The 57,671-nt window shown below is 41.3% G+C and carries 58 protein-coding genes (1 of these 58 running past the window's edge); 36 read left to right on the top strand and 22 right to left on the bottom strand.

Features of this window, described 5'->3' with window-relative positions; translation table 11 throughout:
• The 5 genes from AC2YHV_RS24090 to AC2YHV_RS24070 all read right to left on the bottom strand — a co-directional run.
• Positions 1–90, bottom strand: partial view of a spore germination protein GerPE gene (locus tag AC2YHV_RS24090; protein ID WP_283930150.1) — the 5' end (the start) only. It extends 318 nt beyond the left edge of the window; the window shows 90 of its 408 coding nt (coding positions 1–90); it begins with the start codon at positions 88–90; the stop codon falls past the left edge of the window.
• 6 nt (positions 91–96) lie between these two features.
• Positions 97–276, bottom strand: coding sequence for a hypothetical protein (locus tag AC2YHV_RS24085; RefSeq protein ID WP_063577092.1), 180 nt, complete (start codon positions 274–276; stop codon positions 97–99).
• Complete coding sequence (gerPC, locus tag AC2YHV_RS24080) at positions 266–877, bottom strand: spore germination protein GerPC (RefSeq protein ID WP_487374345.1); 612 nt, start codon at positions 875–877, stop codon at positions 266–268. The genes AC2YHV_RS24085 and gerPC overlap by 11 nt, the downstream gene beginning before the upstream one ends.
• Before the next feature lie 83 nt (positions 878–960).
• On the bottom strand, positions 961–1,167 hold the full coding sequence (locus tag AC2YHV_RS24075) for a spore germination protein GerPB (RefSeq protein ID WP_063577090.1): 207 nt from the start codon (positions 1,165–1,167) through the stop codon (positions 961–963).
• A 22-nt stretch (positions 1,168–1,189) separates the two neighbouring features.
• Positions 1,190–1,411 carry a spore germination protein gene (locus AC2YHV_RS24070; RefSeq protein ID WP_034315507.1) on the bottom strand — a complete coding sequence of 74 codons (222 nt, stop codon included), beginning with the start codon at positions 1,409–1,411 and terminating at the stop codon, positions 1,190–1,192.
• A 224-nt stretch (positions 1,412–1,635) separates the two neighbouring features.
• Here AC2YHV_RS24070 and AC2YHV_RS24065 point away from each other — a divergent pair, with 224 nt between their 5' ends.
• The 4 genes from AC2YHV_RS24065 to AC2YHV_RS24050 all read left to right on the top strand — a co-directional run bounded on the left by AC2YHV_RS24065 (position 1,636) and on the right by AC2YHV_RS24050 (position 6,505).
• Entirely contained in the window at positions 1,636–3,228 is a 1,593-nt protein-coding gene (locus AC2YHV_RS24065; RefSeq protein ID WP_487374344.1) for a long-chain-fatty-acid--CoA ligase, read from the top strand.
• A 305-nt stretch (positions 3,229–3,533) separates the two neighbouring features.
• On the top strand, positions 3,534–4,808 hold the full coding sequence (locus tag AC2YHV_RS24060; RefSeq protein ID WP_098864167.1) for an MFS transporter: 1,275 nt from the start codon (positions 3,534–3,536) through the stop codon (positions 4,806–4,808).
• Between the two features lie 40 nt (positions 4,809–4,848).
• The gene (locus AC2YHV_RS24055; RefSeq protein ID WP_487374343.1) at positions 4,849–6,030 is read left to right on the top strand and encodes a DUF418 domain-containing protein; all 1,182 of its coding nucleotides are present in this window, start codon (positions 4,849–4,851) and stop codon (positions 6,028–6,030) included.
• A gap of 133 nt (positions 6,031–6,163) precedes the next feature.
• Positions 6,164–6,505: a YisL family protein gene (locus tag AC2YHV_RS24050; RefSeq protein ID WP_048686864.1), complete on the top strand. Its 342-nt coding sequence runs from the start codon at positions 6,164–6,166 to the stop codon at positions 6,503–6,505.
• 55 nt (positions 6,506–6,560) lie between these two features.
• Here AC2YHV_RS24050 and AC2YHV_RS24045 read toward each other — a convergent pair whose 3' ends face one another.
• Positions 6,561–7,127, bottom strand: a complete 567-nt coding sequence (locus AC2YHV_RS24045; RefSeq protein ID WP_020018810.1) for a DUF2777 domain-containing protein — start codon at positions 7,125–7,127, stop codon at positions 6,561–6,563.
• A 284-nt stretch (positions 7,128–7,411) separates the two neighbouring features.
• Between AC2YHV_RS24045 and asnB the strand changes: the two genes are divergently transcribed.
• On the top strand, positions 7,412–9,259 hold the full coding sequence (gene asnB / locus AC2YHV_RS24040) for an asparagine synthase (glutamine-hydrolyzing) (RefSeq protein WP_487374342.1): 1,848 nt from the start codon (positions 7,412–7,414) through the stop codon (positions 9,257–9,259).
• Between the two features lie 45 nt (positions 9,260–9,304).
• Here the strand turns inward: asnB and AC2YHV_RS24035 are convergent, their stop codons facing one another.
• Complete coding sequence (locus AC2YHV_RS24035; RefSeq protein ID WP_487374341.1) at positions 9,305–11,056, bottom strand: glycoside hydrolase family 13 protein; 1,752 nt, start codon at positions 11,054–11,056, stop codon at positions 9,305–9,307.
• 355 nt (positions 11,057–11,411) lie between these two features.
• Here AC2YHV_RS24035 and AC2YHV_RS24030 point away from each other — a divergent pair, with 355 nt between their 5' ends.
• The 4 genes from AC2YHV_RS24030 (at position 11,412) to AC2YHV_RS24015 (ending at position 17,453) form a co-directional block, all read left to right on the top strand.
• Positions 11,412–12,668, top strand: a complete 1,257-nt coding sequence (locus AC2YHV_RS24030; RefSeq protein ID WP_230136699.1) for an extracellular solute-binding protein — start codon at positions 11,412–11,414, stop codon at positions 12,666–12,668.
• A 150-nt stretch (positions 12,669–12,818) separates the two neighbouring features.
• On the top strand, positions 12,819–14,354 hold the full coding sequence (locus tag AC2YHV_RS24025) for an alpha-amylase family glycosyl hydrolase (protein ID WP_057275832.1): 1,536 nt from the start codon (positions 12,819–12,821) through the stop codon (positions 14,352–14,354).
• A 77-nt stretch (positions 14,355–14,431) separates the two neighbouring features.
• The gene (locus tag AC2YHV_RS24020) at positions 14,432–16,081 is read left to right on the top strand and encodes a glycoside hydrolase family 13 protein (RefSeq protein WP_487374340.1); all 1,650 of its coding nucleotides are present in this window, start codon (positions 14,432–14,434) and stop codon (positions 16,079–16,081) included.
• A 328-nt stretch (positions 16,082–16,409) separates the two neighbouring features.
• Positions 16,410–17,453: a LacI family DNA-binding transcriptional regulator gene (locus AC2YHV_RS24015; RefSeq protein ID WP_057275834.1), complete on the top strand. Its 1,044-nt coding sequence runs from the start codon at positions 16,410–16,412 to the stop codon at positions 17,451–17,453.
• Here AC2YHV_RS24015 and AC2YHV_RS24010 read toward each other — a convergent pair.
• From AC2YHV_RS24010 to AC2YHV_RS23990, 5 genes are all read right to left on the bottom strand, one after another.
• Complete coding sequence (locus tag AC2YHV_RS24010; protein WP_487374339.1) at positions 17,447–18,265, bottom strand: MBL fold metallo-hydrolase; 819 nt, start codon at positions 18,263–18,265, stop codon at positions 17,447–17,449. The two genes, AC2YHV_RS24015 and AC2YHV_RS24010, sit on opposite strands and share 7 nt — an antisense overlap.
• A 121-nt stretch (positions 18,266–18,386) precedes the next feature.
• Positions 18,387–19,262, bottom strand: a complete 876-nt coding sequence (locus tag AC2YHV_RS24005; RefSeq protein ID WP_372464620.1) for an SDR family oxidoreductase — start codon at positions 19,260–19,262, stop codon at positions 18,387–18,389.
• 238 nt (positions 19,263–19,500) lie between these two features.
• Positions 19,501–19,992: a YajQ family cyclic di-GMP-binding protein gene (locus tag AC2YHV_RS24000; RefSeq protein WP_034314577.1), complete on the bottom strand. Its 492-nt coding sequence runs from the start codon at positions 19,990–19,992 to the stop codon at positions 19,501–19,503.
• Positions 19,993–20,095: 103 nt separating this feature from the next.
• Entirely contained in the window at positions 20,096–20,227 is a 132-nt protein-coding gene (locus AC2YHV_RS23995) for a DUF3941 domain-containing protein (RefSeq protein WP_082196697.1), read from the bottom strand.
• A 68-nt stretch (positions 20,228–20,295) separates the two neighbouring features.
• Positions 20,296–21,162: a DegV family protein gene (locus tag AC2YHV_RS23990; protein ID WP_487374338.1), complete on the bottom strand. Its 867-nt coding sequence runs from the start codon at positions 21,160–21,162 to the stop codon at positions 20,296–20,298.
• A 156-nt stretch (positions 21,163–21,318) separates the two neighbouring features.
• Here AC2YHV_RS23990 and AC2YHV_RS23985 point away from each other — a divergent pair, with 156 nt between their 5' ends.
• Together AC2YHV_RS23985 and AC2YHV_RS23980 are read left to right on the top strand one after the other, a co-directional pair.
• Positions 21,319–22,161, top strand: coding sequence for a YitT family protein (locus tag AC2YHV_RS23985; RefSeq protein WP_034314573.1), 843 nt, complete (start codon positions 21,319–21,321; stop codon positions 22,159–22,161).
• A 136-nt stretch (positions 22,162–22,297) separates the two neighbouring features.
• Positions 22,298–22,549 (top strand): KGG domain-containing protein, encoded by a 252-nt coding sequence (locus tag AC2YHV_RS23980; protein WP_487374337.1) that lies wholly within the window; start codon positions 22,298–22,300, stop codon positions 22,547–22,549.
• Positions 22,550–22,595: 46 nt separating this feature from the next.
• On the opposite strand, the gene AC2YHV_RS23975 is transcribed toward AC2YHV_RS23980, so the two are convergent.
• From AC2YHV_RS23975 to AC2YHV_RS23965, 3 genes are all read right to left on the bottom strand, one after another.
• Positions 22,596–22,844, bottom strand: coding sequence for a DUF3813 domain-containing protein (locus tag AC2YHV_RS23975; RefSeq protein WP_057275840.1), 249 nt, complete (start codon positions 22,842–22,844; stop codon positions 22,596–22,598).
• Positions 22,844–22,996, bottom strand: coding sequence for a hypothetical protein (locus tag AC2YHV_RS23970; protein WP_164468789.1), 153 nt, complete (start codon positions 22,994–22,996; stop codon positions 22,844–22,846). The genes AC2YHV_RS23975 and AC2YHV_RS23970 overlap by 1 nt, the downstream gene beginning before the upstream one ends.
• 103 nt (positions 22,997–23,099) lie before the next feature.
• The gene (locus AC2YHV_RS23965) at positions 23,100–23,915 is read right to left on the bottom strand and encodes a Cof-type HAD-IIB family hydrolase (protein WP_487374336.1); all 816 of its coding nucleotides are present in this window, start codon (positions 23,913–23,915) and stop codon (positions 23,100–23,102) included.
• A 216-nt stretch (positions 23,916–24,131) separates the two neighbouring features.
• On the opposite strand from AC2YHV_RS23965, the gene AC2YHV_RS23960 reads away from it, so the two are divergent.
• The 3 genes from AC2YHV_RS23960 (at position 24,132) to moaA (ending at position 26,438) form a co-directional block, all read left to right on the top strand.
• On the top strand, positions 24,132–24,920 hold the full coding sequence (locus AC2YHV_RS23960) for an alpha/beta fold hydrolase (protein ID WP_063577076.1): 789 nt from the start codon (positions 24,132–24,134) through the stop codon (positions 24,918–24,920).
• Positions 24,921–25,008: 88 nt separating this feature from the next.
• Positions 25,009–25,317, top strand: coding sequence for a metal-sulfur cluster assembly factor (locus AC2YHV_RS23955; RefSeq protein ID WP_034314562.1), 309 nt, complete (start codon positions 25,009–25,011; stop codon positions 25,315–25,317).
• A gap of 107 nt (positions 25,318–25,424) precedes the next feature.
• Entirely contained in the window at positions 25,425–26,438 is a 1,014-nt protein-coding gene (gene moaA, locus AC2YHV_RS23950) for a GTP 3',8-cyclase MoaA (protein WP_487374335.1), read from the top strand.
• 239 nt (positions 26,439–26,677) lie between these two features.
• Here the strand turns inward: moaA and AC2YHV_RS23945 are convergent, their stop codons facing one another.
• Positions 26,678–27,367, bottom strand: a complete 690-nt coding sequence (locus AC2YHV_RS23945) for a Crp/Fnr family transcriptional regulator (RefSeq protein WP_063577074.1) — start codon at positions 27,365–27,367, stop codon at positions 26,678–26,680.
• Positions 27,368–27,601: 234 nt separating this feature from the next.
• Between AC2YHV_RS23945 and argC the strand changes: the two genes are divergently transcribed.
• From argC to AC2YHV_RS23905, 8 genes are all read left to right on the top strand, one after another.
• Complete coding sequence (gene argC, locus AC2YHV_RS23940) at positions 27,602–28,639, top strand: N-acetyl-gamma-glutamyl-phosphate reductase (RefSeq protein ID WP_364282056.1); 1,038 nt, start codon at positions 27,602–27,604, stop codon at positions 28,637–28,639.
• Positions 28,640–28,655: 16 nt separating this feature from the next.
• Entirely contained in the window at positions 28,656–29,888 is a 1,233-nt protein-coding gene (argJ, locus tag AC2YHV_RS23935) for a bifunctional ornithine acetyltransferase/N-acetylglutamate synthase (RefSeq protein WP_487374334.1), read from the top strand.
• A 12-nt stretch (positions 29,889–29,900) separates the two neighbouring features.
• On the top strand, positions 29,901–30,674 hold the full coding sequence (argB, locus tag AC2YHV_RS23930; protein ID WP_063577071.1) for an acetylglutamate kinase: 774 nt from the start codon (positions 29,901–29,903) through the stop codon (positions 30,672–30,674).
• Positions 30,671–31,822, top strand: a complete 1,152-nt coding sequence (argD, locus tag AC2YHV_RS23925) for an acetylornithine transaminase (RefSeq protein ID WP_098185150.1) — start codon at positions 30,671–30,673, stop codon at positions 31,820–31,822. The genes argB and argD overlap by 4 nt, the downstream gene beginning before the upstream one ends.
• Before the next feature lie 81 nt (positions 31,823–31,903).
• Complete coding sequence (locus tag AC2YHV_RS23920) at positions 31,904–32,986, top strand: carbamoyl phosphate synthase small subunit (protein WP_063577069.1); 1,083 nt, start codon at positions 31,904–31,906, stop codon at positions 32,984–32,986.
• Positions 32,979–36,098, top strand: coding sequence for a carbamoyl-phosphate synthase (glutamine-hydrolyzing) large subunit (gene carB / locus AC2YHV_RS23915; RefSeq protein WP_487374333.1), 3,120 nt, complete (start codon positions 32,979–32,981; stop codon positions 36,096–36,098). Before AC2YHV_RS23920 ends, carB begins: the two co-directional genes overlap by 8 nt.
• Complete coding sequence (gene argF / locus AC2YHV_RS23910; RefSeq protein WP_413003839.1) at positions 36,095–37,054, top strand: ornithine carbamoyltransferase; 960 nt, start codon at positions 36,095–36,097, stop codon at positions 37,052–37,054. The genes carB and argF overlap by 4 nt, the downstream gene beginning before the upstream one ends.
• 639 nt (positions 37,055–37,693) lie before the next feature.
• On the top strand, positions 37,694–37,873 hold the full coding sequence (locus AC2YHV_RS23905) for a YjzC family protein (protein ID WP_034314546.1): 180 nt from the start codon (positions 37,694–37,696) through the stop codon (positions 37,871–37,873).
• Between the two features lie 54 nt (positions 37,874–37,927).
• Here the strand turns inward: AC2YHV_RS23905 and AC2YHV_RS23900 are convergent, their stop codons facing one another.
• Positions 37,928–38,686 carry an IclR family transcriptional regulator gene (locus tag AC2YHV_RS23900; RefSeq protein ID WP_034314544.1) on the bottom strand — a complete coding sequence of 253 codons (759 nt, stop codon included), beginning with the start codon at positions 38,684–38,686 and terminating at the stop codon, positions 37,928–37,930.
• 381 nt (positions 38,687–39,067) lie between these two features.
• Here AC2YHV_RS23900 and AC2YHV_RS23895 point away from each other — a divergent pair, with 381 nt between their 5' ends.
• The 5 genes from AC2YHV_RS23895 (at position 39,068) to clpB (ending at position 45,789) form a co-directional block, all read left to right on the top strand.
• Positions 39,068–40,015, top strand: coding sequence for a fumarylacetoacetate hydrolase family protein (locus AC2YHV_RS23895; protein ID WP_098864150.1), 948 nt, complete (start codon positions 39,068–39,070; stop codon positions 40,013–40,015).
• Between the two features lies 1 nt (position 40,016).
• Positions 40,017–40,508: a DinB family protein gene (locus AC2YHV_RS23890; RefSeq protein WP_283930162.1), complete on the top strand. Its 492-nt coding sequence runs from the start codon at positions 40,017–40,019 to the stop codon at positions 40,506–40,508.
• A 30-nt stretch (positions 40,509–40,538) separates the two neighbouring features.
• Positions 40,539–41,651 (top strand): cupin domain-containing protein, encoded by a 1,113-nt coding sequence (locus AC2YHV_RS23885; RefSeq protein WP_057275854.1) that lies wholly within the window; start codon positions 40,539–40,541, stop codon positions 41,649–41,651.
• A gap of 127 nt (positions 41,652–41,778) precedes the next feature.
• Positions 41,779–42,978, top strand: a complete 1,200-nt coding sequence (locus AC2YHV_RS23880; RefSeq protein WP_082609208.1) for an FAD-dependent monooxygenase — start codon at positions 41,779–41,781, stop codon at positions 42,976–42,978.
• Positions 42,979–43,200: 222 nt separating this feature from the next.
• On the top strand, positions 43,201–45,789 hold the full coding sequence (gene clpB, locus AC2YHV_RS23875; RefSeq protein ID WP_063577062.1) for an ATP-dependent chaperone ClpB: 2,589 nt from the start codon (positions 43,201–43,203) through the stop codon (positions 45,787–45,789).
• Between the two features lie 82 nt (positions 45,790–45,871).
• On the opposite strand, the gene AC2YHV_RS23870 is transcribed toward clpB, so the two are convergent.
• Positions 45,872–46,063, bottom strand: a complete 192-nt coding sequence (locus AC2YHV_RS23870) for a YjzD family protein (protein WP_034314532.1) — start codon at positions 46,061–46,063, stop codon at positions 45,872–45,874.
• Between the two features lie 293 nt (positions 46,064–46,356).
• On the opposite strand from AC2YHV_RS23870, the gene AC2YHV_RS23865 reads away from it, so the two are divergent.
• The 3 genes from AC2YHV_RS23865 (at position 46,357) to AC2YHV_RS23855 (ending at position 48,419) form a co-directional block, all read left to right on the top strand.
• Positions 46,357–47,079, top strand: coding sequence for an alpha/beta fold hydrolase (locus tag AC2YHV_RS23865; RefSeq protein ID WP_057275858.1), 723 nt, complete (start codon positions 46,357–46,359; stop codon positions 47,077–47,079).
• 102 nt (positions 47,080–47,181) lie between these two features.
• Positions 47,182–48,015 carry a hypothetical protein gene (locus AC2YHV_RS23860; protein ID WP_487374332.1) on the top strand — a complete coding sequence of 278 codons (834 nt, stop codon included), beginning with the start codon at positions 47,182–47,184 and terminating at the stop codon, positions 48,013–48,015.
• A gap of 221 nt (positions 48,016–48,236) precedes the next feature.
• Entirely contained in the window at positions 48,237–48,419 is a 183-nt protein-coding gene (locus tag AC2YHV_RS23855; RefSeq protein ID WP_034314525.1) for a ComZ family protein, read from the top strand.
• A 40-nt stretch (positions 48,420–48,459) separates the two neighbouring features.
• Here the strand turns inward: AC2YHV_RS23855 and AC2YHV_RS23850 are convergent, their stop codons facing one another.
• Positions 48,460–48,681: a hypothetical protein gene (locus AC2YHV_RS23850; protein ID WP_106026596.1), complete on the bottom strand. Its 222-nt coding sequence runs from the start codon at positions 48,679–48,681 to the stop codon at positions 48,460–48,462.
• A gap of 202 nt (positions 48,682–48,883) precedes the next feature.
• On the opposite strand from AC2YHV_RS23850, the gene AC2YHV_RS23845 reads away from it, so the two are divergent.
• The 4 genes from AC2YHV_RS23845 (at position 48,884) to AC2YHV_RS23830 (ending at position 52,871) form a co-directional block, all read left to right on the top strand.
• Entirely contained in the window at positions 48,884–49,819 is a 936-nt protein-coding gene (locus AC2YHV_RS23845) for a beta-ketoacyl-ACP synthase III (RefSeq protein ID WP_487374331.1), read from the top strand.
• A 51-nt stretch (positions 49,820–49,870) separates the two neighbouring features.
• A complete protein-coding gene (gene fabF / locus AC2YHV_RS23840; RefSeq protein ID WP_057275861.1) occupies positions 49,871–51,109 on the top strand; it encodes a beta-ketoacyl-ACP synthase II in 1,239 nt (412 codons plus the stop codon).
• Between the two features lie 127 nt (positions 51,110–51,236).
• A complete protein-coding gene (locus tag AC2YHV_RS23835; protein ID WP_400450658.1) occupies positions 51,237–52,001 on the top strand; it encodes a DUF2268 domain-containing putative Zn-dependent protease in 765 nt (254 codons plus the stop codon).
• A 114-nt stretch (positions 52,002–52,115) separates the two neighbouring features.
• The gene (locus AC2YHV_RS23830) at positions 52,116–52,871 is read left to right on the top strand and encodes a YjbA family protein (RefSeq protein WP_034314514.1); all 756 of its coding nucleotides are present in this window, start codon (positions 52,116–52,118) and stop codon (positions 52,869–52,871) included.
• Positions 52,872–53,121: 250 nt separating this feature from the next.
• On the opposite strand, the gene trpS is transcribed toward AC2YHV_RS23830, so the two are convergent.
• Positions 53,122–54,108: a tryptophan--tRNA ligase gene (trpS, locus tag AC2YHV_RS23825; RefSeq protein WP_063591819.1), complete on the bottom strand. Its 987-nt coding sequence runs from the start codon at positions 54,106–54,108 to the stop codon at positions 53,122–53,124.
• Positions 54,109–54,675: 567 nt separating this feature from the next.
• Between trpS and AC2YHV_RS23820 the strand changes: the two genes are divergently transcribed.
• Entirely contained in the window at positions 54,676–55,821 is a 1,146-nt protein-coding gene (locus AC2YHV_RS23820; protein WP_057279035.1) for a putative glycoside hydrolase, read from the top strand.
• A gap of 52 nt (positions 55,822–55,873) precedes the next feature.
• Here the strand turns inward: AC2YHV_RS23820 and AC2YHV_RS23815 are convergent, their stop codons facing one another.
• Positions 55,874–56,062 (bottom strand): hypothetical protein, encoded by a 189-nt coding sequence (locus AC2YHV_RS23815; RefSeq protein WP_034314508.1) that lies wholly within the window; start codon positions 56,060–56,062, stop codon positions 55,874–55,876.
• Positions 56,063–56,158: 96 nt separating this feature from the next.
• Between AC2YHV_RS23815 and AC2YHV_RS23810 the strand changes: the two genes are divergently transcribed.
• Positions 56,159–56,740, top strand: a complete 582-nt coding sequence (locus tag AC2YHV_RS23810) for a GNAT family N-acetyltransferase (RefSeq protein WP_063577057.1) — start codon at positions 56,159–56,161, stop codon at positions 56,738–56,740.
• Positions 56,741–57,397: 657 nt separating this feature from the next.
• Here the strand turns inward: AC2YHV_RS23810 and AC2YHV_RS23805 are convergent.
• The coding region (locus AC2YHV_RS23805; RefSeq protein WP_487374330.1) for a hypothetical protein at positions 57,398–57,671 on the bottom strand (274 nt) is incomplete at its 5' end.

The following is a 57,671-nucleotide window of genomic DNA, read 5'->3' as shown; positions in this document are numbered from 1 at the left end:
AATATATGAGGTATCCCCGATTTGCATGGAGGAGCTGAAAGATACCGTGTCGGAAAATATAGATTTTACTTTTGATATTCTTGAAAACATGTTTTTTTACCCTTCTGGAGTAAGCGGTACGAATGGCCCGATGATCAGAGACTCCGGCGGGGTATCGAATGCTGAGGATAGTTGGACCGTTTGTACATCCCCAATGAGAAATAAAGCAGAGCTTGCTACACCGGTAATTTTGATATCTCCTACACAAAGCTGATGATTGGTTACATTAAACTCCATTTGGATTTCCTCCTGTCTCGGCTTGTGAATGGGTAATGAATTGTAATAATGCAGTTTGAATATCGGATTTCACCTTTTCCCTGATCTTTTCCTTGATATTCTCCCTTTGCTGCGGAGCGCGTTCCGCGTAAGAAAGGTTATCGAAATACATATTGATGCGTTGATGGAGCTGGCGTTCGACATCTTGCTTAATGAAGTCATGATATGAGGGTTCCAATGATGTTTTCAGTTGGTTTTCAGCATCGGTGATCATATTTTCCAAGTCTGAAAGGATATTGTTGTGAATTTCCTGGACGACGATTTCCCTGCCTGGAAATAGGTTAGGGGCAGGCTGAACAGGTTGGTTGTTGACGGCAAATTCATCTATGTTGTTAAGGTCAGTTGGATTTAAACCGATATTCAATGTTCCATCCAAAGATTCGACCTTTAACTGATCGAATTTATATTCAATTTTATCAACATGGATTGGCGGTTTATTTTTCAGCTCGGCAAGTTCATCTGTCAGGCGTTTGAGTTCGTGTTCAAGTTTCATGATCCGTTTATCCTGGGCTTCAAGATAACGCTGCATTTGTATGGAATATGAATATAGATCCTGATTCACGATTCAACACCTCACCTTCACAATATGTTAATTTCATATATGACAGTATATGAAAAAGTTGGATGTAGGTGAATGCCTATGAACTAGGAGGATGTAAATGGGACGAAACTGGGTAATGGGGTTACATCAGCTTCAAGTTGGGGAGCAGGCTCTGTGAATCCACCGGTATTGGCTAATGTGGAATATGGTTTAATCACTCCGGCACTTCCTATTTGAAAAACGGATGAATTGGCGATGCTTTCAATTTTTATCATATTGATTTGTATGGTCTGGTGAATATTGAAGATCATGCTGACTCCTTTCTTAAAAACATTAGAGATTTAGGACCAGTGGCTGATCGACACCATCAGTATCATTTGTATTCGTGGTGCTATAGGCATTATAGAGGGATATGGATTCACCTGTATTGAAAGAGCCAGCACCTGCAAACGTTTTTGATGTGGAATATGGACTAATTTTAAAGACGTCACCAATATGGACAATTCCACTGCTACCGACGTTGATGACTTGAACGATTCCTACTATGGCCGGCAAGAAAATCACCCTTTTTTTATTCTGGTTTCCCCATGAATTTCAGGCCATGAGCCTATCACTGAAGGGAGTTTCACTGTATTGTATGTTGACTAATGATTGATGTGATTCATTTGCCTATTAATATATTGTTATATAACAACAGCTTTATATTATTGGAATGTTGGTAACAGATATGGTAATATAATGCTAATTCAGAATTTTCAAATAAAGATAGAGGTGAGGAAATGAATGTACCATTAGTATTATCGCATTTCTTAGATCGAGCAGCCTTACTATATGGAGATAAGAAAGCCATCATTGGAGATGACAAGGTTTTAACATACTTAGAGCTGAATGGCCGTGTAAACCAGCTTTCAAATGGCTTAAGGGATATCGGTGTCAAAAAGGGTGATAAGGTGGCATATTTGGCACCTAACTCAATTGAAATGCTTGAAGGCTTTTATGGGGTATTTCAACTTGGTGCTGTAATCGTTCCCTTAAATATCCGTTTGAAGCCTGCAGATTATGTTTTCATTTTGAACCATAGCGAGTCCAAGGTCCTTTTCGTAGATCAGGAATTGTATCATCTAATTTCCCCTGTCAAGGACAAACTTGAATCGGTGGAGCACATAATCGTTCATTATAAGGATGAGGAGATAAATGAAACCGATTACAGCCATTGGCTGGAACGTTATGATAACAAGTGTTTTAACCGGGAGTCAGTAGATGAAAATGATGTTTCGAGCCTTCTTTATACGAGTGGGACCACAGGAAATCCCAAAGGGGTGATGCTGACTCACCGCAACAACTATTTACATGCCCTGGGTGCGATGCATCATTTCAGGGTCAATGACCGCGATACATATTTGCACGTACTGCCGATGTTCCACGTGAATGGGTGGGGGGCGCCATTTTATTATACGGCAAATGGTGCCACTCAAGTTTGTTTGAGGAAAACCAGCCCAGAAATGATATTTAATGCACTGCAAAAGCATAAGGTTTCCATCATGCATATGGCACCGACGGTTCTGAATTCACTGTTCCAATATTATGAGCGGAATGTCCCGAATATCGAGCAGGATATCCGAATCGTCGTTGCAGGCTCAGCTCCGCCTCCTGCATTCGTTACAAGGGTGGAAAAAGAGTTAGGCTGGGAGTTCATTCAAATTTACGGAATGACAGAATCAACACCTGTCAGTCTGATATCGCTGATTCGTTCTGAATTCGATGATCTTCCGGAAAAAGAAAAATACAGAATGAAGGCGAAAGCCGGATATCCCATCATAGGCAGTGAGGTAAAGGTTATCCATGACGATGGTGGGGAAGTTGCCCATGATGGCGTGGATATCGGCGAGCTTATCGTCCGCAGCCATGGAGTGATGTTAGGTTATTGGAAAAATGAAGAAGCGACCAGCCAGACACTGATAAATGGATGGCTGCATACAGGGGATATGGCCACAATCGATGAAAACGGGAATGTGGATATAGTAGACCGCAAAAAGGATATAATCATTAGTGGCGGAGAAAATATCTCTTCAATAGAAGTGGAAGGAATACTCTACGAACATCCGGACATTCTTGAAGCGGCGGTCATTGCCGTTCCGCATGAAAAGTGGGGAGAGACACCGCATGCCTTCATCGTGCCAAAAATGGGCGTGGAATTAACGGTGGATGATATAAAGGCCTTCACACGGGAAAAATTAGCTCACTTTAAATCAGTTACCAGTGTGTCGTTCGTCGATGAGCTTCCAAAAACGGCATCGGGGAAAATACAAAAAATCCATCTCCGTAATGATTATTGGGAATCTAAGGGGAAAACAGGCAGATTCGTTAATTGAAGCTCGCTAACGCTGTTCAGAAATGAACAGCATTTTTTTTTGTTGCCGTTTAAATTCGGTTTCATATTAAGCTATGCAGATATCGATCCTGATGAAAGGAGGATCGAGGTGGACACTGATATGTAAGCCGCTAACTCAAGCCATTGTTGGATAAGGGAAGGTCAATCAGGAACACTGGAATTTGTTTTGAAAAAAAGCTTCTTGTTTAACGATAAAGTGTTACTATTATAAAATATTTCAAATTATTATAATTTTTCTTTTTTCATTATGTTGATTTTAACAGTTTTGGATTGTGGGGGAGATCATTGAAACGTATTCATTATAGCTGGGTCATTTTAATCATAACATTCTTCTCGATTATTGTAGCCGGAATCGTTAGGTCATCATCGGGAGTATTCATCGTACCATTTGAAAATGAGTTCGGGTGGGACCGGTCCGTCATTTCTTTAGCCTTTGCCATAAGTCTTTTTCTTTATGGATTATCGGGTCCATTCATGGCCGCACTAATTGAAGTGCTTGGATTGAAGAAAATGATGGTATCGGCCATGTCCACTTTATTGGCAGGGATTCTCCTCACTTTTTTCATGCAGCATGAGTGGCAGCTCATTTTAATTTGGGGAATTATCATTGGATTGGGTTCTGGAGTGTTTTTAACGGTATTGAGCCCATATGTGGCAAATCGTTGGTTCGAGAAGAGGCGGGGGCTGGCGGTCGGGATACTGACGGCAAGTACGGCCACGGGCCAGCTCATTTTGCTTCCGGTTTTAGCCATCATCATTGAGAATTATTCATGGAGATGGGCGATTGGATTAATTTTGTTCCTTAGCTTGATCATGCTGGCAATCATCCTTTTATTCATGAAAAACAATCCGAAGGAAGTCGGGACTCTTCCATATGGATTGGAAGAGGAAAAGCAGGAGACTGTTATAGTCCAAAATAAGAATCCCATCGCCATGGCTTTTCAGTCGTTGATTGAAGCAGTGAGAGTGAAGGAATTCTGGTTATTGGCAGGTAGCTTTTTTATATGCGGACTTTCAACGAGCGGGTTGATCGGGACACATTTCATTTCTTACTGCATTAGTTTTGGTTTACCGGTTGTGACGGCAGCATCTCTGCTATCTTTCATGGGAATCTTTGATTTGATTGGTACGACTGTATCCGGATGGCTATCAGATCGTTTTGATAACCGTTGGCTGTTGTTTTGGTATTACGCTCTAAGGGGTGCTTCCCTCGTATTACTTCCTTTTGCATTAAATGAAGGTTCTATCGGTCTATTGATTATCTTTTCCGTTTTCTATGGCTTGGATTGGATAGCGACCGTTCCTCCGACCATAAGCATTTCAAGGCAAGTATTTGGCATGGAGAAAAGCGGGATCGTATACGGGTGGATATTCGCGGCCCATCAGGTGGGTGCAGCAGTGGCGGCGTACGGTGGAGGGCTTATCTTCAAAATATTCAACTCCTATACATGGGCATTCTTCCTTGCAGGAATCTTTTGCTTATTGGGCAGCTTGTTTGTCATACTGATAAAAAAGCACAAAGCGGTCACGAAAGTTAAAGGTGATGCAATGGAGATATAGAAAAGAGGTTTAATCTGTATGAATGAAAGAGGGTGTACCTATGAAGGGCGCAATGGTACCATTGCAGGAAAGTAAACGGATCGTAAGCATCGATATTTTACGTGGATTAGCCATTTTAGGGATATTTTTAGTGAATATGCCTTCTTTCCACTCCCCGCTCTTGTACATAGATGGTGCCGAGCGGTGGGCAGGAGGCTGGGATGGGATTTTGTACAGATTCAGTGATATAGTCGCACAGGCCAGCTTTTATCCGTTATTTGCCTTTCTGTTCGGTTTCGGGGCAATCATTTTGGCAGTAAGGAGTGAAGAAAAGGGTATTTCATTTCCGTTACTATATATCAAAAGGCTAAGTTTCCTGCTGATACTGGGCTGTATTCATGCTTTCTTCATCTGGCATGGGGACATCCTCATTAATTATGCTGTATTTGGGTTTGCACTTTTGTTTTTTTATAAGATGAAGGGCTGGAATTTAATTCTGCTTGGCTCGGTTTGTTATGTCCTGCCTTTTGCAATATTAGGTTCTCTATTTCTTATAATGGGCACTTTTGATAGTGAAGGGATGGCGATCACGACTGATTCGGCGATGATGAAACAGTCTTTGGAAGTTTATCAATCTGGTACATTTACGGAACTGATGAGTCAAAGGGCGTTGGATTGGTATATGGTGAACAACCCATTAAATGCCATTATCCTTTTTTTATCGATTTTTCCGTTTTTTTTAATGGGAGCAGGCGTGGCAAAACAAGGCTTTCTCCAAAATTCAACCCAATATAAACGACAATTGAAAGCGATATCGATCGTAAGCTTGCTATTGGGCATGTCAATTAAGATGCTGCCATATGTGACGGTATACCATTTTGGAACGATATTCGTCCAGGATTATTTGGGAGGACCGTTACTTACGATTTTTTATATCACGGCAATCACGCTTTTGGCGGAACGGGCAGGGGCTTCCCGCCTGTTACATCCGCTTTCGTATATCGGAAGGATGTCGATGAGCAATTACTTGTTCCAATCGATGGTATGTACGGGCATTTTTTATTCATATGGCTTTGGTTTATATGGATCAGTCTCATATACGACAGGATTTGTTTTTCTAATAGCCCTGTTTTGCCTGCAAATCCTGCTTTCCTTATTGTGGATGGGCCTTTATGAATACGGACCGGTTGAATATATATGGCGTTTTTTTACGTATGGTAAAAAGCCGGTCATGCGCAGGTAGGGACCAGTTAAGAAGAAATGTAAATGATGTTCATTAAATTGTTGGTTTTACCCATTCAGGTGGATACTTAGCTTTGTTTTTTTGTAAAAGCCTATGATATGATGAAATGGAAACTGAACGAGGGGGCAAAAAAATGACACATATGCATATTACAGCTTGGGTTATCGGAATCATTCTTTTCTTTGTCACATATTCGATGCTTAAAGGTGCAAACCCGAAAGCGAAAATGCTACATATGATAACACGGTTGTTCTATCTATTGATTTTCCTTACTGGCGGCATGCTGATCACTGATTTTGGTGCTTACGCAGTAAAAATGATTGTTGGAATCATCGTGATTGCGGCGATGGAAATGGTGCTGGTCCGTACGAAAAAAAGAAAAAGCACAGGTGCCATGTGGATATTGTTCATCGTAGCGCTTGTATTCGTCCTTTATTTAGGACTTTCACTGCCACAAGGAATGGACTTTTTTTAATACAGAATTAAAGACGGGTAAATGAGGAAATCTCATTTACCCTTTTTTTTACCCGTTATTGTGAATTCACTTTCTCAATGACGATCCTTTTTCCGGTGTTCAGGGTGAATTCAAAACGATCATGATCCTTTTTCCCGTAAGAAAAATGGTGCTGAACGAGACAAATTTGGCTCTCGTTATCAAAGGTGAAGAAATTCACGCCGGACTGGTTTGGGACGGCCCTTAAAAAAGTGAGCTGGTTATAGCTATATATACAATCATAAATAGAAAAATCAAGTGAATTCAATGTCGTTACAAATTGGAAAAAGGAATCATCGTTCAATTCTTCCAATAAACGTTCAAAAGAGTAGAGCAGTTTTTTGCGTATCCGAATGGGCTCATTTTCCCTTAAGAAGGTGATTTCCCGATGAAGCAGGATCTTTCCCTCTTCCTCAATTACTCCTTGTTGCCAGCGCCCGCCCCTGTATACTTCGATGATGCTGTCAACGTGGTCTTCAATGGAGCAGGCCTCATCTGTTTCATCATCGAAAAAAATCCATTGTTGATTGATATTTTCCACTGTTCCTTCGGTAAAAGCTCTTGTTTGCCTATTCATTAACTTAGTTCGTTGTTGCTGACTCATACATATACCTCCAATAGTGGAATCCTCACCTACTTTTTAGTCAAAATCCAATGAAAATATAACTGTATATTTTAAAATATTATGGACAAATAACCATCTTTCCGTCTTTGCATAGGCTATGTTTAACACGGGATGCTTTGCTCAACAATTCATTAACGACGCCGGGCGTTGTTGGCAGGTGGCCCTACGGAATGATGCTGAGCGATACTTAGGGACTGTAAATCTTTTTAAGACAGGGAGCCAATATATTTTTGATAGTCCGGATAGAAAGGATGAAGTGTAAAATGTGTGGGATAACAGGCTGGGTGCATTTTCAAAAAGATTTACGGACAAAAACGAAAACGCTGGAAAACATGACAAAAACGTTGGCAAAGCGGGGGCCTGACGAAGATAATGTTTGGAGCGAAGCCCATGTTGCCTTTGGTCATAAACGGTTAACGGTTGTCGATGCGGAAGGCGGAAAACAGCCGATGACGAAAAATCATGAAAACGGCAGATATACGCTTTGTTATAATGGTGAGCTATATAACACCGAGGATATTCGTAAACAGCTATTATTAAAAGGATATTCCTTTAACGGTCATTCTGATACAGAAGTTTTGCTAACTTCTTATATAGAATGGAAAGAAAAATGCATTGACTTGTTCAATGGGATTTTTGCGTTTGCGATTTGGGATGAAAAGGAACAGAAATTATTCGTCGGAAGAGATCGCATGGGGGTAAAACCATTCTTTTATGCGGAAAGGGACGGCGGGTTCATTTTCGGATCGGAGCTGAAGGCGATTCTGGCCCATCCGGATGTTAAAACGGAGATTGACCGCGAAGGGTTGTCTGAAGTTTTTGGTGTTGGTCCATCCCGGAAGCCAGGTTCAGGCGTATTTCATGATATCCAGGAATTAAGGCCCGCCCATGCGCTTACTTTATCAAGGAAAGGCCTCCGGATTTGGAGATATTGGAATGTGAAAAGCGAAGAACATCGGGATACTCTTGATGAGACGGCCGAGAGGGTTCGCTTCCTTGTCGAAGATGCAGTGACGCGGCAACTTGTATCTGATGTTCCGCTTTGTACCTTCTTATCAGGAGGGCTTGACTCAAGCGCAATTACGGCCATTGCTGCAAATGCCTATCAAAAAGAAGGGAAAGGCCAGCTTCATACGTATTCCATTGATTATGAGGATAATGAGCGTTATTTCAAGGCAAATGATTTTCAGCCAAACTCCGATGGGTATTGGATTAAAAAGATGTCGGATAGTTTTAACACGGTTCACCATTCATCGGTCATCTCTCAAGAGCAGCTGACAAATTATTTAACGGAAGCTGTCCTTGTAAGGGACCTCCCAGGCATGGCGGATGTCGATTCCTCTTTACTTTGGTTTTGTAAGGAAATCAAGCGGGATTTTGTCGTAGGCCTGTCCGGCGAATGTGCGGACGAAATTTTTGGAGGTTATCCTTGGTTTCACCGTGAGGATGATTTGAATCGTGCTGGTTTTCCATGGATGAGATCAACGGATGAGCGGGTATCTTTATTGAAAACGGAATGGCGCGAGAAATTGAAGCTGGAGGAATATGCCCAGGAAGCTTATTTGGCCACCCTTGCCGAAACGCCTAAATTGGAAGGGGAAAGCGGTATAGCGGCAAAGCGGAGAGAGCTTTTCTATGTGAATTTATTATGGTTCATGACGACGCTCCTTGACCGGAAGGATCGGATGAGTATGGGGGCAAGTCTAGAGGTGCGCGTGCCATTTGCCGATCATCGCCTTGTTGAATATGCATGGAACATTCCTTGGGAAATGAAAATGGAAGGCAACCGTGAAAAGGGTATTCTTAGGAAGGCTTTGGAGGGGCTATTACCGGATGAAGTATTGTATCGTAAAAAAAGTCCATATCCCAAAACTCATAACCCTATATATACAGACAGTGTGCAGGCGTGGTTGAAAGACTTACTGACGGATAATAATTCGATCCTGCATGAATTTTTCGATAAACAGAAGCTAACCGATATAGTAGATTCCAAGGGTGCGGCTTTTAAAGTGCCATGGTTCGGCCAATTGATGTCAGGGCCACAATTGCTCGCGCATTTGGCACAGACCCATGTATGGTTCAAAGAATATGATATCCAAATAATCGAGTGAAAAAAAACGGGGCGGATGATTATCAACGCCCCGTTTCCATTTGCCTCAATGATTGATTGCGAGAATTTTATATTGATAACCATCCAATTCAAATTTGCCAACTTGTGTGGTTTCCTTCGTTCTTAAATCCGTTAGTGTACGTCCTTTCAAATCAACAGGAAGGGTAAAGGATTGCTTGACATCGGTCGGATTGATGAGGATCACGACAGAACGTTTTTCATTATACTTTGTGTAAGCCACGATATTTTCGTTTCCGGCTGTATCAAGGAATTTGAACTCCCCGTCATTGGCAAGTAACCGTTCTTCTTTTCGCAAGTGGATCAATGCCTTAATTTCATTGAGTAGCTCGGTGTTTTGTTTTTCTTCTTCCCAGACCATGCATTTTCGGCATCCTGGATCCATGCCGCCGGTTAAGCCGATTTCATCTCCATAATAAATACAAGGACTGCCATTGAATGTCAGCAGGATTGCGTGAATGAGCTTGGCTCTAGCTAGATCTTCCCCGCAATCCGTGAAAATCCGCGGTGTATCATGGCTTCCAAGAAGGTTGAATGTCACGTCAAAAACATTGGTAGGATAACTGTGATAGATGGCTGTCATTTCTTCAGTGAACTCGCGTGCATTGATGGTTTGTGAGGCGACCAGGCGAAAGACTTGGTTGGTGAAAGGGTAATTCATGACGGCATCGAACTGATCGCCGCGAAGCCATGGCATGGAGTCATGCCAAATTTCCCCAAGAATATAAAGGTCAGGCTTTATATTTTTCACCGTTGTTCGAAATTCACGCCAGAATGGCTGATCGACTTCATTTGCGACATCGAGCCGCCAGGCGTCTATATCGAACTCCTTGATCCAATAAGCCGAGACTTCGAGCAGATATTCTTTCACCTCCGGATTTGCCGTATTCAATTTTGGCATCGATTCAAAAAAACCGAATGTTTCATAATTGGGCCTTTCCCCTCCCTTAAGAGGGAAGCTGTGAGGGTGGAACCAATCCTTATATTTCGATTTCTCCCCTTTTTCGAGTAAATCCTGGAAAGGGGGGAAATAGTAGCCGCTATGGTTAAAAACGGCATCCAGCATGACCCGTATATTCCGTTTATGGCATTCGGCTATTAGTGTTTTCAATGTTTCCTTCGTTCCGAATTGCGGATCGATACTCCGATAATCAATCGTATCGTATTTATGATTGGAGTAGGCATGGAAGATTGGCGTGAAATAAATTCCGTTGATGCCAAGATTCTCAAGGTAATCCAAATGTTCGATGATTCCTTCGAAGTCCCCGCCAAAAAAATTATCCACCGCCGGTTCTTCACTTCCCCAGGGTTTGACACCTTCGGGGTCGTTGGCGGGGTTTCCGTTCGCGAATCGTTCAGGGAAAATTTGGTACCAAATTGTATCTTTGACCCATTCCGGTGCCCCGAAAACTTCATTTTGATGGAGATAGGGAATCGCAAAATAGCATCCGGGATCTCGGGGAGGCTCTTTGAAGAAGCCCTTTTCCGTGTAAATGGAGTATTCTTCTTCTGCCGATACCTTGAACCCATATCGAATTCTTCGGTAGGGAGGCTTCACATAGATATGCCAATAATCATAACGGGTATCGCTGCCCGACAGACTCATGGGAAGTTCCTCGTACTGCCATTGACCATTATTTGAAATGTAAGGATCCCCAAAAATCAATCCAACTGAGGAGATATCTTGTTTTTTCGTACGTAAGCGGATATGTAGGGTTTCAGTGTTGATAGGATAGCCGTAATTGTCATTAGGTCTATGGTGTATGGATGAAAATTCCATGAAAACCACTCCGATTCTATAAGTTTTGGGACTGTGAAAAAGGAAACTTCCGGCTGTTACGAGGAGGGTCTCTATGAAGTGGTACTAAGCCAGGTAAAGTGCTTTTTCATTTTGGTTATATACCCAATTTCAATTGAAAGAAGCACTTATTAACTAAAAAATAACAAAAATTGTTCATCACTACAAGGAAATAAATACGCCAAGGAAAATGTTGTAAAAATCAAAGCCGTTCATATAATGATAACAATAGCTTTGGTATCGCTTTCATCAGTTGGCTTTATTTGAAGTACTGAACTGAAAAACAGTATTATTTGGTGCTTTTGGACATGATAGAATAAACATTGCAAAAAGGAGAATGAAAGTGAAGAAGCTGATTTTTCATTTGTTCATGTCCATATTATTGATTGTTAGTGTAAGTGCTTGCGGATCCAGTTCAGATTTAGAAAATAAAGCAGTGAAAGAAAATAAGAAAAAAGAAGACGAAGCCAGCAATGAAGCGAAGCCGGAAAAACTGATCATTTGGGAGGAAGAGGGTAAAGCGGAGGCCCTAAAGCCGGTGATTGAAGCCTTTGAAAATGAATATGGAATCAAAGTTGAGCATGAAGAGCTTGAAATGGCTACCGAGATGTATGAACGACTTCGTCGAGATGGGCCAATCGGAAATGGAAAGGCACCGGATGTCGTAACTTTTTCCCATGAAAAGGTCGGGCAAATCGTGAAGGAAGGCTTAATTCAGGAAGTGAAGGTGAAAGATGAGGTATTGAATGCATTCATTGAACCTTCTATTAGGGGGGAGATATATCAAGATAAGGTTTTTGGATTGCCAAAGTCCGTAACCACCTCCGTCTTCATTTATAATAAAAAATTGATGGCTAAAGCTCCTGAGACGATGAATGACCTTTATAAAATGACGAAGGAATTAAGAAAGCGTAACGTGCATGGTTACTATGCCAAGTGGAATGATTTCCATGATTCGTATGGAGTAATGGCTGGAATGGGAGGTTATATATTTAAAGATAAGAATGGAAAGTTAGACCCTTCCGACATTGGTTTGAATAATAAGGGTTCCATAAAAGGGGCTGGGTACATCCAAAAATGGTATAGGGCGGGTTTGATTCCTAAAGGCGGCAAGGCAGGAATCGAGAAGTTGTTTTTACAAGGTAAATTGGCTTCCATCATGAGTGACGGGAACTCATTTACCGAGCGAAAGGATACAGGAATTGCCCCCATGCCAGAATTGCCCAATGGTCAGCCAATGAAAACGTTCATGGAAATCAAAGGCTGGCATGTAACAGCATTCACAAAACACCCTTATTGGTCTACGAAGTTAGTTGAATATTTGACTAATGATGATAATGCAATGAAGCGTTTCGATTTAACAGGGGAAATCCCACCTAATAAATCAATTAAACACAATGCCGCAATCAAAGAAAATGAAAGGGCACAAGCCTTAAGCATACAATTACAATACGCCGAACCCGTGCCGAATATTCCGGAAATGAATAAAGTATGGGGACCGATGAATTCAGCCATGGATGAAATGACCACTCAAAAAGCAAAACCAAAAAGGGCTTTGGATAAAGCGGTCAAGAAGATAAAAAAAGAACGTTAACCGTGTTCGGCTCTTTTCCAATTCAGTAACCATATCCAGTATCCCCAGTTTGTCCCTTAAGTGTAAAGTTTTTTATAAATTGGATTTGACGTTAAGGGGTCAAAAGGCTAATCTTAAAGGCGTAAAGAGATAGCTAGGAGGAGAACGGATATGAGAAAAAGAGCGTTATCACTCGCTTTAATTCCGCTGCTTCTTTTTTACGCCATTCCAGTAGGAGCAGCTGAAAAAGAACAACGAACTTGGAAGGATGAAATCGTATATTCATTATTGGTCGACAGATTTTTCGATGGGGATACCCAAAATAATGGAGATGCGAACGTGAATGATCCTTCCACGTTTAATGGCGGGGATTTCGAAGGTGTCACGAAGAAACTGAATTATTTAAAAGATATGGGTTATACCGCTATCATCCTTTCACCGATTTTCGCTAATGATGCAAATGGTTATCATGGCGATTGGGTGGCCGATTTTTATAAAACGGATAAACACTATGGGACCATGGAAGAGTTTAAAAAACTCGTGAATGAGGCACATAAACGCGATATGAAGGTGATCATTGATTTTCAAGCAAATAATGTGGGGCCTGAATCCGCGTGGCTGACCGATCCAAAAAAACAAGATTGGTTCCATGAAGAAAAAAAGATTTCCAAGGACGGTAGCCAAACGGATTTGGAAACAGGGTGGGTTGATGGTCTTCCCGATTTGAATCAAGATAATGAGGAAACAAGGAAATATTTACTTGATGCTGCCAAATGGTGGATAACGGAAACCGATATTGATGGATACCGTATAAATAAAGTCCAATACGTAGCAAAAGATTTTTGGAAGGAATTTGTGGATGCAGTCAAATCTGAAAAATCAAATTTCTATACAATCGGCGATGTTCAAGGTGATGCGAAATTGATCTCAAGCTACAAGGAGACGGGTATCGATGCTTTTATGGCTTATCCGCAGAATGCTGAGCTACGTGAAGCATTTGCTGCGCCCGATAAGGAATTGAAACCTGTTTTTAATGCGTTTGCAAAAAGCGAAGATGAATTAGGGGGCAATGCCCATCAGGCATTGTTCATGGACACACAGGAAATGCCCCGTTTTACAAAGGATGCAGCCGATCATAACGAAAATCCAGGCTCCAGATGGAGAATGGCTCTGTCGTATCTTTATACGATGCCAGGGGTGCCTATCGTATTTTATGGATCGGAAATTGCCTTAAATGGCGATATTGCCCCGGATAATCATAAGTTGATGAATTTTAAGACAGAACAGGAATTGGTGGAATATATAACAAAGCTTTCTGATCTCAGAGACATGTACCCAGCATTGGTAAAAGGGGATATGGAGCTTTTATATGAAGAAGGCGGAGCTTCGGTATTCAAGCGTGTGTATGGTGATGAAACGATCGTCGTCGCCATGAACAATACGACTGAAACTCAAACGATAAACCTTGCTGATAAGGAACTTGAAAGTAATAAAGAGTTGAGAGGTATGCTGAATGGGGATCTGGTCCGCAGTAAGGACAACAGCTACTCTATCGTAATCGACAGGGAGACGACAGAAGTCTATACGCTGTCACCTAAGTCGATTATTAATATTCCTTACCTGTTAGTCATAGGATTGGTTCTTCTCATTTTTGGTATATTCATTGCTTTGGTTATTAAACGTTCAAAACGGAATCAACCAAAATAATCATACCTCTCGATTGTCGGTAGCCGCCAAACATTATCCCTAAGGCTTTGTGGAAAACAGGATCGGGAGGTTACAGCATGAATAAGACCTGGTGGAAAGAAGCGGTTTGCTATCAAATTTACCCGCGCAGTTTCATGGATAGTAATGGTGATGGGGTCGGAGACATAAAAGGTTTGATTTCAAAGCTCGACTATCTGCAGGAATTAGGGATAGATGTCATTTGGATTTGTCCTTTTTATAAATCGCCCAATGCGGATAATGGCTATGATATTAGTGATTATCAAGCAGTTTCCGATGAATTCGGTTCAATCGAAGATATTGATCTGTTATTGAAAGATGTTCATGGGCGTGGGATGAAGGTGATACTCGACCTTGTTTTGAATCATACAAGTGATGAGCACCCCTGGTTCGTCGAATCAAGTTCTTCCCGCGATAATCCGAAACGGGATTGGTATATTTGGAGGGATGGTCAGGATGGCCGTGAGCCTAATAATTGGGAAAGCATCTTTTCCGGAAGTGCCTGGAAATTCGATGAAAGGACCAATCAATACTATTTACATCTATTTGCCGAAAAGCAGCCGGACTTAAACTGGAAAAACACTGATGTGCGAAAGGCATTATATGAAATGGTCAATTGGTGGCTCGATAAGGGAATCGATGGCTTCCGGATTGATGCGATCACGCATATTCATAAGCGTGAAGGCCTTCCGGATATGCCCAATCCTTATTGGCATCAGTATGTACCTGCTTTTGAAATGCATACGAATCAGGACGGGATTCTGGATTACCTTCAGGAGTTGAAAGAAGAGACTTTCTCTAAGTATGATATCATGACGGTCGGTGAGGCCAATGGCGTCAGGATAGAGCAGGCGGAAGAATGGGTCGGGGAATCGAATGGGAAGTTCAATATGATCTTTCAATTTGAACATCTTGGTCTATGGAATAGGGGACAGAATCACGCTGTTGATGTTCAAGGGTTAAAGCGAACGATGACGAAATGGCAAAAGGGGCTGAAAAACAAAGGATGGAATGCTTTGTTTTTTGAAAATCATGATCAGCCGAGATGTGTATCCACCTGGGGAAATGATCATCAATATTGGTTGGAAAGCGCAAAAATGATTGGGGCCCTTTACTTTTTCATGCAAGGGACACCTTTTATTTATCAAGGTCAGGAAATTGGCATGACAAATGTCCAATTTGATTCGATTGATGATTATGATGATGTCGGAATGAAAAACTTTTATAGGATAGAGACCTCGAAAGGGCGGCCTCATGATGAAATCATGAACATTATATGGCATAGCGGCCGTGATAATTCACGAACACCGATGCAATGGAATGATCTTGAAAATGGCGGATTCACTCATGGAACCCCTTGGATGAGGGTTAATCCAAATTATCGCGCCATTAATGTAGAACAGCAGAAAAATGACCCGTCATCCATTTATCATTTTTATAAAAAGATGATTGAACTTCGAAAAAAACATCAGGTCCTTGTTTATGGGGAATATGAGTTATTATGGGAAGATCACCCTGAACTTTATATTTATACAAGAAGTATGAATGAAAATTCAGTTATGGTAGTATGTAACTTTAGTATGAATCACCATCAAATCGACCTTTCTTATTGGGGGGAAGTGGAACTCTTGCTGGCTAATTATGAGGATTGTCCTGAGGTGCCCCTTATTGATTTACGTCCATATGAAACGAGGATTTATCGTTATTGATTCTATGGACTTGATTGGGAATTAGCCTAAAACCTATGTAGTTAGTCGTCTGACTTCTTAATTTCCAATAGACCTGTCGTTTTTCAAGAAGCTGATCATCCATCAGCTTCTTTTTGAATTTTAAACTTAGGTTAAAAAACGGAAAAGTGAGTATTTTCTGAAAAATTAAGTAAACATTAAAAAAAGTATGGATATAACTATTGAACTGAGTGTATTATGAATACATACAAAATGTATAAATATAAAACGAATATTAGAGAAGTGTTTATTGGTATTCACCTTTTTTTAAATGAAGTCAATAAAGGCTAAGAAAGGAGAGGGGAAATGCATGGCCATCACAATAAAAGATGTGGCACAGCTAGCGAATGTTGCTCCTTCAACAGTTTCTCGAGTGATTGCAAATAATCCTCGGATAAGTGAAAAAACAAAGGTAAGGGTACGTAAGGCGATGACGAAATTAGGATACCATCCAAACTTCATTGCACGTAGTCTTGCCAATCAATCGACCAGGATCATTGGCTTGGTAATGCCAAGTTCGTCAAATGATTATTATCAAAATCCCTTTTTTCCTACGATCCTCCAGGGTCTAAGTGAGGGAGCTCAGGAAAATCATTATTCCCTGTTGTTAAGCACGGGAAAAACAGAAGATGAAATCTACGAAGGAGTAGTGAATATGGTGCAGGGGGGGATGGTGGATGGAATAATCCTGATGTATTCAAGGATGAACGATCACATTCTGACCTATTTGAGGGAAAGGGATTTTCCATTTGTGATCATTGGGAAACCCTATGATTACATCGGGGAGATAACATATGTTGATAACGATAATGTCTTGGCTGCCGAACAGGCAACGGATTACCTCATAAAGCTAGGACATGAAAGGGTTGGATTCATCGGAGGTGATGAATCCCTCATGATGACCATTGATCGCTTATCAGGATATGAACGGGCATTGGAGAGGGCTGGAATCGATCGAAGGATGGAATATACCCTGCATGAAGATTTTTTGCATGAAGGGGGACAAGCCGCTGCCAAAAGGTTACTTTCCATCGATGAACCACCAACCGCTTTGGTGGTCAGTGATGATCTCATGGCACTTGGCATCGTGCATTCACTTCGCGAAATGGGCGTGCGCACTCCTGAAGAAATGTCTATCGTCAGCTTCAATAACGTTCTTTTCTCTGAACTGTCATTACCAGCTCTGACCTCCGTAGATATTAATATTTTTGATTTGGGATATCAGGCCGCTAAGGGCATCATTCATATGCTGCAGACTGGAGATGCTCCTGCCGGGACCATCATTCCACATCATTTCGTGGAAAGGCATTCCTGCAGATCGATCAAGCAAGGTGCAATGGCCATGACTTATTGAACGAGAGGGCATTGCGTAAAAGCAATGCCTTTTTTATCTAGGCTGAAACTTTTGAATGCATGTACACCCGTTCCGTGTCTGACCAAATGATTCTCTTTAAGATATTGAATGGCTGCAAGGACTTCTTCAAGAATCTTTGGTTCGAGGGCTAGTGGTTCGCCATAGATTTTGGAGACTGCCTTGATCTTTGCGATTTTTTCTAACGAATTAACAAGGACTTCAGGGCTTGTCGAGGGATAAAAGGCATAAACTGGAGTATCTGAATAAAGCAGGTCGCCAGTAAATAAATAACCTGTTTCATCATCCAAAATTGTAATGTGGCCAGGCGAATGACCAGGTGTATGATAAATGCTTAAACTTCGGTTTCCAAGATCAATCGTGTCCCCGTCCGATAAAAGTCTATCGGGGTACCCCTGGTATGGCTTGTATGTATCAGGATTGAATGAATCGGGTATGGGTAATGTGATATCCCGGGCCATGTTCTTTCTTATTTGTTCCAAGGGCAAACCTTCAATGCCGTTAATCAGCCAATTGGCATCACCACCATGAACATAAATCGTTTCATAATCACCGTGACCGCCAATATGATCCGCATGAACTTGTGTGGTCAGAACGATGATCGGAAGATCGGTAAGCTGGTCTGTAATCCGCTTAATCGAATCGATGCCTAATCCTGTGTCGATTAACGCAGCCCGGGTCTCACCAAGTAATAAAAAGGAATGAACTTTCTCCCAATGACCATATTCACTGATTGCAAACGTTTTTGAGTCCAATCCCTGAACGGTGAACCATGGATCTACAATATTTTTCAAAAATGACTCCACTCCTTCCCAGTCATATATTCCGCGTTATCCGGAAATATCCTGCCTGAAAGAGTAAAAGCAGTGGATTTCAATTTATGAAATCCACTGCTTTTGGAAAAAAGGTAATGCCCTATCCGTTAACAACGGTCCCGCCGTTTACATGGATGACTTGTCCGCTGACATAGGATGAATCATCACTTGCCAAATATACATAGGCTGGTGCCAATTCCTCAGGCTGACCTGCACGGCCCATTGGAGTATCCTGTCCGAATTTGGCAACATCCTCTTCGCCGAATGAGGCAGGAATCAGCGGTGTCCAGATCGGTCCAGGCGCAACACCATTCACTCGGATGCCATCTTTTGAAATGGAGTTCGACAGGGCTCTTGTAAATGCAAGTATTGCACCTTTAGTTGAAGAGTAATCGATTAGTTTTGGGTTGCCCTGATAGGCTGTGATAGAGGTTGTATTAATGATGCTGCTTCCTTTTTTTAGGTGCTTCAATGCAGCTTTAGTTAAGTGGAACATCGAGAAAATATTCGTGCGGAACGTTTTTTCCAATTGTTCAGCTGAAATGTCCAGGATACTTGTCTGCACATGCTGTTCTCCGGCGTTGTTGACTAGAATGTCCAAACCACCAAATTCATCAACCGTTTTTTTGACGACTTCCTGGCAGAAGGCTTCATCACCGATATCACCGGAAATGAGTAAACATTTCTGGCCTTCTTTTTCGATCAATTCTTTTGTCGCTTTGGCATCCTCGTGTTCATCCAAGTATGCAACTGTCACATTCGCTCCTTCTTTAGCGTAGTAAATGGCAACTGATTTTCCGATTCCGCTGTCCCCTCCCGTTATGATTGCCGTTTTACCTTTTAATTTGCCGCTTCCTTTGTAGGCAGCATTAACTGAATCAGGGTTCGGTTCCATTTTTGTTTCCAATCCAGGTTGATGCTGCTGATGTTGTGGTGGAAATCCTTGTTTGTTTTGATTTTGGTTTTGAGTAGTCAAGATATAAACGCCTCCCATTTAATGATCTACGCTTTTTCTATTCCTTCTTTTAGGAAAAAGAAAACATGGAAAAAATACCCATAAAAATTCGGTTTATGTGTTTTAACTGAAGGGAACATGACTAGTCTTTCCATGTTCCATGAAGGCGATTCATAAGAAAAAGAGGAGGATGAGCGCTGATGGGGGCAGTTGAAACAAATGAAAAAAGGCCCACCCAAAGCAGGTGAGGCCTTCATAATTAGCGGTAATTTAAGAATTGTACATCAATGGACAGATCAGCGCCCCGAATCGCGGAAATGATTCCTTGTAAATCATCCCGGTTCTTACCGGTAACCCGGATTTGATCATCCTGGATCTGGCTTTTCACTTTAAGGCCGCTATTTTTAATGATGGTATTGATCTTTTTTGCTTGCTCCTTATCGATGCCTTGAATTAACTTGGCCCGTTGGCGAACGGTCCCGCCAGAAGCTCCTTCCAATTTTCCATAATCCAGGTTCTTGACGGGTACGTCACGTTTAATGAGTTTACTGATGAGAACATCCTTCAGCTGTTCGAGCTTATATTCATCGTCGGATACCAAAACCAAGTCTTCTTTATCAATGGTGATGCTGCTTATGCTCCCTTTAAAATCATAGCGTGTCTGTATTTCCTTCATAGCCATGGTAACTGCATTCGTTACCTCTGAAAAGTCTACTTTCGAAACAATATCAAATGAATTTTCCTTTGCCATCACTTACCTCCAGCAGGGTTTATTTCCTTTATTATAGAGAAAGTGTGATAGGAAGACAACTATCTAAACGATAATTAAAAAGCGAGGGGACAAGCCCCGCGCTTCATTTATGGTCCGTTTTCTTTGAATAGGAGTGCTTACCTGCAGTAAGGTTTTCCTGATAAGCGATATTTTTTTCAGCATTTCTCGCTTGATTATCTTTTGGCCTTTTATTGTCATCGGTTGTTTTGGACATAGTGAAAACTCCCTTCCATTATCTAATCAATATATATTGTTCACAATTATGGAAGGGAGTATGTATGTTTATGATTTCTCAGGGGTATCGTTTAAGAAGAAGAGGGCAATTGTGCCAGGGCCGGCATGCGCGCCGATCACGGAGCCAATTGTATGGATCATGAAGTCGGTTGTCCCGAATTCATTTTGGATGGCTTCCTTCCATTCCAGGGCCGTTGCTTCATCATCACCATGACTGATGGCAATCGTTTGGGTAGTTAAGTTTTTGCCTCTTTCGTGCATTAATTCGATTACACGTTTGATCAATTTCTTTTTGCCGCGTATCTTTTCAAGCGGAACAAGCTTCCCATCTTCAACATGCAATAACGGTTTAATGTTTAATAAACCGCCAACAAGGGCAGATGTCTTGGAGATGCGGCCGCCACGGGCCAGATATTCAAGGTTGTCTACAGTGAATAGATGCTCCATATGCCGGGTTTGGAATTCTATGGCAGCCAGAATTTCTTCTTTAGTGGCACCGTTTGCTGCCAGATCGGCTGCTTTCTTTACAATTAAACCGACGCCCATCGAAGCGCATTTCGTATTGACGATTTCAATGTCAACGTAAGGGTACTCTTCCTTCACCTGATTAAGAATCATGACTGCCGTTTGATATGTTCCTGATAACTCGGAGGAAAAGGCGATATATATCCCTTGTTTTTTCTCTTTGGCAAACTGTGTGAAAAGTTCTATAAAGTATTCTGGAGAAGCTTGCGATGTTTTCGGGGCTTTTCCTTCAAGCATCGCCTGATAGACTTCGTGAGAATTAATGGTAAGTAAATCTTCATAAGTTTCCCCGTCAAGATGGACTTGTAAAGGGATTAATGAAACATTGTTTTCCTTATAGAAAGACAACGGCAAATCACATGCACTATCTGCAAGAATTGTGATAGCCATAATACACCTGCTTTCTTTTTACAATTTTTAGAAAATGAGTGGTCACTCTACTTTTTAGTGTAGCACGTAACGGTAAAAATTCAATCTCTACGTAAATAGAATAAATAATTAAGGGTAAAAAGATAATAGAATAAGGGTGAAATGGAGGTTTTTAGGATGTACAGTGGTGAAATGAAGAAAATTATCATAGTTGTGGTCGGGGCATTGCTTAATGCCATCGCAATGAACTTTTTTCTAATACCGGCAAACGTATATGCAAGCGGATTTACCGGAGTGGCCCAGCTTCTATCGAGGATGATTGGATCTTTTGCTCCTATTAATGTATCGACAGGTATTCTCTTGCTTTTATTGAACATTCCAGTAACGATCATTGCTTGGCGAAAGGTAGGAAAGTCTTTCACTTTTTATAGTTTCCTCAGCGTTGCCTTGATGTCCTTCTTTATGGAAATCATCCCGATTACACGCTGGTCACCTGACATATTATTGAATGCGGTATTTGGCGGAGTCATAGCTGCAGTTGGTGTGGGGATCACCTTGAAATACGGTGCATCGACTGGCGGAATGGATATTATCGCCATGCTTCTTTCACGGAAGAAGGATAAACCTGTAGGGACTTATTTATTTCTGCTGAATGGCGTGATCATTGTAACGGCAGGTGCTGTTTATGGACCGGAAAAAGCTTTGTATACACTTGTTACCCTTTATACATCGACCCGTGTTGTGGACGCGATACATACACGTCATGAAAAGCTTACGGCAATGATCATTACAAAGAAAAGCGAAGAGCTTAAACAGGCAATCCATGCTAAATTGGTCCGCGGAATTACAAGGGTTCCCGCAAAAGGTGCATTCACTAACGAAACTAAGGAAATGTTATTGATTGTCATTACAAGGTATGAACTGTATGACCTTGAAAAGATCATCAAGGAAGTGGATCCACACGCATTCACAAACATCATAGAAACGTCAGGAATTGTTGGGACTTTCCGCAGGGAATGATATTAATGAAAAATCAAGGCCATTACACTTCTATTACAAAAGGAAGTATTTCGGCGTAATAAGTTTATTGCCTGTACAAAACGGCTAATTCTTATATTGTAGCGCCAATTTAAAATCTTATGAAGGAGTGATTAAAATGGCTAACGACGAAAAAATGAGCAGGCAGGAAGCAGGCCGTAAAGGCGGGGAAGCCACTTCTAAAAGTCACGACAAGGATTTTTACCGGGAAATTGGGCAAAAGGGCGGAGAAGCCACTTCGGATAATCATGATCAGGAATTCTATCAGGAAATTGGACAAAAGGGCGGGGAAGCCACTGCTGATTCCCATGGTAAAGATTTTTATAAGGAGATCGGTGAAAAAGGCGGTAAGGCACGAAATAACAATTGATGAAAAACAAAGCGAAAGCCTCCAGGAATCCCTGGAGGCTTTCACATTATTTAGAGTGATTTTCCAGCTCTTGCTGGAGTTCTCGCAATTGTTCTTTTTCAGCCTCGTTCGTATTGGCAAAGGCTGATGAAAGAGCGTTTTTAGCGATTTCCTCTGTCTTATGCTGGTCACCGTCATGCTCAGAGTGAAGAGCTTCTTCAACAAATTCCTCTGTTTTATGCTGATCACCGTCATGCTCAGAGTGGAGAGCTTCTTCAACAAATTCCCTAGCCTTTTGGAATAATTTGTTTCCCATTAGAAGCCACCATAGCTTTGTTCAGACATAATTCTTAACCTGTCTTTTTCTGCCTCTTCAAACGTAGTGTGATAAGGGATTTTTTCGGCATGCCTGGCAACACTTTCTTTGCCCTGCTGTACAAATCGTTTAGATTTACTGCTTTTACCCATTCTTATCTCCTCCGATTCTGAGCGTTGTCGACAACGGAATAGATCTGTTGTCCATATTAGTTTGGCTTGAAAGTTGAATATTATGAAGGTAAAAAATGACGAATTAGGCTTTCATATTGAATTTTTCTTCGAGGAAGACGGCTATACCATCTTCTTCATTCGTCAATGTCGTCGTATTTGCTACCGTTTTTACTAGTGAGATCGCATTTCCCATGGCCACCCCGGTTCCAGCATATTCGAGCATTTCCAAATCATTATCTTCATCACCGAAAGCGATTATCCTGTTTTGAGGAATTTCCAGATAGTTGGATACGCGTTTTAGCCCTACGGCTTTACTTAACCCGCTTTTTATTATTTCGATGATATGAAAGGGCTCTGCCCAGCGGCGGTGATCGACCAATTCTGCATGGACATCGGATAGATGCTGGCGAATCTGCCCTACGAATTCACTATCTGTGTGAATCAGCATCGAAGTTGGGGAATCCTGAAGGTAATTGCGTAAATCACCTGTCTTCATGATCGGATTTCCTAGATTGAACATGTTCATCAACTTTTCATCATGATAATGGACATAAACTTCATCCCGGACTTCAGCGATGATGTTATGATATGTAAACTGATCACACGCTTCGACAATTTCTTTCGCAACATTAATATCCAGTGGAGAGTGGTATACCCCCCAGCTTGTATGTAATGGGTGATGGACGAAAGCGCCATTGAAATTAACGATTGGTGTAGTCAGCCCCAGTTCCCGGTAATAAAGTTCACTTGAGCGAAAGGGGCGCCCGGTGGCGATCATAACCTCGTGTCCATCTTCTTTAAGTTTTAGGAGTGTTTTTTTAGTCCTTGAAGAAATTGTTTTGTTATCTGTAAGTAAAGTGCCATCAAGATCCAATACGATTAAATGTTTCTCAGTCATGTACACACCTTCTGTTCTTTTTGATTTCATTATATGCAAATATTGTTAAGCCTATTTTAAAGTAAATGTAAATCTTTTTCATTCTTTATGCATTCCTGTATGATATTACTATATTCAGGATTATGATAATTAAAGCGAAGCTCAGATTTAAAGATAATGAATTCCATTTTGATAATGGATTGAAAAGACCGGAACAAATTATTCGGAGGGGTTAACTTGATAATAATTGAAAAAGAACGAATTGGACAAATTCCTGTCTTGCACTTAGGGAAACAAACCACTTTCAATCAGGAATTGCCGCTTATTATTTTTATACATGGTTTTCAAAGTGCAAAAGAACATAATCTCCACTATGCTTATTTATTGGCTGAAAAGGGGTTTCGTGTGCTTCTACCCGATGTGATTCATCATGGGGAAAGGGAAGCCGGTTTAAGTGATTCTCAAATGATGCCCCGTTTTTGGGAAATGGTTTTACAAACAATCCAGGATTTATCTTTGTTGAAGGATGATTTATTATCCCGAAAATTGATTGATCCCGACAGAATTGGCGTGGCAGGTACTTCAATGGGGGGAATAGTTACTAATGGGGCCCTTGCTGCATATGAATGGATTTCCGCCGGAGTCAGTTTAATGGGGAACCCATCATATGTCGCGTATGCAGAGCTCCAAATGGAGGAGATTAAGAAAAGGAAAGTTGATTTCCCAGTTACTGATGAGGAAGTTGCGAAGGTGATTGAACAGCTCAAGCCATTTGATTTGAGTCTAAATCAGGATAAGCTTTGCGACCGACCGCTTCTTTTTTGGCATGGTGCCAAAGATCCGGTTGTACCTTATCAGCATGCATACCGTTTTTATGAGGGGGTCAAAGCAGGGTATGGCAAGGCAGATGAAAAAATTGATTTTATCCTTGACCCTAAGGCTGGGCATAAGGTCAGCAGAGAAGGAGTGCTTAAGACAGCGGACTGGTTCGCGAAACATTTACTGTCTGCTGTGCAAAATGCTTAAGTACTCACTCGAAATCTGTTATGATGCTTATACGGACATAATGATGAAAGCGACAAACTAGAAATTTTCCATAAAAGGAGTGATTGAAGTGGATCAAGATACAAAAGACATTATTCTTGGAGCTTTGGAGCAGGTCATTGACCCTGAGCTTGGTATAGATATCGTTAATTTAGGCTTGGTATATGATGTGGATATGGATGAGGAAGGTCTGACCACCGTTACGATGACATTGACAGCAATGGGCTGTCCGATGGCTGGGACGATCGTCGATCAAGTTAAATTGGTTCTGGAAGATATCCCCGAGGTCAAGGAAACGGACGTGAAGATAGTCTGGAGTCCGCCATGGACGAAAGACAAAATGTCCAGATATGCTAAAATTGCATTAGGTATAAAATAATAACTCTGTAATAGAAATGAAAAGCCAGTCAAAAAAAGTGAACCCATTCAAGGAGCCACTTTTTATGGTCTGGTTTTTTTCTAATACTTTCGGCTAGGAGTGGTTAATTGAACAGTCAAATTAAAGATTCATTGGACAGGCCACTAAGGGATTTAAGGATTTCAGTCATAGATCGCTGTAACTTTCGCTGCCAGTATTGCATGCCTGCTGAAATTTTTCACGAGAATTTTCAGTTCCTGCCTAAAAGTGAGCTATTATCTTATGAGGAAATTGTAAGGCTTTCTAAAATCTTCGCAGGCTTAGGGGTAAAAAAACTAAGGTTGACTGGCGGGGAACCATTACTCCGAAGAGATCTTACCACTCTGATTTCAAATCTCGTTAAAATTGAAGGTATTGAAGATATTGGACTGACCACGAATGGGGTCTTCTTGAAAAAACATGCCGTAAATTTGAAGGAAGCTGGTTTGCAGAGGGTGAATATCAGCTTGGACAGCCTCGATGACGATCTTTTCAAGAAGATGAACGGCAGGGATATCGGCATAAAGCCCGTAATTGAAGGCATCGCTGCTGCTAAAGAAGCAGGGCTTGGCGTTAAAGTGAATATGGTGGTCAAAAAAGAAACCAATGAATCTCAAATCCTGCCGATGGCCCGATTTTGTAAAGATGAGGGCCTTCAATTACGCTATATAGAATTCATGGATGTCGGACATACAAATGACTGGCAGTTAAAGAATGTCATTACGAAAAAAGAACTGCTTGCAATGCTCCAAACCGAATTCGATCTCGAACCAGTTGAAGAAGATTATTTTGGAGAGGTCGCAAAACGCTTCCGCTATAAGGGCACTACTGCAGAAGTAGGCTTCATTACCTCGGTTTCCGAGTCTTTTTGTTCAAGTTGTACACGTGCACGTCTTTCTGCTAATGGAAGTTTATATACATGCCTGTTTAATGGAAAGGGACATGACTTGAAGTCATTGCTCCGTTCAAACATGACCGATGAAGAATTGACAGGGTTCATCATTTCACTTTGGAACCGTAGGGACGACCGCTATTCGGATGAGCGTGCAGCGGGAACGGTGAAGAAACAGGAAAAAATCGAAATGTCATTCATTGGCGGATAATCCGTCCGAATGAAAAATTAAGGGATGGCAGCTATGCCATCCCTTTTTTGTATAGTTGTCAGGACCTGATGCCGGTCAATGGCGAAATCCATGTTTATACTTTTTTTATGCATTTTTATTTAGGATACAGGTAATGAAAATGATTCAATGGTCCTGGGGTTGGATTAGTCTGAAATAAACTCCATTCATTATTAAGATCATTAAGGCTTTATGTATTACTGCTTTTTATGGAAAAGGATTCAATCGATTGTACAGATTTCTATTGGACAGTTTTCACAGTCGATTTCCTGTTTCAAATAGTCAAAGTCAAGAATCGTAATGCGGCCCTTTTTAATGGAGATGACATTGTTTTTCCTTAATTGAGCGAGCATTCGATTGACTACTTCGCGGGATGTGCCGCAAAAATTGGCGAGTTCTTGGTTTGTAAAGGGAAGATTGATAACTTTGCCGTCTTCCGCTTCAGTGCCATAGCTATTTGATAAACGGATGAGGGTGGAGTAAAATGCACCTTTCTTACCGTGCAGGAGCATATCGCGGAATTTAGCCTGATTTTTACGGTTTTGAGCGGATAACCATGTCATCATCTCGACTGCGAGATGGCTATCGGCGGCGATTTTTTCTTCTAATGCTTCTTTGGAAATAACCGCGACAGTACCATCTTCCATCATTTTTGCATTCATCATATATTTAGGATTTTGAGAAAATAAGACTGTCTCCCCAACCAAATCATTCTCCGAACTAATGCGTATAGTTAATTCCCGACCGTCTGGGACAACCTTACTCACTTCTACTTTCCCATTTATAATGTAATACAAATCACTTGCTGGGGTGCTCTCATGAAAAAGGTAGCGCCCTTTTTCCATATGTTTAATTTGTTGTTTATTATCTAAAATTGCTTGCATCCGATTGGATAACGATAATTCATTCATGCATATGACCACCTTTCAGAAACCGTCATTACTCAATTACTACCTTTGATTTAAACGGAAAAAACCCTAGTAGTCAACAAGTTTGGATAATTCTAGTAATTTTGTTGGATAATATTTCATTTAAAATTTATGTTTATAATTTTATAAAAATACATTTGATTTTATTTTTATTCAGTCTTATAATAATAGAATCAAAGATTGACAGAGGGACCTGAAATTATAGGAGATGGTTTTATGAACGTATCAATAGTAGGTGCAACGGGTTATGGAGGAATGGAACTAATAAGGTTTTTGAATAATCATCCGCAATTTAAAATAAAATCATTGCATACTTCATCCCAATTTGGTCGAAATTTATATGAAGAAAATGCACATTTAATGCATATGAAAGATACATTAGAAGAAATCGACCCGGAAGCGATTGCAAAAAAATCAGATATTGTATTTCTTGCAACTCCTTCGGGCGTTTCATCGCAATTGATTTCGGAATTTTCTGACCTCGACATTAAAGTGATCGACCTATCAGGAGACCTTAGGCTTCAAACTCCAGGTGAATACGAAAACTGGTATAAAAAGCCGGCAGCCCCTCAGCATATTATTGAAGAAGCCGTATACGGCTTGGCTGAATGGAATGCCGGAGCTATAAAAAAAGCGAAGATCATTGCAAATCCTGGGTGCTACCCAACCGCATCACTATTAGGTCTTGCCCCTTTATTCACTGAAGGATTGGCCGGAGCGGATGCCGATGTGATCATCGATGCAAAATCCGGGGTTTCAGGGGCGGGTAAATCACCTTCCGCAGTCACCCATTTTAGTGAAATGAATGAGAACTTTAAGATATATAAGGTGAATCAACATCAACACATACCTGAAATCGAGCAACAGCTTGGGCGATGGTCATCAGGTTTACAGCCCATTTCCTTCAATACCCATCTTGTCCCAATGACAAGAGGGATTATGGCAACGATGTATATAAAGGTAAATCGGGAAACCTCAAATGTTGAATTAAAGGATTTGTACGAAACGGTTTACGAGAGACACCCATTTGTGCGGGTACAGCCCCTTGATCGCTTTCCATCCACGAAACAAGTATACGGATCGAACTTTTGCGACATTGGCGTCGATTATGATGAAAGAACAGGTAAGGTAACGGTGGTTTCGGTTATTGATAATTTAGTGAAGGGTGCCGCAGGGCAGGCCATTCAAAATGCAAATATATTAATGGGACTAGAAGAAACGGCAGGACTATGGAACAGTCCGTTATATCCGTAAACTATGGAGGGAACCAATGAATACACTACAGCTAGTTGAAGAAATCAAACAAATTCAAGAAGGAAACATTTTAATGCCCCAAGGGTTCAAAGCATCAGGTGTCCATGCAGGATTACGCTATTCTAAAAAGGACGTTGGCATCATTTTTACCGATGTCCCAGCATCAGCCGCGGCCGTATATACACAAAATGTCGTTCAAGCCGCTCCAATCAATGTAACGAAAGACAGTATTGCCGTTACTGGAAAACTTCACGGCATTGTAGTGAATAGTGCTTGTGCGAATGCTTGTACAGGTGAACAAGGTTTAAAAGATGCAAATGAAATGAGGAAGCTTGCGGCTCAAAAGTTCGGTTTGGAGGACCATTCATTTGCAGTGGCTTCAACGGGAGTCATAGGGGAATTCATGGAAATGGAGAAAGTAAGAAACGGTATAGAGGCATTGCAGCCAGAAAATACACCTGAAGCTGCTGAAGCTTTCGGTACCGCCATTTTAACAACGGATATTGTAACGAAGAGTTGTGGTTATGAAACAATCATCGACGGTAAAACCGTGAAAATGGGCGGTGCTGCCAAGGGTTCGGGAATGATTCATCCGAACATGGCCACAATGCTAGGTTTCATTACGACGGATGCCGTCATTGAACCGCATGATTTACAGCAAGCATTATCCTCGATTACCAATGATACATTCAATCAAATCACGGTTGATGGCGACTGTTCAACGAACGACATGGTGTTAGTGCTCGCGAATGGAGAAGCGAACAATGAACCTTTGACACCTGACCATCCAGAATGGTCCATCTTCCTGGAATTATTAAAACAAACTTCCGAAAACCTCGCCAAACAAATTGCGAAAGACGGAGAAGGTGCGACTAAACTGATAGAAGTGAATGTTCATGGCATGCATACGAAACAAGATTCACAGATGATGGCGAAGACGATCGTCGGTTCAAATCTTGTGAAAACGGCAGCTTTTGGAGCGGATGCAAACTGGGGACGAATCATAGCTGCAATGGGAAGAAGCGGAGTGGGATTCAATCCGGATCAAACAACAATCGTTTTTGGTGATATCGTCGTACTTAAAGACGGTGAGCCGATTATGTTTTCTGAGGAAGAAGCCAAAGCATACTTGGAAAATGAAAGTATCATCATTCATGTTTATTTGAAAGATGGTAATGAATCAGGCACGGCATGGGGCTGCGATTTAACCTATGATTATGTGAAAATAAACGGAAGCTATCGTTCGTAAGAGGTGAAAAGTATGAACATATTAGTCATAAAGTGTGGCGGCAGCATCATCAATGAGTTATCGGAGTCGTTTTTCAATAGTATTAAAGAGTTACAAAACCGCGGATACCATATTGTCTTTGTGCATGGGGGCGGCCCTGATATAAATTCAATGCTTGAAAAATTTGAAATTGAACCAGTATTTGAAGATGGGTTAAGAAAAACGACCACAGAAGTGCTGGAAATTGTGGAACTTATGCTGGCAGGAAAATCGAACCGCAGCCTGGTTCATAAATTGGAAGCCCATGGCATCAAGGCAGTCGGTTTAAATGGCTCGGACGGCGGGATTCTCACAGGTGATTATATCGATGAACAGAAACTTGGGGCTGTTGGTAAAATACAACAAGTCAATACGGAATTATTCGGACTTTTATTCGAAAAAGGCTATTGTCCGGTATTGACGCCCATCTCATCTACAGAAGAGGGCAATAAACTAAATGTGAATGCCGATATGGCTGCCGGGTCTGTAGCTAAGGCACTATCGGCTGACATGTGTTTATTTGTGACCGATGTTCAAGGGGTCTTGAAGAATGGGCAGATCATTGAGAAATTGAATGAAACGGAAACGAAGAATTTGATCATGGATGGAAGTATCCATGGCGGAATGATCCCGAAAGTCAATACAGCCTTGTCGGTGCTGAATAAAGGGATTGAAGAAGTGATGATCGTTAGTGGGAAAGATCATTTTTATCAAGGCGGACAATTCATCGGTACAAAATTTCTTCAGGAAGAAGGGGTATTTCAATGAGTTCTTTATTTCCTACATACGCTAGGTGGGACATTGAGCCAAGAAAAGCGTCAGGATTGAAGATTACGAGTGAAACAGGTAAAGAATATCTGGATTTCACATCCGGAATCGGGGTTTTGAATCTTGGACATTGTCATGAGTTGGTAAAAATGGCCGTGACGGAACAACTTAATAAATATTGGCATGTATCGAACATGTTTCAAAGTTCCATACAGGAACGGACAGCAAAAATGCTGGCTGATGCCTCTGGTTTAAGTCAGGTGTTCTTTGCCAACAGCGGTGCCGAGGCGAATGAGGCGGCCATCAAACTAGCACGTAAAGCTACCGGTAAAAGCAAGATTGTCACGTGTCAGCAGTCTTTCCATGGCCGTACGTTTGCAACGATGGCTGCAACGGGACAGGAAAAAATCAAGACTGGTTTCGGACCGATGCTAGCTTCGTTCGAATATGTCCCATTTAATGATCAAGATGCCATGAAAGCGGCCATCGATGAAAATACGGCAGCTGTAATGATTGAAATCGTTCAAGGAGAAGGCGGCATCCATGTTGTACAGCAATCATATCTGGACGCGATTCAAACTAAATGCCAAGAACACGGAGCTCTCCTTATCATAGATGAAATTCAGACTGGGATAGGACGTACAGGAAAGCCATTTGCATTCCAGCATTTCAATATCCTGCCGGACATCATCACTTCGGCAAAGGGGTTGGGAAATGGCCTGCCAATCGGGGCGATGATTGGGAAGGAAGAGTTGTCTGTATTCTTTGACCCTGGAAGTCATGGATCCACTTTTGGAGGGAATCCAGTTAGTGTCTCAGCAGCCGAAGCTGTATTAAAGGAAATTTTCCAATCAGGGTTTTTAAAAGAAACCGTTAAAAAGGCGGAATACCTTGAGAGCGAATTGGCAAAAGCATTGAAAGGCATCGAAGAAGTGAAAGAGATTCGCGGTCTGGGAATGATGGTCGGAATTGAATGTAAACAAGATGTTCAAGTGTTTTTAATGGAATTGCAAGAAGAGGGCTTACTTGTATTGAGTGCAGGTCCTAAAGTACTTCGTTTACTTCCATCCCTGACTGTTTCCGAATCGGAGATCGATACGGCGATAAATAAAATTAAAAAAGTATTGGCAATAAAACAAACTGTCTAAATTAATTGAATTTTTATAGAATAAAATGAATAATTATGCTATTGTATATATAAATATACATCATCTAAAGAGGTGAAAATCATGAAAAGCTATCTACATTTAGAGAATGGTTCCGTCTTTGAAGGGGAACTGCTGACTACATCGACTGAAAAAACAATCGCTGGAGAGATTGTCTTTTTTACAGGAATGACCGGATATCAAGAAGTGTTGACAGATCCTTCATATAAGGACCAGATTGTCATCTTCACATACCCACTAATCGGAAATTACGGAATCAATGAACATGATTTTGAAAGTAAAAAGCCGCATGTTGCCGGTGTGATTGTATATGAAGGAAATATGAGCCATTCCCATTATCAGGCTAAATATTCAATTGGTGAATATTTAGACAAGTGGAACATTCCTCTTTTAAGCCATGTGGACACAAGAGCGGTCGTTAAGAATATAAGACAGGAAGGTTCCATGCAGGCAGTCATCACAGCTGATGAAAAATACACTGTCGTACCCAGCCTGAATGGTTTATCAGCACATGTAGCTGAGGTATCCACAAAGGTTGTCGAGAAATTTGGTGAAGGCGGCAAGCACGTTGTGATGATCGATTTCGGTTATAAAAAATCAATCTTGGATTCATTGGTCGCTCAAGGCTGCCGAGTCTCTGTTGTACCATTCGATACGGAATTCGAGCAAATCAAGGACTTGAAGCCAGATGGTATTTTGCTTTCAAATGGGCCTGGGGATCCAAAACAGCTTGAATACCTTTTAGGAAACATAAAAAAGATCATTACGAGTTTTCCAACGATGGGCATCTGCCTCGGTCATCAATTAACGGCCCTTGCCTTAGGTGGAAATACAAAAAAAATGCTGTTTGGACATCGTGGTGCGAATCAGCCCGTGGTCGATTTGAAAACGAAACAGGTGTATATGAGTTCGCAGAATCATAGTTATGAGGTTGATGAACCGAGCTTGCAAGGAACATCGCTTCAAGTGAGATTCAGAAACGTGAATGATAACACGGTTGAGGGACTCATGCATAAAGACTTGCCAATCTTCACTACCCAGTACCACCCAGAGGCAAATCCAGGACCTATCGAGAGTTCATTACTATTCAAAGACTTTTTACAAATGATAAATGATTATAGCGGGAGAGAAAAAGCTTATGCCTAAGGACGACACGATACAGACCATTTTAGTGATTGGTTCGGGGCCGATTGTCATCGGGCAGGCCGCCGAATTCGATTATGCAGGTACACAGGCCTGCCTCGCTTTAAAGGAAGAAGGGTATAAAGTCATACTGGTCAATAACAATCCGGCAACGATCATGACTGATGATATGAATGCGGATGCTGTTTATTTCGAACCTTTAACGGTTGATGTACTGGAAAAGATCATTTCCAAAGAAAAGCCGGATGGCCTGCTAGCTACATTAGGCGGTCAAACAGGATTGAACCTAGCTTATCAGTTGGATGATGCTGGAATACTTGAAAAATATAAGGTCAAATTATTGGGAACTCCAATCGACTCTATCAAAAAAGGGGAGGATCGTGAGCTGTTCCGTGAGTTGATGTTTGAAATAGGCGAACCCGTTCCCGACAGTACGATTGTCCATACTCTTGATGAAGCGCTGGCTTTTGCCGACAAAATCGGTTTCCCCATCATCGTTCGTCCCGCTTATACACTCGGCGGAACTGGCGGCGGTATTGCCGATTCACCGGAAACCTTTAAGGAACTTGTACGGGGCGGACTGCAAGAAAGTCCAATTACACAATGCTTGATTGAAAGAAGCATTGCTGGTTTTAAGGAAGTCGAATATGAGGTTATGCGAGATGGCAACAATACGTGCATCACTATCTGTAATATGGAAAATATCGATCCGGTAGGGATCCATACAGGTGATTCGATCGTCGTGGCACCATCACAGACTTTATCGGACGATGAGTTTCAGATGCTGCGTGCCGCATCCATTAAAATCATCTCTGCTTTAGGGATCATAGGCGGATGTAACATTCAATTTGCACTTGATCCGAATAGCAAGCAATATTATTTAATAGAAGTGAACCCGCGCGTCAGCCGTTCATCGGCACTAGCCTCAAAAGCAACAGGTTATCCCATAGCCCGCATAGCGGCAAAGCTCGCTATCGGCTACGATTTATCGGAGCTCATCAATCCTGTAACGAAAAGCACATATTCAAGCTTCGAACCTGCGCTTGACTATGTAGCGGTGAAGTTCCCGAGGTGGCCATTCGATAAATTCACGACCGCCGACCGCAAATTGGGAACACAGATGAAGGCAACTGGTGAAGTCATGGCTTTACACCGCAGCTTTGAGGGGGGAGTCCAAAAGGCCATCGATTCTTTGGAATTGAAAACGATTGGGCTGCAGCTATCATCACTGAAAAATAAAACCGTTCCTGAACTTTGGGGAAAGCTTGCCGAAAAATCGGATGAACGAATCTTTGTCATTTTTGAAATGCTTAGAAAAGGCGTGACGATTGAAGAAATTCATGAAGCGACAGCCATAGATTATTTCTTCCTTAAATCCTTTGCTTCATTGATTCAAAGCGAAATGGAGATTGAAGCTAAGGCAATCGATCATGTAACAAGGGAAGAACTTCAGTCATACAAGGAAAAGGGCTTTTCAGACCGCTATCTTGCTTCCGTATGGAAAGTAAATGAGATGGAAGTGAGAGCGCACAGGAAATCACTAAGTGTTACGGCGGTCTACAAAACGGTTGATACATGTGCAGCCGAGTTCGAATCACATACAAACTATCACTATTCAACATATTTTGGTGAGAACGAACAGCAAAAAACGGATAAAAAGAAAGTCTTGATGATTGGCAGCGGCCCGATCCGCATCGGACAGGGAATAGAGTTTGATTACTGTTCAGTTCACGGTGTTTATGCACTCCAGGATGAAAATGTTGAAACGATCATGATCAATAATAATCCGGAAACGGTAAGCACGGATTTTGCGACAGCAGATCGCCTTTATTTCGAACCGTTGACCCTTGAATATGTTCTTAATGTGATAGAAGCGGAAGACATAAAAGATGTTATCGTCCAATTTGGCGGGCAGACTGCGATAAACCTTGCTAAAGGCCTTGAAGAATACGGTGTCAATTTGTTGGGGACATCCTTCGATACACTTGATCAATTAGAAGATCGTGATCGTTTTTATCAGCTTCTTCAAAAACTTGATATCCCCCATGTACCAGGTTCAATGGCTAATGGAGAAGAACAATTAATTTCCCGGGCAGAGGCCATCGGCTTTCCAGTACTCTTACGCCCATCCTATGTAATTGGCGGCCAGGGAATGGAAATCATCGGCTCTAAAGAAAGCTTGTTGAATAGAATGGCTAATGGAACGGCACTAGTCTATCCCGTGTTGATCGATTCCTATATTCCAGGGAAGGAAGCCGAAATCGATTTGATTGCTGATGGAAATGATGTTTATATTCCCATCATTGCCGAACATATAGAAAAAGCAGGCGTCCATTCAGGAGATAGCATGGCCATATTGCCAGCTCAATCCTTAACGGATGATATTAAAGATAAAATGACCCTTTATGCTAAAAAACTAGTTAGTGAACTTGGTTATAAAGGTCTTATGAACATCCAATTCGTGATCGAAGGAAATAGTGTATACGTATTGGAAGTGAATCCTCGTGCAAGTCGAACAATTCCAATCATCAGTAAAGTGACCGATGTAGCTTTGGTGCAAATAGCGACAAAAATATTGCTTGGGAAATATTCATTGTCGAATGCTTTCGAAAAAACGGGCTTAATGGATGAAATTCCATATGCAGTTGTCAAATATCCCGTATTCTCTACTTTTGCATTAAGCGGACTTGATTCGAAGGTAGGTCCGGAAATGAAATCAACAGGTGAAGGAATCGCCATCGGGGAAACGGTAAATGAAGCATTGACAAAAGTGTTCCATGCTCAAAAAGCTAATCATACCACAGGCGTTTATCAATCAGAATCAGTTCAATTAAGTGAAGACCTGTTAGTGCAAATCAAAGAAGCAGGTTTGACATTGGGGAATTCAGATTTTGATGAATGGTTAAATGAAGGAAATGCGGCGGTCGTTTTGGCATATGGAACAACGGAGGAAGATAAGCAGCTAAGGTTACTTGCAGCGAAATATCGACTGCTTGCTTTTACGGAAGAAGAGACGTTCAAGGCCTATCTGCAATCGGTGGAGAATGCCGATCCAGGGGTTACCTCGCTTCAGGAATGGCTTATACCATATTCGAAAGGAGTGTCACACGTATGAGTTCAATGACGGCACCGACACAAGCGAAGATTTTAAATGGAAAAGATTTTTTGACCATGAAAGAGTCCACACCAACGGCAATTGCAGATTTGTTAAAGCTAGCGCAGACCATTAAAGGCAAATTGCAAGCAGGTGAAGAATATACGCCTTTAAAAGGGAAAACGCTGGGGATGATCTTTGAAAAATCGTCTACCCGTACCCGTGTTTCTTTTGAAGTGGGCATGATGCAACTTGGCGGGCACGCTTTGTTCCTAAGTGGCAATGACCTGCAAATTGGACGTGGTGAAACGATTTCCGATACTGCAAAAGTTCTTTCTGAATACATTGATGGCATCATGATTCGTACCTTCGAGCATGAAAAAATCCTGGAATTGTCAGAAAATGCTTCTATCCCAGTCATCAATGGGTTAACAGATCTTGCACATCCTTGTCAGGTACTTGCAGACTTCTTGACGATCATCGAGATAAAAGGGCAGTTAAAAGGCTTGAAGATGAGTTATATCGGTGATGGCAATAATGTTGCGAATTCATTGATGGTAGGCTGTGCAAAAATGGGAATGGATTTTTCCATTGGGTGTCCTGACGCCTATAAACCTGATGAAAAGGTCGTCGCCTATGCTAAAAAAGTGGCAGAAGAGACTGGCAGTGAAATTTTGGTGACAACCTCAGCTTCGGAGGCCATAAAAGATGCGGATATCGTCTATTCGGATGTTTGGACTTCCATGGGGCAGGAAATCGAGAATGGTATTCGCTTAGAAGCTTTTAACGATTATCAAATTAATGGTGATCTGGTAAAACTTGCTAAAGAAGATTATTTATTCATGCATTGCCTGCCTGCACATCGGGAGGAAGAGGTTACGGCTGAAGTCATCGATGGTCCTAATTCCGTCGTTTTCCACCAAGCCGGAAATCGCCTTCATGCCCAAAAGGCGGTCCTGGTGGACTTAATGTCTTAACCAAAAAAGCTTACTTCAGAGAGCAGTCACTCAGTTTGTAGAAAAAAGGTTTCGGAATGGTCTCATTCCGAAACCTTTTTGATTTTATTTGTAGCAGTTAGAGAATAATAACTGGATAAATACTTGGGCACCCTACCTCTAAAACATATCTCCCATCAAGTTTAAATGAAAAAGACACTAATTGTTGCCTTCATTTTACGAAACAAATGGTTCTATGGTACCAGTTGATCTAAAGTAATCATTTCAAATTGATCTCGCTAAAATAGAACCATGGTTAGAAAAGCATCCCTATACCTCGAGTTTTAATCCATCTATATTAAAACAAAAAAGACTGCAGGTAAAAGGCTCTATCTTTAATGGTAAAACAAAGTTGATTGGAGCTGGTGTTCGAGATTCCTGCGGGAAAAGCGCGTCCAAGGGAGACCCCGCAGTCGCAATGGCGCCGAGGGCGGACCGCCCCGGAAAGCGAGTGCCCTACGTTCCAATCGGCGGTCAATTTTTAAAAACTTAAAAAGACGTCTCTCAGAGAACAGACGCTTTTTAATTCAGCCGAATTTCCTGTATGTTCCTAATTTTTCTGACATGAAAGGTAGGAACCTGGTAATAATAACAGGGAAAGCATGTAAAGGGGTGAAATCTATGGGGCAAAATCGTCAATTTAAGCCAGGTCAGAAGGCACCGAATAATGGGACCTACGTAGAAATCGGTGAAACGGGCAGCACGGTAGTGAATCCGAAAATGGTAAAGCTGGATGCAGGGGATTCTTTTCCTGAAACATCCAATCATAATCGGATATGGACCTATAAGCGGAAGCCATGAAACATCAAAAAGCAGGAAAAAGGAATGGTCGCCATCCTTCTTCCTGCTTTTTTTCTATTCAGCGGAATAACCGAATATATTCGAGATTTCCAAACAGCTTTTCCTTAAATAGACACTTAAAGGATCTTCATAATGATCAGGAATGTTTTCGGTGAACCCAACGGCAGTGATTGCTCCCAACAATTCCGAATTATAATTAAAAACCGGAATGGACATGGAGGAAACGGATGGTACAAGTGGCTCTTTGGCAAAAGCTATTTTGTATGTCCGAATTTCATCATATTCATTCGTTTCATTAAGGAACGAGCCCGTAACATTACGATCTTTTTCAATCCATTCCGCTGTCAAGGAAGGATCCTGAAATACAGTGAATACCTTTCCGGAAGAGGATGATGGCGGAAGTCGTGTACCTAACTGTGCCCCTATGTTTAAGTTTTGATTGGAATTCCATATTTTTGCCGTGATTGGTCCATCATATGTCCAAACGGAAAAAAGGACCGTGCAGGAAGTATGGTGACTGATTTCCTGTAAATAAGGAGTTATTCTGCTCGTTATATCCTCATTTCCTATCGCTGCCATTCCGTATTGAATCAATTTGCTCCCAAGGTGATACATACCGGTTGTCTTATCGCGATATAGTAACTCAAGTTGAGTCAAAGTATTCAAATACTTATAGAGGTTACTTTTCGTTATCTCCGTTAATTCCTGAATATCAGAGAATCTTAAAGGAGTTCTGTGGGAAGCAAGTAAATCTATGATGCTCATCCCTATTTGTAATGATTGAATCGTCGAACCGGATTTTACGATTTCCATAAATCAATCTCCCTAATCTGTTTTAATTTAGGTCTAGTATATCAGAATATGTAAAATATACATGAAAATCAATAGAAAAACCGCCGGATGCTTGAAGCTATCAATATACGTTCCTATTAAATGAATAACGAACTTTTGGATTCCGCAGTACTGATAATGGTGTAGATGATAACATTTGCACAAAAATTTGCAATACTTTCTTGACAGTATTCCGAAAATTAAGTTATCATTTATATAAATAGTGAACAATGTTATCTATAAGTGAAATAGATAAGGTGTACGTCATTCAAATTCTAGTTTGCGAAGCAAATCCAGCAGAATTAGGATGTTGGCATCAAAAAGAGGTTTTAAAAAAATCCAGATTAATAAAGGAGAATGAATATGAAATTAGTAACGTTCAGCAGTCAAGGATTTAAACGCATCGGTGCAATTTACCCGGAAAATGTAGTCGTTGACTTGAACTATGCCTATCAAGCGCTTCTTGAAAGCGAAGGGAAACTTCGCAGTGAACAAATTGCTGACGCTTATGTCCCTGCAACAATGGAGGAGTTTTTACAGGGAGGGAATGAAAGCCTTTCCATCGCGCAAAAGGCTGCAGACTACGCTATTAACAATCGTGATTCTTTCAGACATCAATTGGTACATGAAATTGAAAATATAAAGCTTGAGGCCCCTGTCCAAAAGCCAAGCAAAATTATTTGTGTCGGCCATAATTACCGTGAACACATTGCTGAAATGGGCCGTGAACTGCCGCCATTCCCTGTAGTATTCGCAAAGTTCGCCAATACAGTTATCGGTCCCCAGGATGATATACCGTTTTTCCCAATCTCGGAACAACTGGATTATGAAGCGGAATTCGCTTTTGTTGTCGGACAAAGGGCACGTAATGTTTCAAAAGAAGATGCTCTTGATTATGTAGCTGGTTATACAATTGCGAATGATGTCACTTACCGTGATATCCAACGGCGTACACTTGAGTGGCTACAAGGGAAAACGGTTGAAGGAAGTGCTCCGATGGGGCCTTGGTTAGTCACTTCCGATGAACTGTCCGATCCATCGGGCTTGAATGTCCGATTAACGGTAAATGGTGAAGAACGCCAAAAAACGAATACATCCAACTTCGTATTCGATGTGAAGTATCTAGTTGAATTCTTATCGAACTTAATGACTCTTGAACCAGGTGACATCGTACTAACAGGAACACCGGGTGGGGTAGGAGTAGCCCGTGATCCACAAGTGTTCTTGAAAGATGGTGACGTTGTCAAAATCGAAATCGACAAAATAGGTTATCTTGAAAACCGTGTGAGACGTGTCGGGGAGGGAGAATAAAATGGCTTATCAGGAAATCGGGACATCAATCCAATCAGTGCAACAATCCATCGACCATATTCTTGAGACAACGGCAAACCTACCGGAAGAAACGATCCGATTTAAACCGGCAGAGGATGAATGGTCGATCATGCAGATACTTTCCCATTTAGCTGAAGCCATTCCTTATTGGTTAGGTGAAGTGGAAACTGTAATAGCGATGCCTGGAGCCGAATGGGGGCGTGGATTGCAAGATCCAGCCCGATTGGCGGCGGTTGCCGATACAGACAAACTTGCTGTGGATGATGTCATGAAGCAAGTGGAGGAGCTTAAATATAAAGTGGAGAGCGGTCTCGGGAATTTAGATGAAGAAACACTATCAAAAGAATCGCCACACCGGAATTTCGCTAAATTCGGAAACAAACCAGTTTCTTATATAGTCGATCACTTCATCGATGAGCATGTTTCAGGACATTATGATCAAATTAAGCGAAATCTTTCTAAAATCCAGTGAGGCAAGATAAAAAAGAAAGTAGGGATTAATATGGCTGAAAAATCGGAATACATGAATAGTACAATCGTAAAAGATTTTACAAAGGATATTCAGCAGTATAACCTTGGGCCGCTGTGGGAAGCCATTCCCGCTCTGATGGACCATGAACCTAAACCTCATGCGCATGCTTATTTATGGAAAGAAGAGCTTTTGACAAAAAAATTGATGGAAGCGGCTGAAATCTTCACACCTGACCGAGGCGGGGAGCGCAGGGCGATTTATTTTCAAAATCCTGGCCTTACTTATCGCCAGCCTTGGGGATGGGCTTCGACAACACAAACGCTTTATGCAGCTGTCCAGCTACTGTTGCCAGGTGAAGTGGCCCCTTCCCACCGTCATTCCCAAAGTGCACTTCGTTTCATTACGGATGGTGAAGGTGCCTACTCCATCGTGCAGGGAGAAAGAATCTTCATGGAAGAAGGCGATTTTTTGATCACGCCTAAAAACTTATGGCATGGTCATGGCCATGTTGGGGAAAAACCAATGATTTGGATGGATGCCCTTGATATCCCAACCATCTATTCCATAGGCGGCACTTTCTTTGAACCATATCCAGATCGGATTGAAACGCCTAAGCGGCCGGATAATTTTTCAGAGCTCCGTTATCAAGGCGGAATGGTTCGTCCAGTATCCGACCGTTATTCACAAGTGGCACCGCTTGCCAACTACAAGTGGAAAGGCACCAAAGCAGCGATAGAAGGATTGATGAATTTTGAACCGGATCCATATGAAGGTTTTGCCGTGGAATATATCAATCCATCAAATGGCCAGACGGCCAATCCGACGATGGGGGCATGGATGCAGAAACTTCCTAAAGGTTTCCATACGAAAGCCCATCGCCATACCCATTCCACGATTTATCAAGTGCACCAAGGATCAGGATATACGGTCATTAATGGAGTGCGTTTTGACTGGTCCAAGGGAGATTATTTCGTCGTTCCGAATTGGGCATGGCATGAGCACGTTGCAGAAGCTGATTCTTACTTATTCTCGGTAAACGACCTACCAATAATGGAAAGATTCGATTTGGAACAGCAACAAGCATTAGACACAAACAATGGGTACCAAAAGGTTGAAAGTGAATTCAAGCCTGTTTTGGTTTGAAAATAATCGATTTGGAATCTTCAGCTAAGATACTAGTGAATAGATGAATGCCATTCGAATGAAAACGCTTACTGTGGTAGTGGTCCGCAACTTTGGCTAAAAGCAACTAATATAGGGGGAATTGATGATGAACACAGAAAAAAAACCATTCATCGTTATCGGTGGGGGAATTGGCGGATTGGCAACTGCTTTAGGAATTGCAGAAACAAAACAGTATGTAAAAGTCCTGGAACAAGCTCCCGAATTTGGGGAAATTGGTGCAGGGATTCAGCTTGCAGCAAATGCCACCAACGTATTGCAGCGTTTAGGTGTCATGGATAAAATCAATGATATTGCAGTATTTCCAAAAAGATTGGTGCTGATGGACGCCTTTTCCGGAAAAGAGCTTTCCGCTTTGGATTTAGGTGATGTTTATAAAGAAAGATATGGAGCTCCGTATGTTGTTTTGCATCGTTCCGATTTGCATAAAGTATTGGCTGAAGCCTGTGAAAAGAACCCGTATATCGAACTGGTCACGAATCAAACCATTATTGAGACAGTAGAGTATGAAGGTGAAGTGACGGTTACTTCTGCCAACGGGTCCCAACATTCAGGAACTGCTGTCATTGGAGCCGATGGATTATGGTCCAAGGCACGGAAACTTTTTGTGGAAGATCAGCCGGTCTGCTCTCAATATGTTGCATACAGAGGAGCGATCCCGATGGAGGAGGTTACGAGCCATGGGGATTTAGATGATGTATACATGTGGATTGGGCCAGACCTTCATCTTGTTCAATATCCGGTTAGAAGGGGAGAACTTTATAACCAAGTAGTGGTTTTCAAAAGTTCTCAATATACGGAAGAAAACGAAAAAACAGATCAATGGGGAACACCGGAAGAAATGGACCGTGTATTTGCCGGAACTTGTGAGCTTGTTCAGAATGCGATTTCATTCATTCAAAGACAACGCCGTTGGCCGATGTATGACCGTTTCCCAATTGATAATTGGACAAAAGGAAGAATTACGCTTATGGGCGATGCGGCACATCCGATGCTTCAATACTTGGCACAAGGCGCTTGCCAGGCTTTAGAAGATGCAGCTTATTTGTCTGATATGCTCCATAAGCATGGGAATGACATTGAACAGGCATTTTTGGAATACCAGGAGGAACGCATTCCACGTACGGCTAATGTTCAAACGAGTGCAAGAATGTGGGGGGAAATCATCCACAATACGACCGATGCAGGCATTCTGCTTCGAGATACGATCCTTGCAGGTCGGACGGATAGGGATTTCCAATTCGTCGATGAATTTCATGGTTACAATAAAACGGCCGTGAAAGCATAAACCATTTTGTTTCATCCATAAAGGAATGTATCCATGTTACAAATGGTTCTGCCTTTCTTCTATATGAAGAAAGGCTTTTTCCGTTTATTTTCCAAACTACTGCATTTCTTATAACTTTCCTTTACATGGGGAGAATTAGAAGTATAATGAAAATATAAAGGTCAAAATTGGTCAAACCCAGTGGGGATTCGTTCATGATATAGATGAATGGGAGGTTTCAAGATGGATATTAATAAAATGACGGAGAGAACCCAACAGGCATTCACTGGCGGTCAGGAGCTAGCCAATGAAAGAGGGAATCCCGAGCTGACGGAGCTTCATTTATTAAAGGCCTTAATGGAGCAGGATGAAAGTTTATTAATCAGGATTTTATCGGAATCTGGTAAATCGGTGAATCTATTTGATATAGAGCTGAATAAGGAATTGGATAGATTACCGGAAGTGAGCGGGGGTGTTTCCCAGGTTTACATGTCATCCTCCCTACAGCAAATTCTGACGGCTGCCGAAAAGGAAATGCAGAAGTGGGAGGATGAATACTTATCTGTCGAACATATACTGCTTGCGTCTTTGCAAGTCAATAGAACGAATGTAAACAGGCTATTTTCATCATATGGAATTGATTATGATAAAGCAAAACGGGTTATAAGCGATATAAGGGGGAATCAGCGAGTGACTAGTCAAAATCCTGAAAGCACTTATGAAGTACTGAAAAAATACGGCAGAGATCTCGTTGCTGAGGTTAAATCGGGTAAGGTCGATCCAGTAATCGGTCGAGATACGGAAATCCGTAACGTCATCCGGATCCTTTCACGGAAAACGAAAAATAATCCTGTATTAATAGGAGAACCTGGAGTAGGTAAAACCGCGATTGTCGAGGGGTTGGCTCAAAGGATCGTCAGGAAGGATGTGCCGGAAGGTTTAAAGGATAAGACCGTTTTTTCACTCGATATGAGTGCACTTGTCGCAGGGGCCAAATTCCGAGGTGAATTTGAGGAACGCCTAAAAGCGGTGTTGAATGAGATCAAGAAGAGTGATGGGAAAATTCTCTTATTCATTGATGAATTGCATACAATTGTCGGTGCAGGAAGAACGGATGGCGCCCTTGATGCCGGAAATATGTTAAAGCCGATGCTTGCGCGTGGTGAGCTGCATTGTATCGGTGCAACGACCCTTGATGAATATCGGCAATATATTGAAAAGGATCCGGCTTTGGAACGCCGTTTCCAACAGGTTCTGGTTCCTGAACCGGATGTTGAAGATACGATTTCAATTTTGCGGGGATTAAAGGAACGGTTTGAAATTCATCATGGCGTCAGGATACATGATCGGGCGATCGTTGCAGCCTCTGTCCTTTCGAACCGATATATAACGGAGCGATTTTTACCGGATAAAGCGATCGATCTAGTGGATGAAGCTTGTGCGATGATCCGCATGGAAATCGACTCCATGCCATCCGAGTTGGATGAAATCACGAGAAAAGTCATGCAACTTGAAATTGAAGAAGCGGCCCTGAAAAATGAAGACGACCCTCAAAGCAAAGCAAGGCTGGAAGGGCTTCAAAAAGAACTATCAGAACTTCAGGATCAAGCGAATAGCATGAAATCCAAGTGGCAAATGGAGAAATCAGCGCTTCAAAAGGTGCAGGACAAACGTGAAGAGCTTGAGAAACTGCGTCATGAACTGGAACAGGCAGAGAATGACTATGACCTTAACCGGGCAGCTGAACTTCGGCATGGAAGGATTCCGCAGCTTCAAAAAGAATTGGAAGCAATGGAAGACGAATTGGAAAAGGAAAAACAGGAATCACGATTGCTTCGCCAGGAAGTGACGGAGGAGGAAATTGCCTCGATTGTGGCAAGGTGGACAGGGATTCCGGTAAGCAAGCTGGTGGAAAGTGAAAGGGAGAAGCTGCTTCGCCTATCAGATATCCTGCATGAACGGGTAATCGGTCAAGGAGAAGCGGTGGAACTCGTATCCGATGCTGTTTTAAGAGCAAGGGCTGGAATAAAAGATCCAAACAGACCAATCGGTTCATTCATTTTTCTTGGGCCGACTGGTGTCGGTAAAACTGAATTGGTAAAAGCTTTGGCAGAAACATTATTCGATAGTGAGGAACATATGATTCGAATTGATATGTCGGAATATATGGAGAAACATTCCGTGTCCCGACTTGTTGGTGCACCTCCCGGTTATGTTGGATTTGAGGAAGGCGGCCAGCTTACGGAGGCTGTTAGGAGAAACCCCTACTCAGTCATATTATTGGACGAAATTGAAAAGGCGCATCCGGAAGTCTTCAATATTTTACTGCAAATGTTGGATGATGGAAGAATAACAGACTCCCAAGGCAGGACAATCAACTGTAAAAATACGGTGATCATCATGACTTCCAATATCGGTTCCCATTTCTTATTGCAATCCAACCGGGTGGATGGTGGCATTGAAGAAGAAATAAAAGATCAGGTCTTTAAAGAATTAAGAGGACATTTCCGTCCGGAATTTTTGAATCGAGTTGATGATATTGTTTTATTCAAACCTCTGACAAAACAAGAAATCGTTGAAATCGTAGATAAAATGGTTCATCAATTACAAGTGAGGTTAACTGAACAAAATATAGTCCTCAACGTCACAAAAGCGGCTAAAGAATTCATTGCGGACCAGGGATATGATCCGGTATATGGAGCAAGACCGCTGAAGCGATTCATCCAAAAGCATCTCGAAACGAAAATCGCCCGTAAAATCATAGCTGGGACTGTTGAGCTTAAAGAAGGAATCACGATTGATTATGATCATGATGAATTGGTCCTCATATAAAAACGTTGCCATGCAGTTTACCCGTAAGCAAAGTATGGTATAACAAAAAGGACATCCTAAAAAGGATGTCCTCTTTTGCTTCTTAGTGTTGATGGGAGTCTTTAGCTGGCCCAGCAGGCAAGATAGCAGGGATGATAAGAATCAGGATAGCAGCAGCCAATCCTAAAATCGTTCCCTGGGCAGCATCGTATGAAACTCCGATCATGGAAGAAACAACATATACAGTCATATGCACTAATAAGAATGTCCAAAAAATTGTCCAAGCATAACGCATCGAATTTCACCTCATTCCACTACATTCATTTTTATCTTACCATAATTAATATACAGTTAAAACGTGTTTTTAATAATAACCTTTAAATTATTCAATACATTAAATCATAAGAGAATTTTTTTTGGCATACAAGTTGGTTCAAAACTTCAAAAAGGAAATTATAGGGGAAAATAAAAACAAAAATCGTCCCTGCTTGCTTAATTTAAGATAAGAAGTTAGGCGTTTCCACTGACCCTTTCTATTTTTCTTCATAAATTAATATAGTAGTAATATTCCATAAAGGAGTTAGAACGATGGAACAACGAACTTTTCAAATTGATGACCAGTGGAATATCATCTATTATCCAGAGCGGCCCAGTGGTTTTTCCGTAATGGTAATTGGAGACCGCAGTCATTTTGTCGAAAAAGACAGCAGCTTTTGGCTGCAGCATCCTGGGAGGCTGCAGATATTGGAATATTTAAAGGAATATGGATACACGCTGTTTTCATCCAATTTTCACGGAGCCAACTGGGGCAGTCCTAAAGCACTGGACCTTTCCCTTAACCTATATATTCTTTTCATGAAAAAAGAAATAGTCAATCAAAGGGTTCATATATTGGCAGAGGGGACAGGCGCACTACTTGCCCTAAAGCTAATGAATGAACTTGGAAATAAAATTCGGTCTGTCGTATTGATTGATCCGGTTTTTTCCTTGAAAGCACAATTGGAGAAAGAAAAGGAAAATAAGTTCTTCTATAAAAAGTGGCTATCCGAGGTTGCTGCTGCATATGAGCTTGAGCCTGCGGAATGTGAGCAGCATATCCTGGACACTGAAGATTCAGTAATCGCAGAGAATATCCCCATGAAAGTGATTCAGGTTTTTGGAAGCTTACGGAAAGAGCAAGCCTCCCTTTATCGGCAAATCCAACTGGCAAGAAAAGCAGACCTGCAGCTGACGTATATATTGCCCGAAAAACGTTATAAAATCCCCTATCAAATACAAAAGTTTTTCAATGAGAATGAAGAGATTTTATGAGAAGAGATATATTTTTACAATAGTTTGCATACGATACAGCATCTAAAAAAACTAGACGTGCCAGGTGAAGTGGGCTTGATGGCATACGAGGAGGCTGTATTTATGCAAACAAACATTGTCATTGGCACTTATCGATTTGTGGGATTCTATGTGACTCAATATTTTTTGAACCAAGGGAAAGAAGTAATTGGAATCGATTGGGATGATTCCGAAGCAAATCAATATATTATGGAAGAAAAAGAACTTGAAATAGGAAGGAATTCAAATTTTATATACTTTCCGATAAATAAACTTAAATTATTGGATATTTCACAGGAGGACACGGTGTTCATCTCTTGCTACGATATTCAAAGCGGCAAAATGGGGAAAATCGATTTTCTGATAGGCGAAATCGTTTCCTTCATTGAGAAATTCAAAAATGGCAAGAATGAAACGCCCAATTTCGTTCTTTTCATGCCCATTGAAAAAGATGTCAGTATTTTTCATTCCATATTAAGCTCGATTCGTGAAATCGATTCCGCAAAAATCATATTTTTACCGACGATTTATGGACCTTGGCAATCGGAAGGCATGAGCTTTGAAGCTGGAATCAATCAGCTTGGGCAGTCTGATATCAAAGCGGCAATTGCTGCCGAATATACCTTTGATGCTCTCTATATCACTGATTTTGTTAATGCTTTGGAAGCGGTGCTAACCTCAGGTTACGATAGGGACATCCAATTGTGCAGCTCTATTGATGATCATTGGAATGAATGTGCCAAGCTAATATTTGATGAAAGCATGGATTCATTCACTCCCCAACAATCAACAACTAAAATCAATAAAGGAACAATATTTGAAGTGCAATGCAAAATGGAACCGGAAGAAGGCATTGCATTACAAAAAAAACATAATAAACGATTAAACTTACTTAAAAAGTGGAGAAAGCGTGATTAAAAAAATATTTTCGTTATTTGAGAAGAACAAAACGGTATATTTGCCTCTAATCTATATGTCTTGTACTATAATGTACAAGGATAGGAAGAACATCAAAAGATATCCATGATTTTATATGTGCGCCCTTTACGAAAGGGTTCTGTGGAATTATGATATTATTGAGCTTTATTTAGGCATCACAAATCAATTGATGAATATTCAAAAGATAGGGGGAAACGCGAATGAGTTCAGATAAAACTCTTGAATTTATGGGAATCGCCATGAAATACTTCCCAGAGGCTAAAGCGAAGCTTGAGGCAAGCGGGATTCCATTTTCAATGGAGATGGCAGAGCCATTCATGGAGCTCTTTAAAAGCGTAATGCAAGAAGCTTATGAGCTTGGCAAACAAGATGCTCAGCGTTAATTAAAGGCAGGCTGTCCCGATAAAGGGCAGCCTTAATTTTTTATTCTTTTTTCAAGAACTTGGCAATCAATGGATCCAGATTGATTTTATCAATGGTCGGTTTGTATTGACTGTACAAGCCCATCAATGTTTCAACGCTCGCCATCAATTGCAAGTAATCAACCTTCGATTCCTCTTGCTCCGGTTCGGGTTTCTTGCCAAACATCAAATTCGAAAAATGATCATCCGGGTTTCTTTCGCGGTTGCGATTGAAAATGTCCACAATGAGTCCTCCTTTACTCCTTTTATTTATAATGTATGTCCCTGAATTTCCCCTGGCATAGGCGCTTGACCGACTTCCGAAAGAGATTTCTTTAGCCTTTCAAATTGTTAACTCTTGCAAGGAAGTCTTTTTTTATATAAAATTAGTACCAGGTAATAATAGATGATTATAATAACTCATTAAAATATAAGGGGATGGCAAGATGAATGCTGGAATACTAGGGCTTGGCCGCTACTTACCCGACAAAATCGTTACAAATGCGGATTTAGAAAAAATTATGGACACTTCTGACGAGTGGATCCGGACCAGGACGGGTATCGAGGAAAGAAGAATTGCAAATGATGATATTGATACATCAGATATGGCTTATGAAGCCGCAAAGGCTGCATTGAAAAATGCGGAAATTTCGGCTGAAGAGATAGATATGATTCTTGTGGCTACCGTTACACCTGATCAGTCGTTTCCTTCTGTCGCTTGCATGATTCAAGAGAAATTGGGAGCGATGAAGGCAGCTGCAATGGATGTAAGTGCGGCATGTGCCGGATTTATGTATGCAATGATCACGGCACAGCAATTTATTAAGACAGGTGCATATAAGCATGTGTTGATTGTCGGTGTTGAAAAACTTTCGAAAGTAACCAATTGGGAAGACCGTAATACTGCTGTCCTTTTTGGTGACGGAGCGGGTGCAGCTGTACTTGGACCTGTCTCTGATGGCAAAGGGGTCCTTTCCTTTGAATTAGGCGCAGATGGAACTGGCGGGAAGCACCTATTACAGGAAGGAGATTTCATTCATATGAATGGACGTGAAGTATTTAAATTTGCTGTCCGTCAGATGGGGGAATCCAGCCTGGGTGTATTGGACAAAGCTGGTTTGACAAAGGAAAATGTGGATCTGCTTGTTCCGCATCAAGCAAACATACGCATAATGGAAGCCTCAAGGGAACGCCTGGGTCTCCCGCTTGAAAAAATGACAAAAACGGTTCATAAATATGGAAATACTTCATCAGCGTCCATTCCAATGGCCCTTGTGGAAGAAATGGAAGCGGGAAGAATCAAGGACAATGACTTAATCGTCATGGTCGGTTTTGGTGGTGGCCTTACATGGGGAGCGATCGCTCTTAGGTGGGGTAAATAAAAAGAAGAAACAAATCGTAAGAGCTTTAAAAATAGGAAGGAGCCATTTTCAATGACTAATCGTCGTGTAGTTGTAACAGGTATTGGAGCAATCTCGCCAGTTGGTAATGATGCAGAAACTGGATGGAAGAATATAATCGAGGGGAAATCGGGAATAGGGCCTTTAACTCGTTTGAATGCTGAAGAATATCCCGTTAAAGTGGCTGCTGAAATCAAGGACTTTGATATAGAAACATATATAAATCGTAAAGAAGCTCGCAAAATGGACCGTTTTACGCATTATGCAATTGCGGCTTCCGTTATGGCATATAATGATAGCAAGCTGGAAATAACCGATGAAAATGCTGCACGTGTCGGGGTCTGGATCGGTTCGGGTATCGGCGGGCTGGAGACACTTGAAACACAGCATGAAAACTTTTTAAACAGGGGATATAAACGGGTTAGCCCATTTTTCGTTCCAATGATGATACCGGACATGGCAGCCGGCCAGGTTTCTATCTTACTGGGTGCAAAAGGAATCAATTCATGTACGGTAACAGCCTGTGCAACAGGAACAAACTCAATTGGTGATGCGTTTAAAGCCATTCAACGGGGCGATGCCGATGTCATGATTACAGGCGGGGCAGAAGCGCCAATCACAAAAATGTCGGTTGCAGGCTTCTGTGCAAATACGGCTTTATCGACAAATCCTGATCCACAAACCGCTAGCCGTCCTTTCGATCTTAACCGTGATGGTTTCGTAATAGGTGAAGGAGCTGGAATCATCGTTCTGGAAGACCTTGAACATGCATTGAATAGAGGAGCCAATATTTATGCTGAAATAGCTGGTTATGGCTCAACTGGAGATGCCTTCCATATTACCGCTCCGGCACCAGGTGGAGAGGGCGGTGCAAGAGCCATGAAAATTGCAATTGAGGATGCAGGTTTGAATCCGGAAGACATCCAATATGTGAATGCCCATGGAACGAGTACGCCTTACAATGACAAATACGAAACGATGGCAGTCAAAGAAGTCTTTGGCGACCATGCTAATAAACTTGCGATAAGTTCCACTAAATCAATGACAGGCCATATGTTAGGTGCAGCAGGCGGTGTGGAAGCAATATTCACGATTCAGGCAATCAGGGACAGCATTTTGCCTCCAACCATCAATATTGAAACACCAGACCCTGAGTGTGATTTGGACTATGTCCCGAATCAAGCAAGGAAGGGCGAAATCAATGCAGCCATCAGCAATTCACTTGGATTCGGTGGACATAACGCAACGATTCTTTTCAAGAAATATCAATAAGTTTTGAAGGAAGAGCAGATCTTTTTGGGATCTGCTCTTTTTTAGGTTGAAGGGAAAAGGGATATATTGTGTCATCCGCCTTCATTAAATCATACGATAGTCAATAGAAGCGGAGGTGTATGGGGAAATGGGAGTCATTTCAACCAATGAATGGATGAGGAAGGATTTCAACCGGCCGATCCAGATGATGGAAAGACTTAAAAGCAATTTCAACGATACCCTTGATGCTGAAATGATGTATCATCATTTATTGAAGCATGGCATGTATTCGCCGAATCAAAAAACAAAACTCACATGGGAAGACTTACAGGAAAACGATGTATGGGAAAAAACACAAAGCTTGTTTACAGCTTATAAGAAGCTATGGGGAGGGCCTGATGTTCCCATATATATTTTCCCGCTCATGTCTACAGGGATATGGAATAAAAAAGTTGAAACGAAGTCAGGGTTGGCCTTTAAAGATAAACTATTCCTTTTTTACGGAAAGGGGATAGCCGAAAAGGAAATGGAGGCCCTGTTGATCCATGAATACCATCATGTTTGCCGTCTGCATCATTTGAAAAAGGACCAAAAAGAATCCACTCTCCTTGATACGATGATCATGGAAGGACTGGCGGAAAGAACGGTGGGAAAATATTTAGGAACAAAATATTTAGCGAATTGGACTAAGTTATATCAGGAAGATAAACTACGAGAATATTGGAGAAAGCATTTAGAGGAAAAGCACACAATAAAACGTACAGATCCTCTTCATGATGTACTTCTGCTTGGGACAAAAGGATATCCATATATGCTTGGATACTGTAGTGGCTATTACCTGGTGAAAAATTTTGAAAAACTCTCCGTGAAAAGATCATTCATTATTCAATCTGAAGAATTCTTATCAAAATAGAGCTAAAATATACGTTCTTTTTTTCTTAATCTGTTTTCTAGAATAGGAATAAATTGTATGGTTCCTGCCTATACTGATTGACAAACAGAAATTTGTTTAAGTGAGGGATGAATGATGCTATATCTTCATGATGTATGGGTTAACTGGTTTGAAGGAGAAGAAAACGGCTATAATATTTGTCATTTTCATGAATGGAGGAAAGATGACGGGATCGAACTACTAGATCAAGTTCCTTTGTTGAAAGTGTCATCAACATTGTTCCACTACATAGAAAACGACTTGTCAGAATTACCTAAGCCATTGCTGAATGATGTTTATCAAAAAGCATATGCAAGGAAAAATCATGAGCGAATTCAGCTTGACTATTGTTTTATCGTGACTGACGGAAATGGAATTTTAGCTGTTGATACGATAGGTTATCATATTCCGATTAGGAAAAGCAGAATAATTCCCCGGCAGGAACAAATTGTTTATGACATGATAGAAAACCATGATGAGATGGATTACACCTTTACTGAAAAACCTACATCTGAGAAAGAATATCATATTTTGTCGCCGTCTCCCTTATTCATGAACGGTTTGACAAGAAAAGAAAGACAGCTTAAGCAATTGCTATTCATGGCCATGGACCAATTATTCACGGCGAAAAACACTGCTGAAATCCGCTATTGGTACACAGAATGGGCCCCTGAGAAATATGAAAGCATTCAAGAAATGGATTTTCAGATAGCTTGGCTTGAGTTATATGAAGAAATGAAGGAAGGCTGGTCAGAGAAGCACCTTCAACTTTGTGAAAACCTTGTGAAGGGGCAGCCTTTTTTTGAAAAGCTTTGGCAAGTGGAGGCTGGCGATAGCCCATCGATTTTATGAACAAAGAAGACGATCCGTTGAGGATAAGTCTCAGACTGTAGACAGACTTGATGAAAATCGAATCTGTCTACAGTTTTTTATGTGCAATTTGAAAATTTGCCTGTGCCCGCGGAGGAGTGACATATTTGGCAAGAATGTGAAAAGAAACACGAGAGGTCAACTTCTCCAAACAAACAAAAGGTTTCGGAATGATACCATTCCGAAACCTTTTGTTTACACACTGAGACGATTCGTTGAGAATCGTCTCCTTTTATCTCTTTCTGCCAAGTCCCATGCCATTATACATTTTTCTGATCATTTTATTGGCTTCAATATTCGCCTTTTCTGCACCGCGGTCCAGAATTTCATCCAATTCAGGTGAATCGATCAATGCATTATAGCGTTCTTGGATTGGTAGGATTTCTCCAAGAACCACCTCAGCCAAATCACTTTTAAAGTCACCATAGCCTTTGCCCTCATACATCTCTTCAATTTCTGAATAGGATTTTCCACTGAAAATGGAGTATATGGACATCAGGTTGGAAACACCTGCTTTGTTTTCCTTATCGTAACGGACAATTCCTTCCGAATCAGTAACTGCGCTCTTGATGTTTTTTTCGATTTGCTTCGGATCATCCAATAAGGCAATCGTCGCCTTTTTATTAGGATCGGATTTGCTCATTTTCTTGTTTGGTTCCTGAAGGGACATGATACGGGCCCCTTCTGTAGGGAGGCTGATTTCCGGGATTTTGAATATGTCATTATGCTTTTTATTGAATCGTTCAGCCAAATCGCGTGTCAATTCTAGATGCTGTCTTTGATCTTCCCCGACAGGGACCACATCTGTACTATAAAGGAGAATATCGGCAGCCATCAACGGCGGGTAAGTGAGCAGTGCTGCGGATACCCCTTCTTTGCCAGCGGATTTGTCCTTGAATTGTGTCATTCTCTCAAGTTCCCCGATATAGGATATACTCTGTAAAATCCAGCCTGCCTGTGCATGCGCTGGTACTTCTGATTGAATGAAGATGGTATTCTTTTCAGGATCCAGGCCAATGGCCAGATATAAAGCAGCCAATGTTTTAATGTTTTTCCTTAACTTGATGCGGTCTTGTGGAACTGTAATTGCATGTTGGTCAACAATACAAAAGAAACATTCATATTCATTTTGTAAGTTAACGAATTGTTTCATGGCTCCGATGTAATTTCCTAAAGTAACGGAACCGGATGGCTGAATGCCGGAGAAAATCCTTTTCAACTGCTAGTCACTCCTCTAAATACGTTTATTGATAAATGGATATTCGCTCTTCATTATTGTAAGGATAAATAGAAAATGAATCCACATTCTTTGAAAGAAATGTGCATGTTCCTGTGTGGGGAAACGCTCATTTGAATCTTGTGGAGGGCCGTTTTGTCCTGTATCGATGCCATTCTGAGAATACGAAATGTCCACTATACTGTATTTTAGCATTTATTCATATTAAATGTATAATCGAAACGGAAATCAAGTCATTAGAAAGGATTTCCGTTTCTTTTTTTGACATGGAAGAAATGAAGGGTTCGAGGAAAATCAAACCGTTTAACATATACCACAATGAGCAGACCATTTTAGGGAAGGATACTCACAAGGGAATACAGGATTGTGAACGTATTCTTAAGCTGAAACTTTGTAAAGCAGTTTTTTTAATTATTTATCATATATAGGAGTAAAGTTAATTGTTTGTGGTATTAAAGAAAGGGGTTTATTATATTTGTTGAATATTGATGACTGATGGCGAATGAGGTGGAGAAAATGAAACCAATGTGTAAATGGTTGATGACAGGTATGTGCATATTCCTGATTCAACAGCCAGTTCATGCGCAAGGCATGAACGAAACGAGGCAGGTAGCATTAGAAAATAAAGAATTGCCTGCGAGCGTACCGCGTTTTGTTTTTGATTCGGGGTTGAAATTCGACTATCCGGATGCTGTACGCGGAATATATGTGACAGGGCCTGCAGCGGGTGGCAATAAACTGAATGAACTTATCAAATATGTAGATGAAACCGATTTGAATGCGATGGTCATTGACATTAAGGATGACAAGGGGAACGTAACGTATAAAACGGAAGATCCCGACTCTCCATATGCTGGGATTGGTAAAGACTACATAAAAAACCCAAGGGCAATGCTGAAAAAATTTGAGGATAAACAGATTTATCCGATTGCAAGGGTTGTCGTCTTTAAAGACTCCCTTTTGGCCAAAGAGAAACCTGAGTTGTCTTTTTTAGATGGTGAAAAGGTATGGAAGAATGGTCGAGGGGAAGCCTTCGTTAACCCATTCTTAAAAGAAGTGTGGGATTATAATGTCGGTATTGCCATTGAAGCGGCAAAGATGGGCTTTAAAGAAATTCAATTTGACTATGTCCGTTTTCCCGAAGGATTCGAAAATAAAGAAGATGATTTGAAATATGATGTCGGTGAATATGATGAAGCGAAAATGAGTCATACAGCCAAAAGGGTTCAGGCAGTTACGGATTTCGTAAGTTATGCGAGGAAACAACTGGAACCATACGATGTCAAAGTGTCGGTGGATATTTTTGGATATGCGGCTACATTGCCTGAAGCTCCCGGAATTGGGCAAAACTTCACAAAAATCTCTGAGAATGTTGATGTAATTTCCTCGATGATCTATCCGAGCCACTGGACATCTTATTTTGGTATCGAAAAGCCTGATTTGGAGCCTTATAATCTCGTTAAGGAATATGCGAAATTGGAGAACGGGAAGCTGAAGGAATTAAAAACACCACCTACTTCAAGACCTTGGCTCCAAGATTTTACTGCCTCATATTTAGGTGATGGTAATTACCAAAGGTATGGTAAGGAAGAAGTGGAAGCCCAAATAAAAGCATTGAATGATAATGGTATTGATGAATACCTATTGTGGAATGCAGCAAATCGATATACAAAGGGAGTAGACTATACCCCATGAAAAAAAGGATGACCTAGGAAGTTCCTTCCGGTCATCCAAAATTCTCTCTGAATTACCGCTTTTTATTCCCGCCAACTTGACTCCACCCTGACTGAATTCGTTTCGATTGATCGAAAATATGAGAGTGACGTTTCCCGCCAAACCATTTTTCGCCGATGCCATTCGTCACAACGCCATTCACAGCCGTAATGCCAATAACGCAAGCGGCGACTAAAAAAAAGTCCAAAAAGTAGCTGATCATCAAAACCCTCCTAATATTTTCAAGCTATTCAAGTTCCATTGTAGTGGATAAGAAAAAATCTGGAAAGTATAAACTAGCAAATGAGGAGATTAAATTATGAATTGGTATGAAAAGCTAAACCAGTATTTCCCTATTGAAGAAATGAAGTCAAAAGAACACATAGAAGTTCTTTTAGAAGATAAGCAGGAAATATATAAAAAGGATGAAGGTCCCGACCATGTTTTATTATATGTGGAAGGGGACGAGTTTATATTCGTTGATTACCTTTTTGTATCAAAGAAATCAAGGGGGCAGGGACTTGGAAGGAAATTAATTCAAAAGTTGCAAAAAAAGCAGAAAACGATCTTGCTGGAAGTAGAACCAGTACAAGAAAATGATGATGATACATTTAAAAGGCTGAAATTTTATAAAAGGGAAGGATTTAAGCACGCCTCTTCGATTTCCTACAGCAGAAAATCGCTTGCCACCAAGGAGAATACGCCTATGGAAATCTTGTATTGGCCGGCAAATCCATCTGTCGATGAAGAAGATGTATTTGATTTCATGAAAGAGATTTATTCTGAAATCCATACTTACAAAGATGATGATCTTTATGGTAAATCTTATCAAGATGTAGATGATGTACTTAGCTTGAATGCAGGTCAGGAAGCCGATATTTTTAAAGAGATGGAAGTTTGAGTAAAAAGGGCCGGTTGTTAACCTGCCCTTTTTAGTTTGTCGAGATCATGTTTTTTAAAAGGATAATTTGGTTAATATTCAATAAAGTCATATTGGATGTAACCTCCAATATATCGAGAAATTTGCGACACACCTGCCGAGAAGCTGGCTAGCCGAGACCCCACAGACGCTTGCGTCAAGGAGGCTTGGCAGACAGTCGGCGAAAAGGGAACGGATTTCTGGAATCAACTGGAATGAAATTTTAAGAAAAAAACGTAGGCTAGATTCATCTCGAACCAAATTTAAGACTAGGTGATCCTTGATGTTCTTACTGTAATCCTTTGAGGATGGAAGGAATATGCGACACTCCTGCCGAGAAGCTGGCTAGCCGAGACCCCGCAGACGCTTGCGTCGAGGAGGCTGGGCAGACAGTTGGCGAAAAGGGAGCGGATTTCTGGAATCAACTGGAATGAAATTTTAAGAAAAAACCGTAGGCTAGACTCATCCCGAACCAAATTTAAGATAAGGTGATCCTTGATGTTTTTTTTACTGTAATCCTTAAAGGATGGAAGAAATATGCGACACACCTGCCGAGAAGCTGGCTAGCCGAGACCCCGCAGACGCTTGCGTCGAGGAGGCTGGGCAGACAGTCGGAGGAAAGGGAGCGGATTTCTGGAATCAACTGGAATGAAATTTTAAGAAAAAACCATAGGCTAGACTCATCCCGAACCAAATATAAGATAAGGTGATCCTTGATGTTTTTTTTACTGTAATCCTTAAAGGATGGAAGAAATATGCGACACACCTGCCGAGATGCTGGCTGGCCGAGACCCCGCAGATGCTTGCGTCAAGGGGGCTGGGCAGACAGTCGGAGGAAAGGGAGCGGATTTCTGGAATCAACTGGAATGAAATTTTAAGAAAAAACCGTAGGCTAGACTCATCCCGAACCAAA

Source organism: Peribacillus sp. SRI_006, from assembly GCF_057586375.1.
The sequence above is the reverse complement of the archived record's forward strand: the minus strand, read 5'-3'. Positions and strand labels throughout refer to the sequence as shown.

What these genes read in the sequence shown, in the direction of transcription:
- AC2YHV_RS23860 (WP_487374332.1), top strand. Translation starts at nt 47,182, where the DNA reads ATGCAAACAAACATTGTCATTGGCACTTATCGATTTGTGGGATTCTAT.
- AC2YHV_RS24035 (WP_487374341.1), bottom strand. Translation starts at nt 11,056, where the DNA reads ATGGAATTTTCATCCATACACCATAGACCTAATGACAATTACGGCTAT.
- AC2YHV_RS23835 (WP_400450658.1), top strand. Translation starts at nt 51,237, where the DNA reads ATGGGAGTCATTTCAACCAATGAATGGATGAGGAAGGATTTCAACCGG.
- AC2YHV_RS23900 (WP_034314544.1), bottom strand. Translation starts at nt 38,686, where the DNA reads ATGGAAATCGTAAAATCCGGTTCGACGATTCAATCATTACAAATAGGG.
- AC2YHV_RS24085 (WP_063577092.1), bottom strand. Translation starts at nt 276, where the DNA reads ATGGAGTTTAATGTAACCAATCATCAGCTTTGTGTAGGAGATATCAAA.
- AC2YHV_RS23880 (WP_082609208.1), top strand. Translation starts at nt 41,779, where the DNA reads ATGAACACAGAAAAAAAACCATTCATCGTTATCGGTGGGGGAATTGGC.
- AC2YHV_RS23830 (WP_034314514.1), top strand. Translation starts at nt 52,116, where the DNA reads ATGCTATATCTTCATGATGTATGGGTTAACTGGTTTGAAGGAGAAGAA.
- AC2YHV_RS23995 (WP_082196697.1), bottom strand. Translation starts at nt 20,227, where the DNA reads ATGTCCAAAACAACCGATGACAATAAAAGGCCAAAAGATAATCAAGCG.
- AC2YHV_RS23815 (WP_034314508.1), bottom strand. Translation starts at nt 56,062, where the DNA reads ATGATCAGCTACTTTTTGGACTTTTTTTTAGTCGCCGCTTGCGTTATT.
- AC2YHV_RS24020 (WP_487374340.1), top strand. Translation starts at nt 14,432, where the DNA reads ATGAATAAGACCTGGTGGAAAGAAGCGGTTTGCTATCAAATTTACCCG.
- AC2YHV_RS23820 (WP_057279035.1), top strand. Translation starts at nt 54,676, where the DNA reads ATGTGCATATTCCTGATTCAACAGCCAGTTCATGCGCAAGGCATGAAC.
- AC2YHV_RS23865 (WP_057275858.1), top strand. Translation starts at nt 46,357, where the DNA reads ATGGAACAACGAACTTTTCAAATTGATGACCAGTGGAATATCATCTAT.
- AC2YHV_RS23870 (WP_034314532.1), bottom strand. Translation starts at nt 46,063, where the DNA reads ATGCGTTATGCTTGGACAATTTTTTGGACATTCTTATTAGTGCATATG.
- AC2YHV_RS23980 (WP_487374337.1), top strand. Translation starts at nt 22,298, where the DNA reads ATGGCTAACGACGAAAAAATGAGCAGGCAGGAAGCAGGCCGTAAAGGC.
- AC2YHV_RS23845 (WP_487374331.1), top strand. Translation starts at nt 48,884, where the DNA reads ATGAATGCTGGAATACTAGGGCTTGGCCGCTACTTACCCGACAAAATC.
- AC2YHV_RS23970 (WP_164468789.1), bottom strand. Translation starts at nt 22,996, where the DNA reads ATGGGTAAAAGCAGTAAATCTAAACGATTTGTACAGCAGGGCAAAGAA.
- AC2YHV_RS23855 (WP_034314525.1), top strand. Translation starts at nt 48,237, where the DNA reads ATGAGTTCAGATAAAACTCTTGAATTTATGGGAATCGCCATGAAATAC.
- AC2YHV_RS23965 (WP_487374336.1), bottom strand. Translation starts at nt 23,915, where the DNA reads ATGACTGAGAAACATTTAATCGTATTGGATCTTGATGGCACTTTACTT.
- fabF (WP_057275861.1), top strand. Translation starts at nt 49,871, where the DNA reads ATGACTAATCGTCGTGTAGTTGTAACAGGTATTGGAGCAATCTCGCCA.
- AC2YHV_RS24050 (WP_048686864.1), top strand. Translation starts at nt 6,164, where the DNA reads ATGACACATATGCATATTACAGCTTGGGTTATCGGAATCATTCTTTTC.
- argD (WP_098185150.1), top strand. Translation starts at nt 30,671, where the DNA reads ATGAGTTCTTTATTTCCTACATACGCTAGGTGGGACATTGAGCCAAGA.
- AC2YHV_RS24075 (WP_063577090.1), bottom strand. Translation starts at nt 1,167, where the DNA reads ATGATCTTCAATATTCACCAGACCATACAAATCAATATGATAAAAATT.
- AC2YHV_RS23885 (WP_057275854.1), top strand. Translation starts at nt 40,539, where the DNA reads ATGGCTGAAAAATCGGAATACATGAATAGTACAATCGTAAAAGATTTT.
- AC2YHV_RS23895 (WP_098864150.1), top strand. Translation starts at nt 39,068, where the DNA reads ATGAAATTAGTAACGTTCAGCAGTCAAGGATTTAAACGCATCGGTGCA.
- AC2YHV_RS23905 (WP_034314546.1), top strand. Translation starts at nt 37,694, where the DNA reads ATGGGGCAAAATCGTCAATTTAAGCCAGGTCAGAAGGCACCGAATAAT.
- AC2YHV_RS24000 (WP_034314577.1), bottom strand. Translation starts at nt 19,992, where the DNA reads ATGGCAAAGGAAAATTCATTTGATATTGTTTCGAAAGTAGACTTTTCA.
- argJ (WP_487374334.1), top strand. Translation starts at nt 28,656, where the DNA reads ATGAATACACTACAGCTAGTTGAAGAAATCAAACAAATTCAAGAAGGA.
- argB (WP_063577071.1), top strand. Translation starts at nt 29,901, where the DNA reads ATGAACATATTAGTCATAAAGTGTGGCGGCAGCATCATCAATGAGTTA.
- AC2YHV_RS23920 (WP_063577069.1), top strand. Translation starts at nt 31,904, where the DNA reads ATGAAAAGCTATCTACATTTAGAGAATGGTTCCGTCTTTGAAGGGGAA.
- AC2YHV_RS23990 (WP_487374338.1), bottom strand. Translation starts at nt 21,162, where the DNA reads ATGGCTATCACAATTCTTGCAGATAGTGCATGTGATTTGCCGTTGTCT.
- AC2YHV_RS23890 (WP_283930162.1), top strand. Translation starts at nt 40,017, where the DNA reads ATGGCTTATCAGGAAATCGGGACATCAATCCAATCAGTGCAACAATCC.
- clpB (WP_063577062.1), top strand. Translation starts at nt 43,201, where the DNA reads ATGGATATTAATAAAATGACGGAGAGAACCCAACAGGCATTCACTGGC.
- carB (WP_487374333.1), top strand. Translation starts at nt 32,979, where the DNA reads ATGCCTAAGGACGACACGATACAGACCATTTTAGTGATTGGTTCGGGG.
- argC (WP_364282056.1), top strand. Translation starts at nt 27,602, where the DNA reads ATGAACGTATCAATAGTAGGTGCAACGGGTTATGGAGGAATGGAACTA.
- AC2YHV_RS24030 (WP_230136699.1), top strand. Translation starts at nt 11,412, where the DNA reads ATGAAAGTGAAGAAGCTGATTTTTCATTTGTTCATGTCCATATTATTG.
- AC2YHV_RS23810 (WP_063577057.1), top strand. Translation starts at nt 56,159, where the DNA reads ATGAATTGGTATGAAAAGCTAAACCAGTATTTCCCTATTGAAGAAATG.
- AC2YHV_RS24055 (WP_487374343.1), top strand. Translation starts at nt 4,849, where the DNA reads ATGAAGGGCGCAATGGTACCATTGCAGGAAAGTAAACGGATCGTAAGC.
- argF (WP_413003839.1), top strand. Translation starts at nt 36,095, where the DNA reads ATGAGTTCAATGACGGCACCGACACAAGCGAAGATTTTAAATGGAAAA.
- AC2YHV_RS24015 (WP_057275834.1), top strand. Translation starts at nt 16,410, where the DNA reads ATGGCCATCACAATAAAAGATGTGGCACAGCTAGCGAATGTTGCTCCT.
- AC2YHV_RS24025 (WP_057275832.1), top strand. Translation starts at nt 12,819, where the DNA reads ATGAGAAAAAGAGCGTTATCACTCGCTTTAATTCCGCTGCTTCTTTTT.
- AC2YHV_RS24045 (WP_020018810.1), bottom strand. Translation starts at nt 7,127, where the DNA reads ATGAGTCAGCAACAACGAACTAAGTTAATGAATAGGCAAACAAGAGCT.
- AC2YHV_RS24065 (WP_487374344.1), top strand. Translation starts at nt 1,636, where the DNA reads ATGAATGTACCATTAGTATTATCGCATTTCTTAGATCGAGCAGCCTTA.
- AC2YHV_RS23975 (WP_057275840.1), bottom strand. Translation starts at nt 22,844, where the DNA reads ATGGGAAACAAATTATTCCAAAAGGCTAGGGAATTTGTTGAAGAAGCT.
- AC2YHV_RS23945 (WP_063577074.1), bottom strand. Translation starts at nt 27,367, where the DNA reads ATGAATGAATTATCGTTATCCAATCGGATGCAAGCAATTTTAGATAAT.
- AC2YHV_RS23985 (WP_034314573.1), top strand. Translation starts at nt 21,319, where the DNA reads ATGTACAGTGGTGAAATGAAGAAAATTATCATAGTTGTGGTCGGGGCA.
- asnB (WP_487374342.1), top strand. Translation starts at nt 7,412, where the DNA reads ATGTGTGGGATAACAGGCTGGGTGCATTTTCAAAAAGATTTACGGACA.